The 56,101-nt window shown below is 69.8% G+C and carries 50 protein-coding genes and 9 pseudogenes (1 of these 59 only partly in view); 35 read left to right on the top strand and 24 right to left on the bottom strand.

Translation table 11 applies throughout. The features are described 5' to 3' along the window. The 4 genes from FB465_RS34290 to FB465_RS38040 all read right to left on the bottom strand — a co-directional run. On the bottom strand, positions 1 to 347 hold the 5' portion of the coding sequence (locus FB465_RS34290; protein WP_145796846.1) for a hypothetical protein. The gene continues 184 nt to the left of window position 1, outside the view; only the first 347 of its 531 coding nucleotides appear in the window; it begins with the start codon at positions 345 to 347; the stop codon falls past the left edge of the window. A gap of 381 nt (positions 348 to 728) precedes the next feature. Continuing rightward, positions 729 to 1,534, bottom strand: a protein-coding gene (locus FB465_RS34285) for an IS5 family transposase (RefSeq protein ID WP_170290763.1) whose coding sequence is annotated in 2 segments (ribosomal slippage) — positions 729 to 1,204 and positions 1,204 to 1,534 — 807 coding nt in all. Because the reading frame shifts where the segments join, the coding sequence is not laid out codon by codon here. Positions 1,535 to 1,608: 74 nt separating this feature from the next. Beyond that, complete coding sequence (locus FB465_RS37310; RefSeq protein WP_246193068.1) at positions 1,609 to 2,418, bottom strand: hypothetical protein; 810 nt, start codon at positions 2,416 to 2,418, stop codon at positions 1,609 to 1,611. Between the two features lie 119 nt (positions 2,419 to 2,537). After that, complete coding sequence (locus FB465_RS38040) at positions 2,538 to 2,822, bottom strand: FAD-binding protein (protein WP_425461273.1); 285 nt, start codon at positions 2,820 to 2,822, stop codon at positions 2,538 to 2,540. 463 nt (positions 2,823 to 3,285) lie between these two features. Between FB465_RS38040 and FB465_RS34275 the strand changes: the two genes are divergently transcribed. From FB465_RS34275 to istB, 4 genes and pseudogenes are all read left to right on the top strand, one after another. Then, the gene (locus FB465_RS34275; protein WP_145797047.1) at positions 3,286 to 4,602 is read left to right on the top strand and encodes an IS630 family transposase; all 1,317 of its coding nucleotides are present in this window, start codon (positions 3,286 to 3,288) and stop codon (positions 4,600 to 4,602) included. A gap of 119 nt (positions 4,603 to 4,721) precedes the next feature. Further along, a pseudogene (locus tag FB465_RS34270) lies at positions 4,722 to 5,375 on the top strand (helix-turn-helix domain-containing protein); the annotation flags it as partial. 133 nt (positions 5,376 to 5,508) lie between these two features. Further along, entirely contained in the window at positions 5,509 to 6,903 is a 1,395-nt protein-coding gene (gene istA, locus FB465_RS34265; RefSeq protein WP_425461233.1) for an IS21 family transposase, read from the top strand. After that, positions 6,900 to 7,523 (top strand): annotated as a pseudogene (gene istB, locus FB465_RS34260) (IS21-like element helper ATPase IstB); the annotation flags it as partial. The gene istA and the pseudogene istB, both read left to right, overlap by 4 nt. Before the next feature lie 522 nt (positions 7,524 to 8,045). On the opposite strand, the gene FB465_RS34250 reads toward istB, so the two are convergent. The 4 genes from FB465_RS34250 to FB465_RS34235 form a co-directional block, all read right to left on the bottom strand. Next, on the bottom strand, positions 8,046 to 8,510 hold the full coding sequence (locus FB465_RS34250) for a DUF6228 family protein (RefSeq protein ID WP_145796842.1): 465 nt from the start codon (positions 8,508 to 8,510) through the stop codon (positions 8,046 to 8,048). A 42-nt stretch (positions 8,511 to 8,552) separates the two neighbouring features. Next, on the bottom strand, positions 8,553 to 9,785 hold the full coding sequence (locus FB465_RS37305; RefSeq protein ID WP_246193064.1) for a tyrosine-type recombinase/integrase: 1,233 nt from the start codon (positions 9,783 to 9,785) through the stop codon (positions 8,553 to 8,555). Between the two features lie 412 nt (positions 9,786 to 10,197). Continuing rightward, entirely contained in the window at positions 10,198 to 10,512 is a 315-nt protein-coding gene (locus tag FB465_RS34240; protein WP_145796839.1) for a helix-turn-helix domain-containing protein, read from the bottom strand. Beyond that, positions 10,509 to 11,201, bottom strand: a complete 693-nt coding sequence (locus FB465_RS34235; protein WP_246193062.1) for a tyrosine-type recombinase/integrase — start codon at positions 11,199 to 11,201, stop codon at positions 10,509 to 10,511. The genes FB465_RS34240 and FB465_RS34235 overlap by 4 nt, the downstream gene beginning before the upstream one ends. Positions 11,202 to 11,418: 217 nt before the next feature. Between FB465_RS34235 and FB465_RS34230 the strand changes: the two are divergent. The 3 genes and pseudogenes from FB465_RS34230 to FB465_RS34220 form a co-directional block, all read left to right on the top strand. Continuing rightward, positions 11,419 to 12,186: pseudogene (locus FB465_RS34230) on the top strand (IS256 family transposase); the annotation flags it as partial. A gap of 55 nt (positions 12,187 to 12,241) precedes the next feature. Then, positions 12,242 to 14,347: an ISAzo13 family transposase gene (locus FB465_RS34225; RefSeq protein WP_145796837.1), complete on the top strand. Its 2,106-nt coding sequence runs from the start codon at positions 12,242 to 12,244 to the stop codon at positions 14,345 to 14,347. 7 nt (positions 14,348 to 14,354) lie between these two features. Further along, positions 14,355 to 14,516 (top strand): annotated as a pseudogene (locus FB465_RS34220) (transposase); the annotation flags it as partial. Between the two features lie 31 nt (positions 14,517 to 14,547). Here FB465_RS34220 and FB465_RS34215 read toward each other — a convergent pair. After that, positions 14,548 to 15,800 (bottom strand): IS3 family transposase gene (locus FB465_RS34215; RefSeq protein ID WP_246193060.1). Its coding sequence is split into 2 segments (ribosomal slippage): positions 14,548 to 15,518 and positions 15,518 to 15,800, totalling 1,254 coding nucleotides; the frame shifts between segments, so codons are not numbered across the junction. 56 nt (positions 15,801 to 15,856) lie between these two features. Here FB465_RS34215 and FB465_RS34210 point away from each other — a divergent pair. Then, a pseudogene (locus FB465_RS34210) lies at positions 15,857 to 16,150 on the top strand (transposase); the annotation flags it as partial. A 27-nt stretch (positions 16,151 to 16,177) separates the two neighbouring features. Here FB465_RS34210 and FB465_RS34205 read toward each other — a convergent pair. After that, positions 16,178 to 16,465 (bottom strand): hypothetical protein, encoded by a 288-nt coding sequence (locus FB465_RS34205; RefSeq protein WP_211785919.1) that lies wholly within the window; start codon positions 16,463 to 16,465, stop codon positions 16,178 to 16,180. Positions 16,466 to 16,611: 146 nt separating this feature from the next. Here FB465_RS34205 and FB465_RS34200 point away from each other — a divergent pair. Continuing rightward, positions 16,612 to 16,761, top strand: a pseudogene (locus tag FB465_RS34200) (ATP-binding protein); the annotation flags it as partial. Between the two features lie 35 nt (positions 16,762 to 16,796). Here the strand turns inward: FB465_RS34200 and FB465_RS34195 are convergent. Beyond that, on the bottom strand, positions 16,797 to 17,165 hold the full coding sequence (locus tag FB465_RS34195; protein WP_145796835.1) for a hypothetical protein: 369 nt from the start codon (positions 17,163 to 17,165) through the stop codon (positions 16,797 to 16,799). Between the two features lie 188 nt (positions 17,166 to 17,353). Between FB465_RS34195 and FB465_RS34190 the strand changes: the two are divergent. The 3 genes and pseudogenes from FB465_RS34190 to FB465_RS34180 form a co-directional block, all read left to right on the top strand. Next, positions 17,354 to 17,839, top strand: a pseudogene (locus FB465_RS34190) (transposase); the annotation flags it as partial. Between the two features lie 31 nt (positions 17,840 to 17,870). After that, positions 17,871 to 18,890: a S66 peptidase family protein gene (locus FB465_RS34185; RefSeq protein WP_145796834.1), complete on the top strand. Its 1,020-nt coding sequence runs from the start codon at positions 17,871 to 17,873 to the stop codon at positions 18,888 to 18,890. Between the two features lie 201 nt (positions 18,891 to 19,091). Then, on the top strand, positions 19,092 to 19,460 hold the full coding sequence (locus tag FB465_RS34180) for a hypothetical protein (RefSeq protein ID WP_145787183.1): 369 nt from the start codon (positions 19,092 to 19,094) through the stop codon (positions 19,458 to 19,460). Between the two features lie 34 nt (positions 19,461 to 19,494). On the opposite strand, the gene FB465_RS34175 is transcribed toward FB465_RS34180, so the two are convergent. After that, positions 19,495 to 20,369, bottom strand: a protein-coding gene (locus FB465_RS34175) for an IS5 family transposase (RefSeq protein WP_425461120.1) whose coding sequence is annotated in 2 segments (ribosomal slippage) — positions 19,495 to 20,021 and positions 20,021 to 20,369 — 876 coding nt in all. Because the reading frame shifts where the segments join, the coding sequence is not laid out codon by codon here. 147 nt (positions 20,370 to 20,516) lie between these two features. Beyond that, positions 20,517 to 21,959: an aminotransferase-like domain-containing protein gene (locus tag FB465_RS34170; RefSeq protein WP_145796832.1), complete on the bottom strand. Its 1,443-nt coding sequence runs from the start codon at positions 21,957 to 21,959 to the stop codon at positions 20,517 to 20,519. Here FB465_RS34170 and FB465_RS34165 point away from each other — a divergent pair. Further along, complete coding sequence (locus tag FB465_RS34165) at positions 21,958 to 23,193, top strand: aminotransferase class V-fold PLP-dependent enzyme (protein ID WP_145796830.1); 1,236 nt, start codon at positions 21,958 to 21,960, stop codon at positions 23,191 to 23,193. The genes FB465_RS34170 and FB465_RS34165 overlap by 2 nt on opposite strands. Then, positions 23,190 to 24,614: an MFS transporter gene (locus FB465_RS34160; RefSeq protein WP_145796828.1), complete on the top strand. Its 1,425-nt coding sequence runs from the start codon at positions 23,190 to 23,192 to the stop codon at positions 24,612 to 24,614. The genes FB465_RS34165 and FB465_RS34160 overlap by 4 nt, the downstream gene beginning before the upstream one ends. A gap of 167 nt (positions 24,615 to 24,781) precedes the next feature. On the opposite strand, the gene FB465_RS34155 is transcribed toward FB465_RS34160, so the two are convergent. The 3 genes from FB465_RS34155 to FB465_RS34145 are packed head-to-tail and all read right to left on the bottom strand — an operon-like array spanning position 24,782 to position 28,205. Continuing rightward, complete coding sequence (locus tag FB465_RS34155) at positions 24,782 to 25,522, bottom strand: succinate dehydrogenase/fumarate reductase iron-sulfur subunit (RefSeq protein ID WP_145796827.1); 741 nt, start codon at positions 25,520 to 25,522, stop codon at positions 24,782 to 24,784. Further along, on the bottom strand, positions 25,519 to 27,504 hold the full coding sequence (locus FB465_RS34150) for a fumarate reductase/succinate dehydrogenase flavoprotein subunit (RefSeq protein ID WP_145796825.1): 1,986 nt from the start codon (positions 27,502 to 27,504) through the stop codon (positions 25,519 to 25,521). Before FB465_RS34150 ends, FB465_RS34155 begins: the two co-directional genes overlap by 4 nt. Continuing rightward, positions 27,501 to 28,205, bottom strand: a complete 705-nt coding sequence (locus tag FB465_RS34145; RefSeq protein ID WP_145796823.1) for a succinate dehydrogenase cytochrome b subunit — start codon at positions 28,203 to 28,205, stop codon at positions 27,501 to 27,503. The genes FB465_RS34150 and FB465_RS34145 overlap by 4 nt, the downstream gene beginning before the upstream one ends. Before the next feature lie 95 nt (positions 28,206 to 28,300). Here FB465_RS34145 and FB465_RS34140 point away from each other — a divergent pair, with 95 nt between their 5' ends. From FB465_RS34140 to FB465_RS34100, 9 genes and pseudogenes are all read left to right on the top strand, one after another. Beyond that, the gene (locus FB465_RS34140) at positions 28,301 to 29,224 is read left to right on the top strand and encodes a LysR family transcriptional regulator (protein WP_145797768.1); all 924 of its coding nucleotides are present in this window, start codon (positions 28,301 to 28,303) and stop codon (positions 29,222 to 29,224) included. Between the two features lie 240 nt (positions 29,225 to 29,464). After that, positions 29,465 to 30,886 carry a hypothetical protein gene (locus FB465_RS34135; protein ID WP_145796821.1) on the top strand — a complete coding sequence of 474 codons (1,422 nt, stop codon included), beginning with the start codon at positions 29,465 to 29,467 and terminating at the stop codon, positions 30,884 to 30,886. 82 nt (positions 30,887 to 30,968) lie between these two features. Continuing rightward, the gene (locus FB465_RS34130; protein ID WP_145796819.1) at positions 30,969 to 31,391 is read left to right on the top strand and encodes an SDR family NAD(P)-dependent oxidoreductase; all 423 of its coding nucleotides are present in this window, start codon (positions 30,969 to 30,971) and stop codon (positions 31,389 to 31,391) included. 1,092 nt (positions 31,392 to 32,483) lie between these two features. Next, positions 32,484 to 34,229: a hypothetical protein gene (locus FB465_RS34125; protein ID WP_145796817.1), complete on the top strand. Its 1,746-nt coding sequence runs from the start codon at positions 32,484 to 32,486 to the stop codon at positions 34,227 to 34,229. A gap of 707 nt (positions 34,230 to 34,936) precedes the next feature. After that, positions 34,937 to 36,130, top strand: coding sequence for an NAD(P)/FAD-dependent oxidoreductase (locus FB465_RS34120; protein ID WP_145796815.1), 1,194 nt, complete (start codon positions 34,937 to 34,939; stop codon positions 36,128 to 36,130). 10 nt (positions 36,131 to 36,140) lie between these two features. Beyond that, the gene (locus tag FB465_RS34115) at positions 36,141 to 37,079 is read left to right on the top strand and encodes a sigma-70 family RNA polymerase sigma factor (protein ID WP_145796814.1); all 939 of its coding nucleotides are present in this window, start codon (positions 36,141 to 36,143) and stop codon (positions 37,077 to 37,079) included. A 90-nt stretch (positions 37,080 to 37,169) separates the two neighbouring features. Beyond that, positions 37,170 to 37,460: pseudogene (locus FB465_RS34110) on the top strand (mycothiol transferase); the annotation flags it as partial. A gap of 93 nt (positions 37,461 to 37,553) precedes the next feature. Beyond that, the gene (locus tag FB465_RS36115; RefSeq protein ID WP_170290762.1) at positions 37,554 to 37,754 is read left to right on the top strand and encodes a hypothetical protein; all 201 of its coding nucleotides are present in this window, start codon (positions 37,554 to 37,556) and stop codon (positions 37,752 to 37,754) included. A 78-nt stretch (positions 37,755 to 37,832) separates the two neighbouring features. After that, positions 37,833 to 38,684, top strand: coding sequence for a type 1 glutamine amidotransferase domain-containing protein (locus FB465_RS34100; RefSeq protein WP_145796812.1), 852 nt, complete (start codon positions 37,833 to 37,835; stop codon positions 38,682 to 38,684). Between the two features lie 129 nt (positions 38,685 to 38,813). Here FB465_RS34100 and FB465_RS36110 read toward each other — a convergent pair whose 3' ends face one another. Further along, positions 38,814 to 39,212, bottom strand: coding sequence for a nuclear transport factor 2 family protein (locus FB465_RS36110; RefSeq protein ID WP_170290761.1), 399 nt, complete (start codon positions 39,210 to 39,212; stop codon positions 38,814 to 38,816). Here FB465_RS36110 and FB465_RS36105 point away from each other — a divergent pair. Next, on the top strand, positions 39,199 to 39,462 hold the full coding sequence (locus FB465_RS36105) for an SbtR family transcriptional regulator (protein WP_170290760.1): 264 nt from the start codon (positions 39,199 to 39,201) through the stop codon (positions 39,460 to 39,462). The two genes, FB465_RS36110 and FB465_RS36105, sit on opposite strands and share 14 nt — an antisense overlap. A gap of 190 nt (positions 39,463 to 39,652) precedes the next feature. Here the strand turns inward: FB465_RS36105 and FB465_RS34090 are convergent, their stop codons facing one another. After that, positions 39,653 to 40,222: a TetR/AcrR family transcriptional regulator gene (locus tag FB465_RS34090; RefSeq protein WP_145796809.1), complete on the bottom strand. Its 570-nt coding sequence runs from the start codon at positions 40,220 to 40,222 to the stop codon at positions 39,653 to 39,655. Between the two features lie 156 nt (positions 40,223 to 40,378). Between FB465_RS34090 and FB465_RS34085 the strand changes: the two genes are divergently transcribed. Continuing rightward, positions 40,379 to 41,230 (top strand): oxidoreductase, encoded by an 852-nt coding sequence (locus FB465_RS34085; RefSeq protein WP_145796807.1) that lies wholly within the window; start codon positions 40,379 to 40,381, stop codon positions 41,228 to 41,230. Between the two features lie 149 nt (positions 41,231 to 41,379). Then, positions 41,380 to 41,811, top strand: a complete 432-nt coding sequence (locus tag FB465_RS34080; protein WP_145796805.1) for a VOC family protein — start codon at positions 41,380 to 41,382, stop codon at positions 41,809 to 41,811. Between the two features lie 38 nt (positions 41,812 to 41,849). Here the strand turns inward: FB465_RS34080 and FB465_RS34075 are convergent, their stop codons facing one another. Beyond that, a complete protein-coding gene (locus FB465_RS34075; RefSeq protein WP_145796804.1) occupies positions 41,850 to 42,200 on the bottom strand; it encodes a ribosomal maturation YjgA family protein in 351 nt (116 codons plus the stop codon). Positions 42,201 to 42,365: 165 nt separating this feature from the next. Here FB465_RS34075 and FB465_RS34070 point away from each other — a divergent pair, with 165 nt between their 5' ends. Continuing rightward, positions 42,366 to 43,355, top strand: a complete 990-nt coding sequence (locus tag FB465_RS34070; RefSeq protein ID WP_145796802.1) for an ABC transporter ATP-binding protein — start codon at positions 42,366 to 42,368, stop codon at positions 43,353 to 43,355. After that, on the top strand, positions 43,352 to 44,206 hold the full coding sequence (locus tag FB465_RS34065) for an ABC transporter permease (protein WP_145796800.1): 855 nt from the start codon (positions 43,352 to 43,354) through the stop codon (positions 44,204 to 44,206). Before FB465_RS34070 ends, FB465_RS34065 begins: the two co-directional genes overlap by 4 nt. Positions 44,207 to 44,243: 37 nt before the next feature. On the opposite strand, the gene FB465_RS37785 is transcribed toward FB465_RS34065, so the two are convergent. The 3 genes and pseudogenes from FB465_RS37785 to FB465_RS34055 all read right to left on the bottom strand — a co-directional run bounded on the left by FB465_RS37785 (position 44,244) and on the right by FB465_RS34055 (position 46,095). Next, on the bottom strand, positions 44,244 to 44,426 hold the full coding sequence (locus tag FB465_RS37785) for a WCX domain-containing protein (protein ID WP_342791892.1): 183 nt from the start codon (positions 44,424 to 44,426) through the stop codon (positions 44,244 to 44,246). A gap of 38 nt (positions 44,427 to 44,464) precedes the next feature. Beyond that, positions 44,465 to 44,827, bottom strand: a pseudogene (locus FB465_RS37780) (helix-turn-helix transcriptional regulator); the annotation flags it as partial. A 65-nt stretch (positions 44,828 to 44,892) separates the two neighbouring features. Continuing rightward, a complete protein-coding gene (locus FB465_RS34055) occupies positions 44,893 to 46,095 on the bottom strand; it encodes a cytochrome P450 family protein (protein ID WP_145796797.1) in 1,203 nt (400 codons plus the stop codon). An 89-nt stretch (positions 46,096 to 46,184) separates the two neighbouring features. Between FB465_RS34055 and FB465_RS34050 the strand changes: the two genes are divergently transcribed. After that, positions 46,185 to 47,714, top strand: a complete 1,530-nt coding sequence (locus FB465_RS34050; RefSeq protein ID WP_145796794.1) for a helix-turn-helix domain-containing protein — start codon at positions 46,185 to 46,187, stop codon at positions 47,712 to 47,714. A gap of 75 nt (positions 47,715 to 47,789) precedes the next feature. Beyond that, positions 47,790 to 48,734 carry a pseudouridine synthase gene (locus tag FB465_RS34045; RefSeq protein WP_145796792.1) on the top strand — a complete coding sequence of 315 codons (945 nt, stop codon included), beginning with the start codon at positions 47,790 to 47,792 and terminating at the stop codon, positions 48,732 to 48,734. Here FB465_RS34045 and FB465_RS36100 read toward each other — a convergent pair. Next, the gene (locus tag FB465_RS36100) at positions 48,722 to 49,117 is read right to left on the bottom strand and encodes a DUF3224 domain-containing protein (protein WP_170290759.1); all 396 of its coding nucleotides are present in this window, start codon (positions 49,115 to 49,117) and stop codon (positions 48,722 to 48,724) included. The genes FB465_RS34045 and FB465_RS36100 overlap by 13 nt on opposite strands. 199 nt (positions 49,118 to 49,316) lie before the next feature. Here FB465_RS36100 and FB465_RS34035 point away from each other — a divergent pair, with 199 nt between their 5' ends. The 4 genes from FB465_RS34035 (at position 49,317) to FB465_RS34020 (ending at position 54,546) form a co-directional block, all read left to right on the top strand. Then, the gene (locus FB465_RS34035; RefSeq protein ID WP_145796788.1) at positions 49,317 to 52,118 is read left to right on the top strand and encodes a penicillin acylase family protein; all 2,802 of its coding nucleotides are present in this window, start codon (positions 49,317 to 49,319) and stop codon (positions 52,116 to 52,118) included. A gap of 146 nt (positions 52,119 to 52,264) precedes the next feature. Then, positions 52,265 to 52,690, top strand: a complete 426-nt coding sequence (locus FB465_RS34030) for a peptidase associated/transthyretin-like domain-containing protein (RefSeq protein ID WP_145796787.1) — start codon at positions 52,265 to 52,267, stop codon at positions 52,688 to 52,690. Positions 52,691 to 53,017: 327 nt separating this feature from the next. Further along, positions 53,018 to 53,734, top strand: a complete 717-nt coding sequence (locus tag FB465_RS34025; protein ID WP_145796785.1) for a carbohydrate-binding module family 20 domain-containing protein — start codon at positions 53,018 to 53,020, stop codon at positions 53,732 to 53,734. A 107-nt stretch (positions 53,735 to 53,841) separates the two neighbouring features. Further along, positions 53,842 to 54,546 (top strand): helical backbone metal receptor, encoded by a 705-nt coding sequence (locus tag FB465_RS34020; RefSeq protein ID WP_145797767.1) that lies wholly within the window; start codon positions 53,842 to 53,844, stop codon positions 54,544 to 54,546. Here the strand turns inward: FB465_RS34020 and FB465_RS34015 are convergent. Then, positions 54,536 to 55,267 carry a tyrosine-protein phosphatase gene (locus tag FB465_RS34015; protein WP_145796783.1) on the bottom strand — a complete coding sequence of 244 codons (732 nt, stop codon included), beginning with the start codon at positions 55,265 to 55,267 and terminating at the stop codon, positions 54,536 to 54,538. The genes FB465_RS34020 and FB465_RS34015 overlap by 11 nt on opposite strands. Before the next feature lie 83 nt (positions 55,268 to 55,350). Between FB465_RS34015 and FB465_RS34010 the strand changes: the two genes are divergently transcribed. Then, complete coding sequence (locus tag FB465_RS34010) at positions 55,351 to 55,863, top strand: FBP domain-containing protein (RefSeq protein ID WP_145796781.1); 513 nt, start codon at positions 55,351 to 55,353, stop codon at positions 55,861 to 55,863. Positions 55,864 to 56,101 lie beyond the last annotated feature (238 nt).

The raw sequence follows: 56,101 nt of genomic DNA, 5'->3' as shown, positions 1-56,101 counted from the left end.
CGCGCTGCGTCGCACATGCCAACCAGCGGCTCGGTCGCCCCCGGAGTCCCCGCCAGCTTCAGACATAGAGCCTTCGAGGGATCGATGAACCAGCAGTAGCTCGCGACACCCAGGTGGAGGGTCCTCGCACGCTTGGCGAGGAGGTTCATCACCTCCTGGTCGCTCCGCTTCACGTTCGGGGCCTGCCCTGGTGAGCGGCCCGCCTGGCCGTCCACCGAGGCGAAGAAGTCCATGAGGCCTTTCGCGCCAGGGCCGGCGGGCATCCGGCCGTTCTTGTAGTCCTGCCAGACTTGCCAGGTGAGATCCTTGTTTCGTTCGGCCTCCAACTTGCCGACCTCGGCCAGCAAGGAGGCCTGAGCACCGCCGGGCCGCGCTTGGCGTATCCCTCGGTAGTGGCCACGCTGACATGCTTCAGAGCGATCTTCGTGGCCAGCAGTCCACCGGGCCGATTGGCTATCTCCACCGCGAGCGTCCGCCTGAGCATCCGCAGGTTCACCAGCACCTCGGGGATCGGGGACAGGCCCAGACGCTGCCCTTGCGGACCGTTCACCCAGGAGCGGAACAGCGGGTAGTCCGAAGTGAAGTGGAGCTTCGGGAACAGCATCGGGGAGCACTTGGCCGGGTGCAGCAACTCCGCCGCCAGTCCGGCGGCGCGGTACGCCTCCTCGATGGTGACCCACTCCTCCGGCGTCCCTCCCCGTCTCTGCCCTTTGGAGCTCGTAACACGATCACGCTGTCGGCTTGTTGATCCTTCTCCAGCAGATGAGTGCACATGCAAGCGAGATGAGCGAGTCGTGCAGGTCGAGGCGGCGTTCCCAGCGGACGGCGAGGCGCTTGAACTGGTGGAGCAGGGCGAAGGTCTGCTCCACCACGTAGCGGAGTTTGCCGAGGCCGCGGATGTCGGGCTCTCCGCGGCGGGAGATGACGGGCAGGATCCGGCGTCTGATCAGCTCTCGCCTGACGTGCCTGCTGTCGTAGCCCTTGTCGCCGAGCAGGGACTTGGGCCGCTTGCGGGGGCGCCCCGGTTGGCCGGCCACGGGCGGGACCGCGTCGACCAGCGCGAGAGTCTGGGTGACGTCGGGGACGTTGCCGCCGGTCGTGATGACCTTCAGCGGGGTTCCGTTCCCGTCGCAGATCAGATGGTGCTTGCTGCCCGACTTGCCGCGATCGACCGGCGACGGGCCAACCCCGGCACCCCCCTTTTCGCGCGCACATGGGAGGCATCTACACAAGCGCGCGTCCAGTCGATCCGCCGGGCCGCGTTCAGCTCCGCGAGCAGTATCCGGTGGACCTGGTCGAAGACCCCGGCCTCCGTCCACCGGCACAGCCGGCGCCAGCATGTCTGCCCGGAGCCGAAGCCCAGCTCCGGCGGGAGCTGTTGCCAGGTGATCCCGGTGAACAGCACGAACAACACGCCCTGCAGGCACAGCCGGTCGTCCACCGGCCGAGGCCCCGGAGCCCGCTCCGGCCACGGCGGCAACACCGGCTCGATCAGCGCCCACAGCTCGTCATCGACCATCCACGGTGCACTCACGCCACCACCAACGGACGAATCGTCACACCGGACACGGCCCACCAGCCCACACCCACGAGATCGTGTTACGAGCTCTAAGGCCCCGACCGCAGTGGCGGTTTCCAGGGGCCTTCGTCACGCTGTGGCCTCAGGCGTCCGCTCGTCCCCGGTCGGTGCGATGTTCTGGTTGAGGCAGAAGACATTGGTCGGGTCGTACGTGTTCTTGACGTTGACCAGCCGGTCGTAGTTGGGCCGTACGCCGACCGCACCCTGTCCTGCCCCTCCGCGCCGAGATAGTTGACGTAGACACCCTCTCTCGTGAACGGCTCCATCGCCGCCCATAACGCGCGCGTCCAGCGGATGTTCACGTCGGAGTCCGCAGGGTCCGTCCACAGTGAGGTGATGAGGAGGTTGTAGGACCAGTCTCGCTGGCCGAACGCGGTCGCGTCCGGGCTCACTCGGTTCATAGCGCCGTCACCGTTGTGGTCGATCACTACGGTCGTCAGGGGCGAAGGAACAGTGGCGAATTTGGCGAGGATCGTGTCGATGGCCTCGTCGCTCACCTCCGCCAGGAAGTTGGACTTCCAGTAGTTCTGGACTCCATGAGGCCAGATCGAGTCCGCCATGGTCTGGGCCGCGCTGTCGGGCATGGGCTGGATGAGGTCGGCCACCGGCGGGCCGAAGTCGCGCAGCGGCCGGATGGCGCTCTCGCCAGCGGACAGGTCCCCTGCGTAGTCCCCGAACAGAGCGAGGACGGGGGCACCGTGCGCTCTCTCGGGGATGAAGGGCTCGGGGGGTGCCGTGAACAGCAAGGCGCCGTCGGTCAGTTCTTCGGGAGCGCCCGGGGCGTAGTCGCGCCAGAAGCGCAGGACGTCCCGCGCTGCGGGGACGGGGTGAACCACCATACCGGCCAGCGCGGTGCCGACCGGGTGCGTTCGGAACTCGAAGGAGGTGACGACGCCGACGTTTCCGCCGCCGCCGCGGATAGCCCAGAAGAGGTCCTCGTTCTCGGTCGAGTTGGCGGTCAGGAGCCGGCCGTCGGCCGTGACGATGTCGACCGACAGAAGGTTGTCACAGGCGAGCCGTGCTTGCGTACGAGCCAGCCCAGTCCACCGCCGAGGGTCAGACCGGCGACGCCCGTCGTCGAGATGAACCCCCCGGTCGCCGCCAGGCCGAAGTGCTGGAGATCGTGGTTGACTTCGCCCCAGGTCAGACCGGCCTCGGCACGGACCGTCCGTGCCATTGGGTCGATTCGGACGCCCTTCATCGGAGAGAGGTCGATGACGAGACCCGTCGTCGCACAGCGCATTGCCCGCGACATTGTGGCCACCGCCAACGGGCAGCGACGAGTGGCTCGTTCGCCCGGGCAAACCGCACAGCATCCAAGGTGTCACCCGCCCCGGTACAACGGGCGATCAGTGCCGGCCTCCGGTCGATCATCCCGTTGTATATCTGCCGAGCGCCGGCGTAGCCGGGGTCCCCCGGGCGGCTCAGCTCGCCCCTCAGCTCGGCTTCGAAGTCCTGGACGAGGGATTCATCGATGCGATCCCCGGCCGTGGTCCTGGGTGGGGCAGCCATGCTGTATCCCTTCCCTGCACGAAACCTTCGCAGGCCAGACCACCCCCGCCGGCCTCAGGCCGTTTGCCCTGGTCGGGCGCCATCCCGGCTACGCGACCGTTCTACCGCCGGGCCAACGCCGCTAGTGTGATGCGCCGTAAATCACGAGGGAAAGTTGCTACCCTTTTCGGGTGTCGCACCCTGGGCCTTCTGCTGTGGTGATCTCGCTGTCCGAGGACGAGCGTGCCGAGTTGGTGCGTCGAGCCGGGTCGTGGGACCGGAGAGCCGCCGAGCGGGCCCGGATCATTCTGGCGTGCGCTGACGGCATGTCGAATGCCGCTGCCGCGCGGCATGTTGACGTCCAGGCGAAGACAGTGTCCAAGTGGCGTCGTAGGTTCGCTGCTGACCGACTGGCCGGCCTGCAGGATGAGGGCCGCATCGGTCGCCCGAAGGCCGACCTGGTCCTGAGCGACGCCGAGCGGGACCAGTTGACGCGTTGGGCCAGGCGGGCGAAGACCGCGCAGTACCTCGCGCTGCGGGCCAGGATCGTGCTGCGCTGCGCGGACGGCGGGACGAACCGGCAGGCCGCGATGGACCTGGGCGTTGACGAGTCGACGGTGGAGCGCTGGCGGGCCCGGTTCATCGACAAGCGGCTGGACGGCCTGCAGGACGAGCCGCGTCCGGGCAGGCCGCCCTCGATCCTGCTCGACCAGGTCGAGGACGTGCTGGTGGCGACACTGGAGTCGACACCGGGCAACGACACGCACTGGTCGCGGGCGTCGATGGCCACCCGCACAGGGCTGTCGAAGTCGACCATCGGGCGGATCTGGAAGAAGTTCGACCTCAAGCCGCACCAGCAGGACAGCTTCAAGCTCTCCACCGACCCGCAGTTCGTGGACAAGGTGGTGGACGTGGTCGGGCTCTACCACAACCCGCCCGAGAAGGCGGTCGTGCTCTGCGTCGACGAGAAGTCCCAGATCCAGGCGCTGGACCGGTCCCAGCCGGTCCTGCCGATGATGCCGGGCATGCCCGAACGCCGCACACACGACTACCTGCGCCACGGCATCACCAGCCTGTTCGCAGCCTTCAACATCGCCGACGGAACCGTCATCGGAGAACTCCACCGCCGCCACCGGGCCCTGGAGTTCAAGAAATTCCTGGTCACGATAGACAAGGCCGTCCCCGCCGAGCTCGACGTGCACCTGGTGTGCGACAACTACGCCACCCACAACACCGCCGAGATCAGAACCTGGCTCGGCCGGCACCCGCGCTTCCACGTCCACTTCACCCCGACCGGCTCGTCCTGGATCAACCAGGTCGAGCGCTGGTTCGGCCTGCTGACCGACAAACTCATCCGCCGCGGCGTCCACACCTCCGTCAAAGCCCTCGAGGACGACATCAAGGCGTGGATCGCCACCTGGAACCAGAACCCGAGACCGTTCACCTGGACCAAGACCGCCGACGAGATCCTCAAATCCCTCGCTGACTACCTCGCCAAGATCAACCCACCTGGGCCATCAACGCAGGAATAGTTTCCCTCGTGATTTACGGCGCATCACACTAGTGCCGTGACCGAGAACGTTCACCGGGTTGGCGATAGTAGGGCCAGAACCGGTTGGATGTAGGCGACATCCAACGGTTTGGGGGCGTGGTGGCAGAGCCGGTCAAGGTGCGTCGATTGACCGACCAGGAGGGTCAGCAGTTACAGCGGATCGTTCGTCGGGGCAGTACAAACACGGTGCGCTACCGGCGGGCGATGATGCTGCTGGCCTCGGCCGGCGGCAACCGGGTCCCGGTGATCGCCCAGCTGGTCCAGGCGGACGAGGACACCGTGCGCGACGTCATCCACCGGTTCAACGAGATCGGCCTGGCCTGCCTGGACCCTCGATGGGCGGGAGGCCGTCCCCGCCAACTCAGTCCTGACGACGAGGACTTCGTCGTCCAGACGGCCACTACCCGCCCGGCCAGGCTCGGGCAGCCTTTCACCTGCTGGTCGATCCGCAAACTGCTCGCCTACCTGCGCAAGGTTCACGGCCGGGTGATCCGGATCGGCCGCGAGGCCCTGCGCTGCCTGCTCGCCCGACGCGGCGTCACCTTCCAGCGCACCAAGACGTGGAAGGAATCAACCGACCCCGAGTACGACGCCAAGATCGACCGGATCGAGAACGTCCTGGACCGCTTCCCCGACCGGACCTTCGCGTTCGACGAGTTCGGCCCGCTCGGCATCCGCCCCACCGCAGGCAACTGCTGGGCCGAACAGGCCCGGCCCGACCGCCTGCCGGCGACCTACTGTCGGCGTACAGGTGAAAGTGCCCAGCCACGTACGAGTGAACGTGCTCAGTTCTTGAGGTGCTGAGGGCCGCTGCCCGGCAGTCTGCTGCTTGGTCTATTCGGGTGGCGGAGGGCGGCTGACGATGGTCTTGGACCCGCATCGCTGGTTGGAGCTTCGACGATTCCGCGGTCTGCACGAGTCCGGGGCGATGAGCCTGTCGGAGATCTCGAAGGAGACCGGGCTGAACCGCCGCACGGTCCGCAAGTACCTGGCGGCCCAGGCGCCCATCGCACCGCCTCGCCGGACCTCGAACGGGCAGTCCCGCAAGCGGATGGTGGACGAGGTCGCGCCGCTGATCGACGCGATGCTGCGGTCCGAGATCCTTATCAAGGGCGCCGTGGTCCACGAACGACTGGTCAACGAGTACGGGTTCACCGGCAACTACCAGCGCGTGAAGATCTACCTCCAAGAAGCAAGGCCCCGCGTCGCCGAGGAGTTGGGCATCAGCCCCGGTGAACTGGCAGGGCTGCACCGCAGGTTCGAGGTCATCCCCGGAGCCCAGGCCCAGGTCGACTGGGGTGACGAGGGCAAGATCCTCGCCCACCTCGGCATCCCGAAGGTCTACTCCTTCCACATGACCTTGTCCTACTCGCGCGATCCGTTCTGCTGCTTCACCACCAGCCAGGACCTGGCGACGTTCTTCGACTGCCACCGTCAGGCATTCGCGCACTTCGGCGGGGTGCCGATGACGATCGTCTACGACCGCACCAAGACCGTGGTCCGCCGGCACGTCGCCCCTGGCGAGGCGGTCCCGCTGCACCCCGAGGCGGTCGCGTTCGCCGGGCACTACGACTTCGACATCGACGTGCTGGCCGCCTACCGCCCCCAGGGCAAGGGCCGGGTCGAACGGCAAGTCCTGATCGTCCGCGACCACGTCCTGGCCGGGCGAGCCTTCTCCTCCATCGAGGAGCTGGACGCCGCGTTCACGGCCTGGGTGCCGTTGCGCCGGGCCCGCGTCCACAGCACCCACGGCGAGGTCATCGGCCACCGCGCGGTCCGCGACCACATGGCCCTGCGGCCGCTGCCGCCGAGGCCCTATGTGGTCGCCCAGCGGCACCTTCGGCACGTCGGCAAGGACTGCCTGGTCGCCTTCGACGCCAACCTCTACTCGGTGCCGGCCCGCCGGGTCCGCCCCCGCCAGCTGGTCGAGATCCGGGCCACGAAGTCCCAGATCATGCTGCACTCCACCGCCCCCGACGCCAGCGGTGAGACCCTGCTGGCCGTCCACCCGCGGGCGGTCGGCCGCGGCGCCCGGGTCGTCGACCAGAAGCACTGGGACGGCCTGCCCAAGGGCGACAACCGCCGCGTCACCACGGGAGATGTCCTGCCCCGGCCCCGCCACCAGGACGCCCCGGGCGAGCAGGCAGGGCCGCTCCAGGCCCTCCTGCACCGGAGCGCGGCCACCCGCGTCGAAGTCGGCCGCCGCCCACTGTCGGTCTATGACGAGCTGACTGGCACCCGGCCCTTCACCACCAACTCCACGACGAAGGAATCCAGTTGAGCCAGCTGACCGGCAATCGCATCCGCACCACGGCCGCCAAGCTCGGCCTGCCCCACCTAGCCGAGAGCCTGAACCAGTACGCCACCCGCGCCGAGGAAGGCAAGCTCGGCTACCTCGACTTCCTCGATCTCGTCCTGGCCGAAGAGCTCGCCGTCCGCGACGAACGCCGGTTCCGCCAAGGTCTGCGGCTCTCGAAGCTTCCGCACCACAAGACGCTGGACGACTACGACTTCTCCTTCCAGCCCGAGCTCGACCCGCGCAAGGTCAAGGACCTGGCTACCCTGTCCTTCGTCGAGGCCAAGGCCAACGCTGCCCTACTGGGCCCGCCCGGGGTCGGCAAGACTCACCTCGCGGTCGCCCTGGCGGTCGCCGCCTGCCGGGCCGGCTTCTCGATCTACTTCACCACCCTCGACGACATGGTCCGCCAGCTGAAGACCGCCGAGGCCGCCGGGCGGTTGACCACCAAGCTCCGCGCCTACCTGCGGCCGAGCGTTCTCGTGGTCGACGAGGTGGGCTACGAGCCCCTGGAACGCGCCGAGGCGAACCTGGTCTTCCAGGTGATCTCCAAGCGCTACGAGAGGGGCTCGATCATCCTGACCTCGAACAAGACCTTCAGCAAAGCGCACATGTTCCGCTCAACCTGTGCGAGGCAGTGCCGAATGTCGACGGGTTCGGGGGGTCAGGCTGGCGGGTCGAACCGGTGCGTGCGCCAGAGCGACCTGAGGTCTTCGAGCTCGGTTCGGGGGAAGTGTTCGCCCCACTTGCCGCGATATCCGCTCTCGCCGTACTTCGTGGCGACTTCGTCGAAGCAGCGGATCACCGCTCGTGCCACGGCGTCGACGCTCTGCTGGGTCGACCAGATCTCGGTGCCAGCGTTGTCGTGCTTGGAGCCGTCCGGTACTTGAAGGACGCGGATCCATACGTCGTCGCCTGCGCGGTAGAAGATCCACCGGAAAGCGGTGGGCTCTGCCTCGAACTGGGCACGCGTCTCGGCTTCACCGCTGACCAGCCAGGCGATCGCCGTCAGGAGATCCTCGGGGGCGCTGGTGATGTACGACGCTGTGACTTCGGCATCGGCTTGCCCGTCAGCGATCCGGCAGTCCGCCCACCCGTGTCCGTTGAGAGTCCAGACAAGCCGCAGATCAGTCACGGCCGCCGTCCTGCTGGGTGAGGAAGCGTCGGACATCCATCGCCAGGGCAGACATCTGCTCGCCGGCGTCGAGCCAGGTCGTAACGGATGCCTCCCAACCACCAGCCGCACTTCTCCAAGGGCGAAGAGTCCAGGTCAGCCCGACGTGACCACCGGAGCGGAAGACCGCGCTGACGTTGAGATCCCGGTCGTTGGTCTGCCAGACCCGCTGCCCGTCCCAGCCGCGGAAGTCGACCGCCAGTCCCTCCAGGAAGGGCGCCAGGTCCGCGCCCCAGTTCCAGGAGACCACCTCGTCAACGCGAATGGTCAGCCCCGGCGCGGACGCCTCGACCGCGTACTGCACGCGGTCCTCGTCGGGCCGGGAGCAGACGCAGAGCCGCACGCTGACGGAGCGGTTGTTCTGGCAGCGGACGGTCACGGCGGTCGGCGTGTCGAGGTCGGTGTCGTGGGAGCTCATCGGTTGAACGGTAGATCACGGAGGCCCCACCCGTCGCGGAGATTACGCGTCAGGGAGGCGTCCTGCATCGACGTGATCGGCGAGGTAGATCATGACGCCCTCGGGATCCATGCCGAGGGCTGCGGCGACGAGTTTGGGGTCCAGAGTGTTCACGAGGTCGGCAAGGCGGGTGCATCGCAGAGTCCGAGGCGGAACGCCACAGGGGTCCAGGAGGTGGCTGACATAGGCGGTCGACGCCGGTGCCCGGCCGCTCTTGGTGATCTTGGTGACGATCACGTGGGGGTTGTCGGTGCGCTGGTCCATGCGGTGGGCCAGGCAGCGTTGGAGTGCCGACCAGCTGGTCGGGTCCATAGGCACCCGATGCGGGCGTTTGCCCAGGCGGATGGTGCGGTTGGTGGGGTCGAGGTCGTCCACGCGCAGGCGCCGGACCTCGCTGCTGGAGGCCGCGTGGAGGAGGGCCAGGATTCCGAGCAGTGCCTCGTGCGGGTGCGCGTCGGTGCCGGTGGTCCAGCGGCGGAACAGTTGCCGCTGCTGCCCGACGGCGACGGTGGTGCCGCTGAACCCTGACGGGCCTTTGGCCTTCACTCCCCGGGTGGGGTCGATGAGCACGACCTTGCGGGAGCGGGCGAAGCGGAAGTACTGCCGCAGCACGGTCAGCCGGCGTTGCCGGGCCCTGGGCATGGTCGCCAGGAAGGCCTCGACGTCGTGCACGTCGGTCAGGGCCCAGTCCTGCTTGTTGCGCGTGCTGGTCAGAAAGCGGGCGAGGTCGCGGACGATGGCCAGGGCCGCCTCGATGGTGCTGTCCGTGCGAGGCAGGGTGCCGGCCTTGAGGGCGCGCTCGCGTGCTCGCAGCATGGACTCGGCGAACGCCTGGACCTGCGGTCGCAGCGGGAGCGGGGTGGCGTCGATGCGGCGTCGGCGGCGTCCGGCGGCGAGCCGTTGCGCCTGGTCGGTGGGAAGGGCGAGGCCGCGCTGGGTGAAGAAGCCTTCGAGCGCCCGGGCGAGGGAGCCCATCGACCGGCCGGGGTGACGGGCGCGGTCCAGCAGGGCCTGGGGGTGGTTGGGCTGTTCGTCCTCCAGCAGTCTGCCCAGTGTGCTGATCATGATGCAGGCGCGACTCGCGCAGTGCCGTTCGGCGAGATGGCCGGCGAAGTCACCCAGCCAGGGCACGGGCTCGGCGAGCCGCGCGGCCAGATTCTCGGCGGCGATGAAGGGGCGGTCGGGGTGCTTCTGCCAGCAGGCCGAACAGAGTCCGAGCCCGGCACGGCGCCGCACCTCGCCGCAGCCGACGCACTGCCGCGGTGGCTGCTTGGTCTGCCGCTGGCGCGAGCAGTGGCCGCACCATCCGGTGCCGGTCTGCAGGAAGCCGGGCCGCCGGCAACGAGGACAGACCTGCTTCGCGGCCTGCCTGTCCGCTTCGCGTCGGCAGATCCCGCAGTGGCTGGCGGTCGGTGAGCGGACCGGGCGGCCGCATCCCGCGCAGGTCCGCGAGCAGGTGATGCACCGTCCGGTGTCGGCTTGCAGGACGCGTGACCTCCCGCAGGCAGGGCAGGACGCGCGGGCGGCCTCGTCCTTCATCCGGGCCGTGCAGCGGCAGCAGTGCTGCCGGTCGATGAACCCGACCGGCGCCCCGCACCCGACACAGTCCCGCTGCCTCTTGCCCATGCTTCGCCCGGACCCCCTTCCGTCAGATCGGCGGCATGGACCGGCCCCGGGCCGAGGCGACCCGCGGCAGATCGGCTGCCGGTCGAGGAGGAGCCACAGGGCGTTCGACGGGGGTGATATCGACCTCGATCAGGTCGTTGGGGGTGCACTCCAGCGCGGTGCACAACGCTGCGAGCGTGGACATCTTCACCTGCGAGGGTTCCTTGGTGAACAGGGCTGACACCGACGCGGAGGACAGTTCCAGGCCGGCCTTCTCGGCCAGGAGCCGCCTCAACTGGGCGCCGGTCCAGACCTCGCGCTGGGCGGCGGCCATCCGCAGCTTCCACTTGATGTTCACGGCGTGGGTTCCTCTCCAGTGAGCTCGCCGAGGGTGCTGGTCACGGCGCGTCGATACGCGTCCTCGATGAACGTGGCCGACGGCCGGACGTATCTCATGGTCGAACTGACAGTCCAGTGACCGAGTAGCTGCTGGATGGCCACCAGGTCCACCCCGCGCTCGTAGTTGTGGGTCGCGCAGGCCCGGCGCAGGGCATGCGGGCTGAACCGGTCGGCGGCCGGACGGCCCTCCAGCTCCATCAGGTATCGCAGGCGGTTGCGGACGGTGCCCTGGTGAAGGTGGCCGCCCGACTCGTCGGCGAACAGCGCGGGCGAGTCGGGGAACTTGCCGCGGACGTCGTCGAGGAACCAGCGCAGGACCAGGTCCAGCTGGTCGAGCATGGGCACCCAGCGCGGACGGGGCCCGGAGGTGTGGGCGCCCTTGCCGAAGCGCACGTGCAGCTTGCCGAACGGCCCGCGGCTGAAGTGGACGTCCGGGCGGTCCAGGAGCGAGGCTTCCTCGGAGCGCAGGCCAGCGTGATACAGCGTCCGGAACAGCGCGTAGTCGCGGGCGGCGGGCGCGTACTTGCGGGCGGTGGCGATCCGGGCCTTCAGGAACTCGAAGAACTCCTCGACCCGCTCGGGGGTCGGCGGAGGCAGCAGGGCCGGGGAGTCGTCGCCGACATGCCGCGAGGCGTTGAACTCGTCCACCGGGCAGACCAGTCGGACCCCGAACGCGGCCTCGATCTCGACGGCTTTGCGGGCCTGCAGGAACCGGTGGAAGCCTTTGAAGATCTGGACGTATCCGCGGCGGGTGGGATGGCGTCCCGCTGAGTGGTGTAGCAGGGATCTTGGTGTAACCCCTGGTCATGAAGAAGCCATCGCGCAACTCTCCGAGTAGGAAGGCTCGTTGAGTAAGAGGTGCGCGATGGCCTTGTCCCAGTCTGACCTACTCCGCCTCATGGAGTCACTGCGTACGGCGGATGGAATCGAGTTGATCAGGGCTGTCGCCCAGCGGATGCTTCAGGAGCTGATCGAGGCCGAGGCGACCGCCCGGATCGGCGCTGAACCCGGCGAGCACAGCGATGCCCGCACCACTTGGCGCAACGGCCACCGCGACAAGACCCTGACCACGCAGGCCGGCGACCTGGAGCTGGCCATCCCCAAGGTCCGCACCGGCAGCTTCTTCCCCAGCCTGCTGGAACGCCGCCGCCGGATCGACCAGGCGCTCTACGCGGTCATCATGGAGGCTTACGTCCTGGGCGTGTCCACCCGCTCGGTCGACGACCTGGTCAAGGCCCTCGGCGCGGACACCGGCATCTCCAAGAGCGAGGTCTCCCGGATCTGCGCCGACCTGGACGAACAGCTCACCGCCTTCCGCGACCGTCCCCTGGGCCACACCCGCTTCCCCTACGTCTACTTGGACGCGACCTATTGCAAGGCGCGGGTGAACCACCAGATCGTCTCCCGGGCCGTGGTGGTCGCCACCGGCATCACCGAGGACGGTGGCCGGGAAGTGCTCGGCCTGATGGTGGGCGACAGCGAGACCGAGATGTTCTGGACCGAGTTCCTGCGCTCGTTGCGCGAACGCGGGCTGACCGGGGTCCGGCTGGTCATCGGCGATCGCCACAGCGGTCTGGTCAAGGCGATCCGCAAGGTCATGCTCGGCGCCGCCTACCAGCGCTGTCGCGTTCACTGAGCCTGGTCGCGAACAAGGTGTTGCTTGCCGTGTCCGGGCTCGTTGACCTGGTATGGCGATCACGGACTCGGCCCTGGCCCAACTCGCTGCGCGGTTCGAGGTGTTGCTGCCTCACTTGAACGAGCGGCAGCGGCGGCTGGCGTTGGCGACCGAGGCCAGGCTGCTGGGCCATGGCGGAGTCCGGACTGTCGCCAGGATCGCCGGGGCGAGCGAGAGCACCGTCCGCAAGGGTGTCTTCGAGCTGGAGGCAGGCGTCGAACCCCTAGCGGACGGGCGGATCCGCAGGCCGGGTGGGGGACGCAAGAGCGCGATCGAGTTGGACCCGGGGCTGTTGCCTGCCCTGCTGGCCCTGGTCGAGCCGGACGAGCGCGGCGATCCGATGTCGCCGCTGCGCTGGACGACGAAGTCGCTGCGCAAGCTCGCGACGGAACTCACCCGGCAAGGACGCCAAATCTCGCCGGTGACCGTCGGCCGGCTCCTGCGAGAGAACGGCTTCAGCCTGCAGTCGAACGCCAAGACCCTGGAAGGCGACCAGCACCCGGACCGGGACGCGCAGTTCCAGTACATCAACGAGCAGGTCAAACAGTTCCAGGCGGCGGGCGAGCCGGTGATCAGCGTCGATGCCAAGAAGAAGGAGATGCTCGGACAACTGCCGAACGCGGGGCGCGAGTGGCGACCCAAGGGCGAGCCGGTCCAGGTCGAGGACCACAGCTTCTTCACCGGACCGAAGGGCGAAACGGCGATTCCCTACGGCGTCTACGACCTTGCGGCCGACACTGGCTGGGTCAGTGTCGGGGTCGACCACGACACCTCCGCGTTCGCGGTCGCCACGATCCGCCGGTGGTGGCAGGCCCGCGGCCGCCTCGACTACCCGAACGCGACCCGGCTGCTGATCACCGCAGACGCGGGCGGCTCCAACAGTTACCGCTACCGCGCCTGGAAGGCGGAACTGTCCGCGCTCGCCGCCGAGACCGGGCTCGCGATCACGGTCTGCCACTTCCCGCCAAGCACTTCAAAGTGGAACAAAATCGAGCACCGGCTCTTCTCCCACATCACGATGAACTGGCGCGGCAGGCCGCTCACCAGCCACGAAGTCGTTGTCAACACGATCGCTTCCACCACCACCCGCAGCGGACTGCACGTAGTGGCCGAGCTGGACGAGCGTCCCTACCCGACCGGCGTCGCGATCAGCAAGGCCCGCATGAACGCCCTGCCCCTGGAACCCCACGAGACACGAGGCACCTGGAACTACACACTCCACCCCGCGCCAACCGGCGGGGAGACAACACCTCCCGAAACCACACACCTCGCCACCGCCCCCGACCGCGGAACGGTCCTGGACCTGCTGGACGACGCCCGCCTGACCGGCATGAGCACGGCGGAACTCGACGCCCTCGCGAACCGACTGGCCACCGCCCAGGAGGCCGAGCGCGAACAGCGATGCTTCCGACAACGGGGCGGACCGCGCCGAAAGGCGGCAGCCGACCACGGCAAACCCTTGTTCTCCGGCCGCGACCGCATCCTCCTGACCCTCCTCTACCTGCGGCAGGTCTGCCCCCAGCGAGTCCTCGCGGAGATGCTGGAGGTGACCGACCGGGTCATCGGCCCGGCGATCGCCGAGACCAGCCGCCTTCTGGACCAGCACAAGATCACGGTCGAACCGACCACGCTGCTGTTCACCGAGCCGGCCCAGCTGGTCGCCTTCGTGCACACCGGCGTCCTGCCCGCCCGAAGCCGACCGCCTCTGCCCGAATCACTGTGCGATCCGTTCCTGACCGGCATGAGCCGCGCCGGCCTCCAGGAACTCGTCGACCGCCTCGCGGTCAGACAGGCAGCACTGGTCGAGCGCCGCCGCCACACCCAGCGCGGCGGACCACGCCAGCCCGGCACCCGCGGCGGAGTGTTCGCCCAGAAGATCACCGATGCGGAACGTGTCCTGGCAGCCGTCCTCTTCCACCGCCACGTCTGCACCGGTGAAGTGCTGGCCGAGTTGTTCCAGGTGAACCGGAGCACCATCGGGAACGCCTTCCGCGACGTCCGCCCGTTGCTGAAGGAGGATGGGTTCCACCTGCCCCCGGCACCAGTGAAGCACCGCACGGCCGAAGCCCTCCTGGCATCCGTCCCAGCAGTCAACACGCCGACGAAAGAGCTGTGTTGATTCTTTACAGGCTCACTTCCTGAGGAACGCCTTCGCGGTGATCCCGAAGGAGGCCGGTGAGATGGTGGCCGCGACGATCCGCACGATCTTCGCCCAGCCGGCCGAGGCCGCGGTCCGGGCCCAGCTGGACAGCGTCGCCGAGATGCTGGGCAAGCAGTTCCCCAAGGTCAGCCTGAACCGCCCCGGGTTCGGTAGAGAGCTCAGGTTGTGGTTGTGACCTGGGGTTTTGTGGCTGTGAGGTAGTAGGCGGTCTCGTATTCGGCGGGTGGGACGTGGCCTATCTCACCGTGGAGTCGCCGGTGGCAGTACCAGTCGGTCCACTCGGCTGTGGCGAGCTCGACCTGGGCGAGGGTCTTCCAGGGCCGGCCGGGCTTGATCAGCTCCGTTTTGTAGAGGCCGATGGTGGATTCCATCAGGGCGTTGTCGTAGGCGTCGCCGACGGATCCGATCGAGGCCGCGATGCCGACGGCGTCCAGGTGCTCGGCGAGCCGGAAACTCGTGTACTGCGACCCGGCATCCGAGTGATGTATCAACTCGCCTCTCTGGTGGGGGAACCCGTCACGGTCGCGCTGCCACAGCGCCATGTCCAGCGCGTCCAGGACGAGCCGGGTCTCCTTGGACGTTGACGCGGCCCAGCCGACGATCCGGCGGGAGAAGGTGTCCACGACGAAGGCGACGTAGACGACGCCGGACCACGTGGCGATGTGCGTGAAGTCGGCGACCCAGCAGCGGTTCGGCGCGCCGGCGACGAACTGACGGTCCACCAGGTCCGGGGCGCGAACGGCGGCCGGGTCGGGGATGGTGGTGATCACCTTCTTGCCACGCACGGCGCCGGCGATGCCGAGTTCACGCATCAGGCGTTCGACGGTGCAGCGGGCCACCTCGTGGCCTTGGCGTTGCAGCTCGCGCCAGACTTTCCGGGCCCCGTAGACGCGGTAGTTGGTGTCATGGACCTCCTTGATCAGCGGCTTGAGTTCCTCGTCGCGCAGAGTGCGAGCACACGGCGAGACCAGGCGCTTGTGCTGGGCGTAGTAGGTGGAGGGGGCGATGCTGCAGCCGTGCTCGGTGAGAACGCGGCAGATCGGCTCGACGCCGCCGAAGCGGCCCCGGTGCTCGTCGATGAACGCTACGAGCGAAGGTGTGGCCGGTCGAGCTCGGCCGCGAAGAAACTCGCCGCGGCCTTCAAGATGTCGTTGGCGCGCTTGAGTTCGGCGATCTCCTTCTTCATCGCCTTGATCTGCGCGGACTCCTCCGTGGTCGTGCCCGGGCGCTGACCGGAGTCGACCTGGTCGCGTCGCACCCAGTTGCGCAGGGTCTCGGCCGAGCCGATGCCCAGCTTCTCCGCGACGGCCCGCAGCGCGGCCGACTCGTTCGGGTAGTCACCGAGGACCTCGGCAACCATGCGCACCGCACGACGGCGCAGCTCAGGCGGGTAGGAAGAGGGACGTGCCATGACTCGAATCCTTACACGAAATCGAGTCCCCACCGAACCCGGGGCGGTTCAGCCAGATGCTGCTGGAGGCCAAGGACGACCTGACCGCCTTCGCGGCCTTCCCCGAGCGACATTGGAAGAAGATCCAGTCCACCAATCCGCTGGAGCGGATCAACCGCGAGATCAAGCGTCGCACCGACGTCGTCCAGGTCTTCCCCAACGACGACGCGCTCCTGCGGCTGGTCACCGCCGTGCTGTTCGAGATGCACGACGAATGGATCGCGTTCCCTCGCCGCTACCTGCCCGAGGCCAGCATGGAGAAGATCTACCCCGCCAACCCCGGCCGCGACGAACTCCCGCCCACTTCATGACTGTTGGCGCACGACCACTACACCACTTCATGGGACACGACCGCGGGTGGATGGCGCCCGCCCCTCGACGGCCAGGCCGCCGACCACGCGGTCGATGTCCTCGGGCGTGACATCCCACGCCGGCCGCCCCAGAGCCTTCAACGTCCGCTCCAGCAGGCCGATGTCATTGTCGACAGTCACCGGACTGAACCCCCGGGCCCGCCACGAGGCCACGAACGCCTCCACACACAGCGCCTGGAACTCCCACGGATCCCAGGCAACGGGCACCTCGGGCACCGCCCGGCCCTCGATCACCCGCAGACGCGACTCCACCATCCGGCACACCTTCCTCGCACCTGACGAATGAAGGTAGCGCCTACAAAACCGCGCTGTCAGCAAGACAATCAAAGAGACATTCAGACCCCTGAAACGGCCAGGTCGCAGGGCACTCTCGGCTCGGGGAACATGTGCCAGCCTCAGTTGAGTGGGGCCAGGTCTTCGGCGACGAGGTCCTCGCCACCGCGATCCTCGACCGGCTCCTCCACCACTGCGAAGTGATCTCCATCAACGGCCCCAGCTACCGGCTGAAGAACCGCCTCGCCGCCATCGAACGCGACACCAACGCGGCCTGATTGCCTGAGTCTCTGTGGCCGGCAGGTCGGTGACTCTACTTGTCGAGGTACTGGTACTCCCCGCTTGCGCTTCCGATCACTACGCCCCCATCGCGGACCTGCCACTCACTCATGCCCTCGACCTCGTGGCTGACGAGGAAGAGACCGGTGACCAGGTCGTTGTCATCGTCGGAGGCGAGAATCTGCGCTACGAGACGGAGTTGTTCCCGGAACCAGTCGACTGACTGCTCGCGCATCTCGGCGCCGAAGAAAACCCAGTTGGTGAAGTTGTACTGCCGCTCCGGGAAGCCCCAGCCTCCGCTATAGGTCCGATCGGGGTCCTCGGAGCCGACGATCTCCTTGACCCGGGCGAGCTGCCGGTCGTCGCACTCCAGCCAGCCTCTGATGCGGACAAAGACACCCATGACGATCGCTCCCCCATGCCCCAGGCACTGTCCGGCTGAGCGTCTGCGGTGACGCTAAATCGAACGATAGGCGGAACGAGCTCGGCCTCGCAAAGGGCTTGATCAGCTTCAACAGGGCGTCAGACGCAGCTCCTGGCACTGAGCACGTTCATCTGTACTTGGCTGAGCACATCAACGAGTACGCCGACACCTACCACCGCACCCACGGCGTCACCTACTTCCACGGCTGCTACTCGATCGGCGACGACACCCTCTGGGGCGTCAACCACCGCCGCAAGGGAACCGTGAACACCCTGGCCGCACTCCGCTCCATCCGCGCCGCCCGCCCGGACGGCGCCCCGGTCTACGTGATCCTGGACAACCTCTCCGCCCACAACGGCAAGAAGATCCGCCGCTGGGCCCGCAACAACAACGTCCACCTCTGCTTCACCCCGACCAACGCCTCCTGGGCGAACCCGATCGAGGCGCACTTCGGACCGCTGCGGCAGTTCACCGTCGCCAACTCCAACCACCCGAACCACACGGTCCAGACCCGCGAACTGCACGCCTACCTGCGCTGGCGCAACGCCAACGCCCGCCACCCCGACGTCCTGGCAGCCCAGCGCCGGGAACGCGCCCGCATCCGCAGCGAGAAGGGCCTGCGCTGGGGCGGACGACCAGCGAAAGTCGCGTGACCCTACCAATGGCACCGGCGACACTGACGCCATGACTGGTTCTGCACTGCCTCAACTGCTTCGACCGCGTGCCCTGAGGCCCGGAGATCTCGTTGTCATCGCATCGCTGTCCGGCCCGCTGCCGGCCGCTTACGAGCCCAACGTCGAGCAGACGGTGGTTGTGCTCGAGCGGATGGGATTCCGCGTGCGTCGGGCTCCGCTACTCGAAGTTGGACGCCGCCATTGGTGGAGCGCGGCCACGCCGACGGAGATCGCCGGGGAGCTCAATGGTCTTCTGCGTGATCCTGAAGTGCGCGCGATCGTCGCGAGTGACGGCGGCCAGACGGCGCTCGGCTACCTTGACCTGATCGACGTCGAGGCGATCAGGGCCGACCCCAAGCCGATCCTCGGCTACAGCGACATCTCGCTGCTGCATCTGGTGCTCTATGCGCGCACGGGTCTGGTCGGGTTCCATGCCGACATGGCCGTCCCCGGCTTCGGGGGACACTGGCAGTCTGCGCCCGTGGCGCGCCAAGCGGAACTCGAGAAGCTCTACTCCAGGTTGCTGACCGGTACCGAGGCGATCGGTGCGCTGCCTGCGAGCCCGTCGTGGGAGTGCTGGCGTCCTGGTCGTGCCGAAGGTCGGCTGATCGGCGGGGTGATCAATCGCATCGTGCTGGCGCAGGCGACGCGTTTCGCGCTGCCACTCGAATGGTTCGACGATGCGGTGCTGTTCTGGGAGGAGATGGGCGGCCTGGCATCGCATGTGTGGAGCTATCTGCAGGTGATGCGACACAGCGGCATCCTCGATCGGATCTCCGGCATGGTCGTGGGCGTTCCGCGCGAGATCAGTGGACTCGAGCCCGGCGCGTCCCCGACCCTGCCCGAGATCGTCCTCGACGTCCTCGGCGACCGTGACATCCCGGTCCTGGGCAACGTCGAGTTCGGGCATGCCGGCCCGAATCTGCCGATGCCGGTCGGCATCCGCGTCGGCCTCGATGCGCAGCAGCGGACGTTGTCGCTGCTCGAACCGGCGGTAGGGCCGCACGCGATGACGGGACCGGTCAGCTGAGCACCGCGGATCAGTGAGCCAACGGCTCCCGGCAGTACCCCCCTGGGGCCAACTCACGCTTTGGTGACCGCCGCCTGGAGCCGCTTGTTCGGCCTGTAGGAGGGGCCATGAACACCTGGTGGCTCGTGTTGATCTAGGGTGCGTTTCATAAGCGGTCGCCCGCTGATCTCCGCAGCATGATCGGCCAGTACAGTCGCCGTCATGGCAACACCGGTACTGCGGGCGATTGAGTGGGACGGGACGTCATGGGACGACCCGTCTGACGACCAGCTGCACGATCTGCTGGCCGACATGAGCCTGACCTGGCGATTTGTCGTTGTCCAGCGGCTTGACCTCGAACCCGTCGGCCAGCACTACATGCAGGTCTATCTCAACGACGACCTCAGCTACCAGGTCGAATACCGCGAGGGTGGCCCAGACAGGCACTTTCACGCCCGGGTGCCGCGCGAGCACGAGGTGTTCGCCGTGGAGCCCGTTGCCGAAGTGCTTCAGGACTGGGCCCGGGGGCGGCCGGGCTGGCGTGAAGCTCTTCCCTGGGCCCCGTGGCCACCGGTGGAACCAGCGCGATGAACCTCGTGCGGCGCGATGCGCGCCACGCGGCCCCTCACAGCCACTCGTTGATCGCCGCGATGACCACGGTGGCTTCGTAGCGGACGGCGAGTTTGTCGTATCGAGTCGCGACGGCCCGGTGTCTCTTGAGGCGGTTGATTCCGCATTCGACAGCGTGGCGTTCGCGATAGTCGGCCTTGTCGAACTTCGGTGGCCTGCCGCCGCGCATGCCGCGCTTCTTGCGGTTGCGGATCTGGTCGGTCTTCTCCGGGATGGTGCAGCGGATGCCGCGTCTGCGCAGGTAGGCGCGGTTCGCGCGAGAGCCGTATGCCTTATCCGCGCGGACCTTGCGAGGCTTGGTGCGCGGGCGTCCCGGACCGACGCGCGGGACGCTGACGCGGTCGAGCACATTCTGGAACTGCGGGCTGTCATGGCGGTGGCCAGCGGTGATGACCAGGGACAGCGGCTTCTGCCCCTGCTCGACCGCGAGGTGGAGCTTGGTCGTCAGTCCGCCCCGGGAGCGTCCGAGTCCGTGGTCGGCCGGTTCGGTGTCGACGCCGCCGGGCGGTTCTCGTTGAAGAGCCCCTTTTTCCGGGCGCCGGCGGCGTGCTGGTGTGCGCGGGCGACGGTGGAGTCGACGCTGACATCCCAGGTGATCAGCCCGTCGGCGTCGGCCCGGGCCTGGAGCTGTTTGAGGATTCGCTTCCAGGTCCCATCGCGCTGCCAACGCCGGAACAACCCGTAGACGGTTTCCCACTCGCCGTACCTGATCGGCACGTCCCGCCACGGCGCACCCGTCCGTGTCCGCCAGCGAATGCCGTCTATCAGCTGCCGCTTGGACCAGACCGGAGGCCGTCCCGGCTTCTTCCCCACCGGCAACAACGGCTCCAGCCTGGCCCACTGTGCGCTCGTCAGATCCCCACGTCCCACACGGTGATCATTACAGAGCTTGATCGACTTCTGAAACGCACCCTAGATCGCAGTTGTCGTCACGCTCGCTGCCACCCCGAACCTGTGAGACCTCCGGGCAGACTGTGGAAACAATCAAGGCCCGGCACCGCCGGTGCGTGGGATCGATCAGTCGGCGGCGCTTTCGAGGAAGCGGACCGCGGTGGCGAGGCGGCGGGCGGCCTCGACGAGTTCGGCGGGGTCAGCGGCAGCTGCAAAGCCGAGGCGCAGGTGGGTGGTCGGCGGTTCGGCCGGGAAGTAGCGGTGGCCGGCGTTGACGGCCACGCCGTGTGCGCCGGCCGCATCGGCGACGGCGGTGTCGGTGAGGGCGGGTGGCAGCCTCAGCCACAGGTGGAGGCCGCCGGCCGGGCTGCCGGCGAGCGACCAGCCGGGGAGTTCACCGGCCAGCGCGTCGGCCAGGATTGCGCTGCGGTCGCGCAATGCGGTGGCCAGCGCCCGCAGGTGGCGGTCCCAGGCGGGGGTGCTGAGCAGTTCGACGGCCGCCTCCTGGAGTGGGCGGGCGATGAAGAAGTCGTCCACCCGTCGCATCGCCTGCAGCCGGCGCATGACCGGGCCGCGGGCGATCAGCGCGCCGATCCGCAGGCTGGGTGAGGCCGGTTTGGTGAGCGAGGTCAGGTGGACCACCGTGCCGTCGCGGTCGTCGGCCACCAGCGGGCGCGGCACCGGGCGGCCGTGGCCGAGGTGGCGGGCGAAGTCGTCCTCGATCAGGAAGGCCCCGGCGGCGCGGGCCACGTCGACGACCTGGCGACGGCGTTCCGGTGCGAGCACGGTGCCGGTGGGGTTGTGGAAGGTCGGCTGGCAGTAGAGCAGCCGGGCTCCGGTCATGGCGAAGGCGTCGGCCAGCAGATCGGGGCGGATGCCGTCGTCGTCGATCGGCACGGGCACCGGCCGCAGGCCTGCGGCGCGGGCGGCGGCGAGCGCCCCGGGATAGGTGGGCGACTCGACGAGTACCGGACTGCCGGGTGCGGCGATGGCCCGGAACAGCATGGACAGCGCGGCCTGGCCGCCGCCGGTGACCAGGACGTCCTCGGGGCCCACACCGCTGCCCACCTGCCGGGCGAAGATCGCGCGCAGCGGTGCCAGGCCTGCGGCGGGGGCGCGGTGCCAGGCATCGGGCCGGCGGGCGGCGCGGGCCAGGGCCGCTCCGAGTGCCCGGGTGGGCTGGAGGTTCTCGTGCAGGTAGCCGCCGGCGAGCGCGATGGTTCCGGCGGGCAGCGGTCCTGACGGGCCATCCGTCTCGGCCGACGCGGAGCTGTGATCGGCGCCCGGGTCGTGGTCCCGGCCGGCCAGAGCGACCGCCTGCCAGGAGGTGTCCGGCGCGTCGTCACCTTGCCTCGTCCTGCGGGCGGCGACGTAGGTGCCGCTGCCGGGGCGGGTGACCACCGCGCCTTCGGCGGCCAGCAGGGCGATCGCGCGGGACACGGTGACCGGGCCGACTCCGTGACGGGCGATCAGGTCGCGGCTGCTGGGCAGCCGGTCGCCGGGGGTGAGCGCGGCGATCTCCGCGCGGAGGATCGCCACGAGCGCGCCGGTACTGCTACTGTCAGACATGAAGATACAGGATAGCGCTTCTGAGTCAGCGTCGGAACCGCTTCTCGACCTGACCGCCCTGCGCGCCGACACCCCCGGCTGCGAATCGGTGATCCACTTCAACAATGCCGGCTGCGGCCTGATGGCCCGTCCGGTGCTGGGGGCGATGCTCGACCACCTGCACTTGGAGGCCGCCATCGGCGGTTACGAGGCATCCGCCGCACGGGCCACCGAGATCGCCGACTTCCACGCCGCGACCGCCGAGCTCATCAACACCCGCCCGAGCAACATCGCCTTCGCCGGCAGCGCCACCCACGCCTACGCCAAGGCGCTGTCCGCGATCGACTTCCGCCCCGGCGACATCGTCCTCACCACCCGCAACGACTTCATCTCCAACCAGATCGCCTTCCTCGCCCTTCGTCGACGCCACGGCGTCGAGATCGTGCATGCCCCCGACCAACCCGACGGCCGCGGCGTCGATGTCGAGGCGATGGCCGCACTGATGCGCGCCCGCCGCCCGCGCCTGGTCGCCGCCACCCATGTGCCGACCAACTCCGGCCTGGTCCAACCGGTGGCCGAGATCGGCCGCCACTGCCGCGAACTCGACCTGCTGTACCTGGTCGACGCCTGCCAGTCGGTCGGCCAGTACGACATCGACGTCGAGCAGATCGGCTGCGACCTGCTCACCGCCACGTGCCGCAAGTTCCTGCGCGGGCCGCGCGGTTCGGGCTTCCTCTATGTCTCGGACCGGGTCCTCACGGCCGGGTACGAGCCGCTCTTCATCGACATGTACGGCGCCCGCTGGACCGGGCCCGACACCTACCGGCCGGTCGACACGGCGGCCCGGTTCGAGGAGTGGGAGTTCCCGTACGCCACCGTGCTCGGCTGCGCGGCTGCCGTCCGCTACGCCCTGCGGGTCGGTATCGAACCGGTCGCCCGCCGCACCCCGGCGCTGGCGGCCCGGCTGCGCGAACAGCTGGCCGACATCCCCCGGGTGCGCCTGCTCGACGGCGGCCCGGCACCAGCCGCCCTGGTCACGTTCGCGATCGACGGGTGGCAGCCGCAGCCGTTCAAGGCCGCGATGGACGCGCGCGGCATCAACTCGGCGCTGAGCTTCCGGGAGTTCGCGCAGTTCGACTTCACCGACAAGGACGTGGAGTGGTGTCTGCGACTGTCGCCGCACTACTACAACACCGAGGTCGAGGTCGACGCGGTCGCCGCGTCGGTCGCCGAGCTCGCGGGGAGTGCCCGATGACCGACACATCGGCCGAGTCCGGTACCGCCACCGCCGCACCGTCGTCAGAACCGTCCGCGCCGTCGGAGCCGTCCGCGCCGTCCGCGCCGTCGGAGCCGTCCGCGCCGTCCGCGCCGTCGGAGCCGTCCGCGCCGTCCGCGCCGTCCGCGCCGTCGGAAAGCCTGTGGCGCAATGGCGACTTCCTCAAGTTCTGGCTCGGCGAGACCGTGTCGCTGCTCGGCACCCAGGTCACCAACCTCGCCCTGCCGCTGACCGCGATCCGCGCCTTCCACGCCACCGACGAACAGGTCGGGCTGCTGCGCTTCCTGCAGCTCGTGCCGTACCTCGGGCTGGCCCTGCTGATCGGGGTCTGGACCGACCGGGTGCGGCGCCGGCCCGTCATGCTGGGCGCCAATCTCGTCCGGCTGCTCCTGGTCGCACTGGTCCCGCTGCTGTACTGGTGGCACGCCCTCGGTCTGCCCGTCCTGCTGGTGATCGCCTGCGCCGTCGGCATCGCGTCCGTGGTGTTCGACGTGAGCTGGATGTCGTACGTGCCGGTGCTGGTCCGCAAACCCGAGCACTACGTGGAGGCCAGCGCCAGGATGGGCACCAGCTCCTCCGCCGCCGACGTGGCCGGTCCCGGACTCGCGGGCGTCCTGGTGTCGGCGCTCACCGCTCCGGTGGCCCTGGTCGTGGACGCCTGCTCGTACGCGGTGTCCGTCGTCTCGCTGCTGCTGATCCGCACACCCGAGCCGCGTCCCGAACCCGCGGCCGAGCGGCACCTGCTGCTCGAACTCCGGGACGGGCTGGGCTGGGTCATGGGCAACGGGGTGTTGCGGGCCCTGGCGCTCATCGGCTTCTGCTGCAACTTCTCCATGGTCACCGTGTGGACGATGTTCCTCCTCCACGGCACCAATGACCTCCACCTCACCTCGACCACACTCGGGGCGGTCTTCGCGACCGCCTCGGTGGGTGGGTTGATCGGCGCGCTGATCTCCCGCAAGGTCATCGCGCGGTTCCCGACCGGCCGTGTCTACCTGGTGGCACAGTCGGCGCTGCTGCTCGGGCCCGCCCTCATCGCCTTCGCCGCCGGGCCCCGGCCGGTGATGATCGCGATGTTCGTGCTGTCCTTCTTCACGACCTACCTGGGCCTGGGCGTGGCGGGCGTCATCATCGTCAGCCTGCGCCAGGCATTGACTCCGCAGTCGATGATGGGGCGGATGACAGCGGCGTTCCGAACCCTGCTCTTCGGTGGCGGCGCCCTCGGGGGTCTCTCCGCCGGCCTGCTCGCCGGCCGGATCGGTGCGGAAGACGCACTGACGGTGGCGGCGGCCGGCTCCGCCGTCGTCGTGCTCGGGCTGGTCGTCTCCCCGGTGAGCCGGCTGACCGCCATGCCCCTGGCCCCGCCCGAAGCACCGCAGGCCGCCGGCGCAGGCCGGTGATTGCGGCAGCAGGGCAAGGCGGGCCGAAGCGTCACGAGTGACCGCACGCCGTCACCTCCGACTTCGCGCACCGCCGCCCTGCTGCTCGGCGCGGCTCGCCACCGCGCTGCGCACCGCCCGTCCCGAGGACTTCCCGACGCTGCTCGACGACGGCGGAGCGTGGCTGACTACCGCTGCCGAGCACCGCGCAGGAACTCGCGGTTGAGGGTGGCGATACCGGTGAGCGGGATGCCCTTGGGGCAGGCGGTGGCGCACTCCCCCGTGTTGGTGCAGCCGCCGAATCCCTCGGCGTCCATCGCCGCCACCATCGAGCGCACCCGGCTGCCGCGCTCCGGGGCGCCCTGCGGAAGGAGGTTGAGGTGCACCACCTTGGCCGCGGTGAACAGCATCGCCGAGCCGTTCGGGCAGGCCGCCACGCAGGCGCCGCACCCGATGCACTCGGCGTGCTCGAAGGCGAGGTCCGCCACCTCCTTCGGCACCGGAGTGGCATGCGCCTCGGGGGCGCTGCCGGTGGGCGCCGTGATGTAGCCGCCGGAGCCGATGATCCGGTCGAGGGCGGAGCGGTCCACCACCAGGTCCTTGACCACCGGGAACGCGCCCGCCCGCCAGGGCTCCACGTCGATGGTGTCGCCGTCCTCGAAGTGCCGCATGTGGAGCTGGCAGGTGGTTGTCCGCTCCGGCCCGTGCGCCTGGCCGTTGATCACCATCCCGCAGGCGCCGCAGATCCCCTCCCGGCAGTCGTGGTCGAAGGCGACCGGCTGCTCGCCGCGCAGGATCAGCTCCTCGTTGAGGGTGTCCAGCATCTCCAGGAAGGACATGTCGGGGCTGATCCCGTCGACCCGGTAGGTGGTCAGGGCACCAGGGGTGTCCGGTCCGGCCTGGCGCCAGATCCGCAGGGTGAGGTTCATGCGTAGCTCCGCTGGGTGGGGTGGACGTACTCGAAGGCCAGCTGCTCCTTGTGGAGCACGGGAGGCGCGCCCGTGCCGGTGAACTCCCAGGCTGCGGCGTAGGAGAACTCCTCGTCCTTGCGGGCCGCCTCGCCGTCCGCGGTGCGGCTCTCCTCGCGGAAGTGGCCGCCGCAGGACTCGGTGCGATGGAGCGCGTCGAGGCACATCAGCTCGGCCAGCTCCAGGTAGTCGACCAGCCGGTTCGCCTTCTCCAAGGACTGGTTGAGCTCGTAGCCGCTGCCGGGCACCTTGATCCGCTGCCAGAACTCCTCACGCAGGCCGGGAATCCGCTCCAGCGCCTTGCGCAGCCCCGCATCGGAGCGGGACATCCCGCACTCGTCCCAGAGCAGTTCACCGAGCTCGCGGTGGAAGGACTCCGGGGTGCGGTCGCCGTCCACGGCGAGCAGTCGCTCAAGACGGTCCGTCACTTCGGCTGTGACAGCCTCGACTTCTGGCTGTCCGGCGGACACGGGTGCGGCCGGGATTCGGGCGAGGTAGTCGTTGAGCGTGGCCGGGAGGACGAAGTACCCGTCGGCCAGGCCCTGCATCAGCGCGCTCGCGCCTAGCCGGTTGGCGCCGTGGTCCGAGAAGTTGGCCTCGCCGATCGCGAACAGGCCCGGGAGGGTGGTCCGGAGGTCGTAGTCGACCCAGAGACCGCCCATCGTGTAGTGGATCGCCGGGTAGATCCGCATCGGCACGCGGTACGGGTCCTCGGCGGTGATCCGCTCGTACATCTCGAAGAGGTTGCCGTACTTCGCCTCGACCTCCGCGCGCCCCAACCGCGCGATGGCGTCGGCGAAGTCGAGGTAGACGCCCTGGCCGCCGGGGCCGACTCCGCGTCCCTCGTCGCAGACGTTCTTCGCCGCGCGCGAGGCGATGTCGCGCGGGACGAGGTTGCCGAAGGACGGGTAGATCCGTTCCAGGTAGTAGTCGCGCTCGCTCTCGGGGATCTCGGTGGGCGGGCGGGTGTCGCCCTTGGCCAGCGGCACCCAGATCCGGCCGTCGTTGCGCAGCGACTCGCTCATCAGCGTGAGCTTGGACTGGTGGTCGCCGGAGCGCGGGATGCAGGTCGGGTGGATCTGGGTGAAGCACGGGTTGGCGAAGTACGCGCCCCGGCGGTGCGCGCGCCAGATCGCCGTCGCGTTGGAGTTCTTGGCGTTGGTCGAGAGGTGGAAGACGTTGCCGTAGCCGCCGGTGGCCAGCACCACCGCATCCGCGAGGTGGGTGGAGATGCGCCCGGTGACGAGGTCCCGGGCGACGATCCCCCGCGCGCGTCCGTCGATCACGATGAGGTCGAGCATCTCGGTCCGGGGGTGCATCTCCACGCCGCCCGCCGCGATCTGGCGCGACAGTGCCTGGTACGCGCCGAGCAGCAGTTGCTGGCCCGTCTGCCCACGGGCGTAGAAGGTGCGCGAGACCTGGACCCCGCCGAAGGACCGGGTGTCCAGCAACCCGCCGTACTCGCGGGCGAACGGCACGCCCTGTGCGACGCACTGGTCGATGATCTCCACCGAGACCTGGGCGAGCCGGTGGACGTTGGACTCGCGCGCCCGGAAGTCGCCGCCCTTGACGGTGTCGTAGAACAGCCGGCGGACGGAGTCGCCGTCGTTGCGATAGTTCTTGGCCGCGTTGATGCCGCCCTGGGCGGCGATCGAGTGAGCGCGGCGCGGGGAGTCCTGGAAGCAGAACTGCACGACCCGGTAACCCTGTTCGGCCAGCGTGGCGCCGGCCGAACCGCCCGCAAGGCCGGTGCCGACCACGATCACGGTGTGCTTGCGCCGGTTGGCCGGGTTGACCAGCTTGGCCTCGAACCGCCGCTGGTCCCAGCGCTGTTCGATCGGGCCGGCGGGCACTGCCGTGTCGGCGACGGGCTCGCCGACGGTGAAGTCGAGGTAGGGGGACCTGGGGGTCGGGGTTCTTGGGATCGGGGTTCTGGGGGTCATCGCACGACTCCGGTCAGCACGGCTACGGGGACGGAGAGGAATCCGGCGGTCAGGAGGAGGGCGAGCACGTCGGCGCTCACCTTCAACGCCCTGTCCCGGCGGGGGTTGTTGACACCGAGGGTCTGCGCGGCACTCCAGAACCCGTGCCGGACGTGCAGCCCGAGGGCGAGCATCGCGAGGATGTAGATGCCACCGCCGTACCAGGTCGAGAAGGAGGCGACGATGTTCTGGTACGGGTGCCCCTCCTCGCCGCGCGGGTTCACGGTCAGGGTGGTGAGGTCCAGGATGTGCCAGACGATGAATAGCGCCAGGATCACCCCGCCCCAGCGCATCGTCCGGGTCGCGTAGCTCGCCCGCTGCCGGCGGTGCGCGTACTTCTGCGGCCGGGCGGCCAGGTCGCGGCGGCTCAGCTGGTACGCGGCGACGCCGTGCACCAGCACCGCGGCGAGCAGGGCGGCCCTGGCGATCCAGAGGAACCAGCCGAAGCGGAGGAACGGCTCGCCGATGGTGCGGAGCCAGGCGGCATAGCCGTTGATGTCGCCCGGGCCGAAGAAGACCTTGAGATTGCCGAGCATGTGGAAGACCAGGTAGAGCAGCATGACCACGCCGCTGACCGCCATGGCCGCCTTCTTGCCGACCGTCGAACCCCAGAGGGCCGAGAGGGTGGAGGGCCGTCTGCCCGGCCGAGTCGCGAGTGCCATGAGCGCCACGCTAGGGAGGCGGTGGTCGGTGCGTCCAAGACATGTTGGAGCTCGTGACGATAGGTTGTGCCTATCGTGGACCTATCATGGGTCTCGTGCAGTTCCAGCAGCTCCGCTACTTCGCGGCCGTCGCGGAGACCCGGCACTTCACCCGGGCCGCCGAACGGATGCATGTCGCCCAGCCCTCGCTCTCCCAGCAGATCCGCAGCCTGGAACGGGAGTTGGGGGCCGAGCTGTTCCACCGGACGCGCGGCGGCATCGCCCTGACCGACGCCGGCGAGGCCCTGCTCCCGCTGGTCCGGCGCATCCTCGCGGACACCGAGAACGCCCGGCTGGCCGTACAGGAGACCGTGCAGCTGCGACGCGGCCGGGTGCGGCTCGGCGCACCGCCGAGCCTGTGCGTCAGCCTGGTTCCCGACGTCCTGCGGGCCTACCGGGCGCGATACCCAGGCGTTGAGCTGCAGGTACGCGAGGACGGCTCGCGGGACCTGGTCCGCACGCTGGCGGACGGCGAGCTCGACCTCGCGCTGATCATCACTCCCCGGTCGGGCGAGCTGCCCGCCCTGGACGTGACCGAGCTGCTGCACGAGGACCTGGTCCTGGTGTCCGCCGGGCGGGCGAAGCGGCGGCGGGCCAGGATCGAGGACCTGCGCGAGCAGCCGTTGGTGATGTTCCGCGAGGGGTACGACCTCCGCGAGACCACCCTCGCCGCCTGCCGGGCGGCCGGGTTCGAGCCGTCCTTCGCGGTCGAGGGCGGCGAGATGGACGCGGTACTCGGCTTCGTCCGGGCCGGCCTGGGACCGGCAGTACTGCCGGGCATGGTCGCGGCCCGCTCCGGCCTGACCGTCACCCCGTTCGCCGGGCCCGGCCTGGCGCGGACCATCGCCGTGGCGCACGGCCGCGACGTCCCACTGACCCGGGCGGCGGGTGCGCTGCGGGACACCGTCCTGACTCACCTCGCCGATGCCGACCGGGCGGGTGCACTCCCACCCGGTACCCGGCTGATCCCCGCCGGCTGACGGCGACCCGCCACTCGGCGGTATTTCCTGACCATTACCCCCGCCGGACGGGGGGCCTGTTCTCCTGATTGTCCGTCAAGTTGCCCTGCTTCCAGGCGAGTTGCTGCTTCAGACCGGCTTTGCATGTCTTCGACAAATTGATGACCCATCAGTAACATGACGGGCTGCGGCTGACCACGCCGCCTGCGCCTACTGATCTCGGGCGGTCGTGTCCTCGTCCGCCGCTCCGAAGGGGACCTGTTGAACAGCTCCATACGCACGGTCGTCGTGCCCGCCGTCACCGCCCTGCTGGTGCTCGGCGGTTCCGCCTGCGCGGCTCCGGCGAGCGCGCCGCACTCGGCGGCATCCGCCACCGCTGCGCCCTCGACCTTCGCCTCCACGCCCGCACCGGCCTCGGCCACCACCCCGCCCCGTACCGGATCGGGCTCCCTGGTGGTGACCGCCGCCCAACCCGGGGCGCAGCAGGTCGCGATCAGCACGCCGGGGCAGGACGGGCCCGCCCTCTCCCCTGCGGCGCAGGGCGTCCAGCTGGTCTCCTACGACCCGGGTGCGGGCACCGCCGTCCTGGCCACGGCGCCGACCACCACCACGCCCACGGCCACACCTACCAACACCCCGTCACCGTCCGCCTCGGCGGGGGTCGTCCGGGCCGGCCAGCTCATCGCCAGCCCGCCGACGGCCGCCGCACCGCAGGGTGCGCTCATCGCCGTCACCGAGGTGCGTCCGGGGGGCGGCGACAAGGTCAGCGTCTCCACCCGCCCGGCGACCCTGTCCGAGCTGCTCGGGGGCACCGAGGCGGACGGCAAGGTCGCCGTCGACCCGCACGCCATCAAGGTGACGCCGCTGGTCAAGGACCTGAAGCTGTCCATAGGCGGGCAGAACGGCGGCGCGACTGCCGCCGCCTCCGGGACCGTCGAGCTGGATGTGAAGGCCCCGATCCCGCTGCCGGGCGGCGCCTCCGCGGACGCCTCCGGGTCCCTCCAGCTGCACCCCGCCGTCAACTTCGCCTACCACGGGGCGAAGCTGGGCAGCCCTCGGACGGCGTCCATCGGCTTCGACCTCGGCGCGCACGCCCAGTGGAAGATCAGCGGTGAGCTGGCCCGGAGCACCGGCAGCGCCCCCGTGCGCCTCCCCTTCGCCCAACTGCACGCCAGCCCCGTCCTGACGGTCGCGGGCATACCGGTCGTGGTCAATGTCGGGCTGACCTGCTTCCTGGAGGTCAGCGCCGACGGCAAGGTGACCGTGGACACCGAGCAGGAGGTCACCGGCTCCTGGTCGGTGCACGCCGACTACACCGGCGGGAGGGGCTGGAGCCCGGTCAGCAACGCGAGTGACACCAAGGTCTCGCCGGTGCGGCTGCGCCTGGCCGGCAAGGCGGGGGTCCGCGCCGGGCTCGGCGCCGAGGTGAGCGTCGGCCTCTACGACGCGGTGGGTGTCGAGGCGACACTCGAGCCCTACCTCCGGGCCCAGGTCGACGGCTCCCTGACGGTGGACACGGCGGGCAACCCGCCGAAGGTCCCGGGCAGTTGGGCACTGTACGGCGGCATCGACCTGACCGGGGCGCTGCTGGCGCACCTGAAGATCTTCGGCACCCCGATCATCGAGGGCAAGCTCCCCCTGCCGGGCTACCACCACGAGTGGCCGATTCCGCTCGGCCGCTAGTCAGGCGTGTCGTCAGTGTCCGCCCGGGTGCTTCGGGTAAGGGCGAATCCCTGCGGGAGCACCCCTCGAAGGACGTACTGACATGGTGCTGGAGAACAAGGTCGCCGTGATCCACGGAGCGGGCGGCCGGATCGGCCGCGCGGTGGCCCGCACCTTCGCCCAGGAGGGGGCCAGGGTCTTCCAGGCCGGTCGCACCAAGGCCACGCTCGACGAGGTCGCCGACGGGATCCGCTCCGCCGGCGGCTTCGCCGAGACCGCCGGCGTCGACGCACTCGACGAGCAGGCCGTCGACACCTACGTCGACACTCGCAGGCCCACTGCCGACGAAGCCCGTCGACGGCGTCCAGGGGTCGGCCCCGGCGAGTGTGACTGGTCGAGGTGGTTGTCACCTGGTCGCGACGTCTGTCACCGCCCCCTTTCCGGAACCCGCTCCCGGTTGAGCCGTGACACGTTAGTTGGAACTTGGTCACGGTTGTTGGAACCGATGTCAATGGCGGTTCGGTAGGCCAGCATCGATAGGGTCTGGGTTGTGACCGAGCGCGCTGCCCAGCCGTCCCTGCCGACCCGAGATCAGCTCCGCGCTCTGCGGGACTTCATCCATGGGCGAAGCTACTCCGTTGGTTCGGTTGCCCTCCGGTTCCCCGGCGAGCCACCTCGTGCAGCGGACGCGAGTATGGCCGACGTGTCCAGGGCCGCGGGCGCCCTGTATGACGTGACCAACGTCCTCTGCGCGTCGTTGTTCGCCGACCTGGACACCGGTCAGCCAGGTTCCGCGGCCGAGGACGTATGGGACGCGCTTCTCGCGATCGCTCGCGCCTGGCAAGACGCACCTGGTATGCCCGACGACCTGCGGAAACTCATACTTGATGCCGCTCTGCGCGAGCCTGAGCGTGAAGCTGGGCGATCTGGACGTCAGTAAGACAGACCGTTCCCGGCTGTCGGCGCCGCGCTGTCTGGTGTCCCTTGTCGATCTTCCGTGCGAGGTCTTCGGCGTGCTGTAGGAGGAGTTCCCGCAGAGCCGCGTAGTGGTTGAGGGGATCCGACCGTGACAGTTGGAACCAGGTGTTAGCACGCCGGAGGAGCCGGGCCCGGCGGATGTCGTCGGGCTGCTCGGCTTCGATGCAACGCGGAGCGAACAGGTTGCTCGCCTCAGGTGACGTGGGCCCAGCGAAGGCGGATGCTCCTTGTCGCTTGCGGTCGTCCAGGTTAGGACGGACGGGTCCTGGAACGAGTGGAAGATCGGCGATGATCTCGTGCCAGGTGTCGCGGGTCAGGAACCAGCTCGGCAGTGCTTCGCGCCGGTGCCGGTAGTCGGTGGGGTCTGTGGCCGTGTCGAGATCTCGGGCCAGGTTGCGACGACGATCAGCCCACCCGGCGCACCGTCATGACGGGTGTCCCCAGGGCTTCACCAACCACGATGCCTATCTTCGGTACGAAGACGACATCACACTTCAGCGACGCAAAGCTCGGACCAGCACCACCCCGGAACCAACCACTGAAAGCAGTGGCCGGGCAGGGTCCGGGCTCCTACCCTGGCCGCTGGCATGCATATGATCCGACCGACTTACGTTCGTTCGAACTTCAAATGGGGGACCGTGTGAAGAGAATCCACCGGGCCGGGCTGGCCGGTGCCGCCGCGCTGGTGATCGCCGGGATGCTGCCGGTGCAGGTGGCCTTCGCCGACTGGCCGGAGACGGGCCTGAGCGGGGCCGAGTGCCCGGTCGGTAACGGCGCCCAGTGGTTCGACTGGGGTACCCAACCGCTGGTGGTCAACTCGGGAGACGGCGAGGCGATGTGCCGGGTGGCCGTCAACGTAGGCTCCAAGGGCGCCAAGAACGTCAAGTTGGGGCTCACCCTGTCCGCAGAGTCGGTGGCGGCCTCCGGGTACTCGCCCGAGCTGCTCGGCCGGATGATCGCCGTCCAGGTGTCCTACCTCCCGTCCACCCCCGGGGCGGCCGGTTCGACGGCGGCCGGGCAGTGGGTGGTCAACGGCGACGGATCGCTCACCCTGGATCTGCCGCCCCACGACGTCTCCGGCGACCTGATGCCCGCCGCGGTCTACGACTTCCACTTCTCCGTCGCGCCTGCGGTGAAGTCCGTGCTGCTCAAGGGTCAGCTGGAGCTGTCCGCCGACGGGCTGGCCAGTCAGTCCGTCCGCCCAGTCTCGCTCTCCTACGTCGGCGACGGCCACAACGTCGACTTCGCCGCGAAGAGCACCTTCGTGCCGCTCACCCCGGCGCGGCTGCTCGACACCCGCAGCGGGATCGGTGCCGCGAAGGGCAAGGTCGGCCCGGACAGCTCGCTCACCCTCCAGGTGGCAGGCCGGGGCGGCGTCCCAGCAACGGGGGTCAGTGCCGTGGTAATGAACGTCACCGCCACCAACCCCACCGCCGGCGGGTATGTCACCGTCTACCCGCACGGCCAGGCCCGCCCGGTGGCGTCGAACCTGAACTTCACCGCCAGTGAGACGATCCCGAACCAGGTCACCGTGCCGGTGGTGGACGGCAAGATCGACCTGTACAACCGCTTCGGCACCGTCGACCTGGTGGCCGACATAAGCGGCTACTACACCCCGGGCACCAGCGGCTCCCGGTTCACCGGTCTTGACCTCCCGGCGCGGCTGCTCGACACCCGCAGCGGGATCGGTGCCGCGAAGGGCAAGGTCGGCCCGGACAGCTCGCTCACCCTCCAGGTGGCAGGCCGGGGCGGCGTCCCAGCAACGGGGGTCAGTGCTGTGGTGCTGAACGTCACCGCCACCAACCCCACCGCCGGCGGGTATGTCACCGTCTACCCGCACGGCCAGGCCCGCCCGGTGGCGTCGAACCTGAACTTCACCGCCAGTGAGACGATCCCGAACCAGGTCACCGTGCCGGTGGTGGACGGCAAGATCGACCTGTACAACCGCTTCGGCACCGTCGACCTGATCGCGGACATAAGCGGCTACTACTCGGCGGACGGTTCGGTCTTCGTGCCGACCGGCCCGACCCGAGTCCTGGACACCCGCAACGGCACTGGCGGGTTCCAGGGGGCGATCCCCGGCGGTCACGGCATAGTGGTGAACCTCGCCTCCTGGGACTACGGGGTGCCCCGCTACGGCGCCACCGGCTCCGTGCTGAACGTCACCGCGACCGGCCCCACGGCCGCCAGCTTCCTCACCGTCCAGGGCGTGAACATGCTCAGCCCCAGCCAGCAGGCCGCCACCACCTCCAGCCTGAACTTCAGCGCGGGCGAGACCATCGCCAACGCGGTCACGACGGGCGGTGGCGACGGAGCTTCTATCTTCAACCACGCGGGCCGGGTCGACGTGGTCGCCGACCTCGCCGGCTACTTCATGAAGAACTGACGGGACGAAGAGTGGATGGGTCGCAAGCCCGTCCGCCCAGGGGCGGGTCACCAGCAGCGCGCTGGTGACCCGCCCCTCGCCGTCCGCTCGATGCCGTCACCGACCTCGCCCCGCGCTTCACCCATGCCGCACGCCCACCAGCGCCGTGTTCTCCCATATCGGCGATCAAAGCGACACGCCACCAATTACGGCATCAAATCTCTCGAACCCCGGACAGCGCCATCCATCCGCCATGAGATAAAGCCCCACGTCAGTGAAACAAACCACCGACCTATCGCTCCATGACAGTCAACCCGCCAGCCACCCGCCCATGCCGCAGCCAGCCTGACCAGCGAGAACCTGATACCGGCACCCCAACAGCACTACCGACTCGCGATGGGATCTTTGGAAGTGGTTCCAACAAGAATGCCAACTGGCCGCTTGGTTCCAAGAACCTTGGCAAATCAGTTCCAACAAGCGTGTCACGCACGCCGAGAACGGTCAGGTCAGCACATCTTGCCGGTTCCAACTACCGTGTCACGGCTCACCGGTGTGACGTCGACCGATAGTTGGCCATCGCTCCGTTTCGACTGCCCAGGACAGGCACAAGCACCTGCCGGAGGCTCAGCCGCTCGTCTTCGTTCGGTGACCCGCGTCACACCCGGCTCCTGTCAGCAATCGAGGCGCCGTCTCGTTCAAGGGGCACCGAACGAGACAGGAGCAACGCCATGAAGCACCGCATCGTCGTACTCGGCGCTGGATACGCCGGGGCCTTCGCCGCCGGAAACCTGGCCCGCCGGCTCTCCCCCGCCGACACCGAGATCACCGTCGTCAACGCCGTGCCCGACTTCGTTGAGCGGATGCGGCTCCACCAGCTCGCGATCGGCCAGGACCTCGCGTTCCGCAAGCTCGCCGACGTATTCGCGGGCACCGGGGTGCGGCTGCGCCTGGCGCGCGTCACCGGCGTCGACCCCGAGCGCAGGACCGTCGCCGTGACCGGCGAGGACGGCGAGGACGACGAACTCACGTACGACACGCTTCTCTACGCGCTCGGCAGCTCCGTGGCCCACCATGGCGTCCCCGGTGTGGCCGAGTACGCCTTCGATGTGACCGGCCGGTCCTCGGCGGTGCGTCTGCGCGAGCGCCTGGCCGGCCTGGGTGAGGGCGGCACCGTGCTGGTCGTGGGTGAGGGGCTGACCGGCATCGAGACCGCCACCGAGTTCGCCGAGTCCCGGCCCGACCTCTCGGTCACGCTCGCCGCCCGCGGCGAGCTGGGCGCCTGGCTCTCCCCGAAGGCCCGCCGTCACCTGCGCCAGGCCTTCGACCGGCTCAACATCACCGTTCACGAGCACACCGGTATCGAAGCCGTCGAGCCGGCACGGGCGATCGCGGCCGACGGTACCTCCATCCCGGCAGACGTGACCGTGTGGTCGGGCGGGTTCGCCGTGCACCCCATCGCGGCCGCCAGCGGCCTGGAGGTCGCCGAGACCGGCCAGATCGTCGTCGACCGCACCATGCGCTCGGTCTCGCACCCGGACGTCTACGCCGCCGGCGACTGCGCCTACGCGATCGGCGAGAACGGCCGGCCGCTGCCGATGTCCTGCGCCTCGGCCGGCTACACCAACATGCAGGCGACCGCCGCGATCATCGCGCGCCTGACGGGCAGCGAGGTCCCGACCACCGGGCTCAAGTACCACGGCAACCACATCAGCCTCGGGCGGCGGGACGCGATCTTCCAGATGGTGGACGGGGACGTCCGGTCGAAATCCTGGTACCTGGGCGGCCGGACCGCCGCGTGGCTCAAGTCGGGCGTGCTCAAGGGGGCCTGGTGGAGCATCGCCCACCCGACCTTCGGCATGCCGAAGCGCAAGCGCCGCCTGGCCACCGCGCCCGACCGGGCCGGTGTGAGGGTCGCCGCATAGGCTGCTCCGCATGGACAGCGCAGCCATCGATCGGTTCGAGGCCGGCCGGGGCCGGCTGGCCTCGCTCGCGTACCGTCTGCTCGGCTCGGCCGCCGACGCCGAGGACGCCGTGCAGGACACGTTCCTGCGCTGGCAGGCCGCGGACCGGGAACGTATCGAGGTGCCGGAGGCGTGGCTGACCAAGGTCGTCACCAATCTCTGCCTCGACCGGCTCCGCTCGGCGCAGGCGCGCCATGAGCGCGCCGTCGGAGACTGGCTGCCCGAGCCACTCCTCGAGGGCGACCCGATGCTCGGCCCTGCCGACACCTTCGAGCAGCGCGAATCGGTGTCCTTGGCCGTGCTGACCCTCATGGAGCGCCTCTCGCCGGTCGAGCGGGCCGCTTACGTCCTGCGCGAGGCCTTCTCCTACCCCCACGCCGAGATCGCCGGGATCCTCGACATCACCGAGTCCGCGAGCCAGCAGCATGTCCACCGGGCCCGACGCCGGGTCGCCGCCGAGCGCCGCAGCGGCGAGCCGGTGGACCCAACGTCCGCGCGCCGCATCGTCGAGGAGTTCCTCGCCGCCGCCACGTCGGGGCGCACCGAACGGCTGGTGGCGCTGCTCACCGCCGACGCGACCGCAGTCTCGGACGGTGCCGGACTGGCCAGGCGGCTACTGCGGTACAAGACGCGCGAGCGCGTCGCCTCCTACGTGCGGGCCGGCTTCAAGCCCACTCCGGCGAAGCGGCGGCTGGCCGGCGGCTCCCCCGCGTTCCACATCGCGCTGGTCAACGGCTCCCCGGCCGTCCTCGCCGTGGTCGACGACCGGGTCGTGGGCGCCGTGGCGTTCGAAGTCAGCGACGGCAAGGTCGCATCCCTGCGCGGCATCGCCGCCGCGGACCGGCTCGCGCGCCTCAATGAGGCCTGGCGGACGCACGAACCCGACGCGCCGGCCATCAACGCATGGTGACCAGCGCCACCGGAATCCAGTGACCTGAGTCGGAGCGAGGACGGCACCCCTTCGGCCCCGCGCTGCAGGCCGTAGAGCGCGCCGGGTGACAACTGGATCAGCGACGGTGAACCGCTGCCGAAGCTGTACGGCAAGCGTGACGCGGACTTCGACGGAGCCGTCGCCGAGCAGGCCGAGGTCGACGCTGCGTACTCCGACCTGGCGCGCGAGCAGGCCGCGACCGACGCCGCGCTCGCCGAGCACCCGGATCTGAGCGAGCGTCTGGGGAAGGACGGGATCGCCGTGCGGGAACTGATGGTGCACAGGATCGATGAGTATGCCCGTCACTGCGGGCACGCCGACCTGTTGCGCGAGTGCATCGACCGAAGGGTGGGCCAGTGAGGTTCTTCTCGGCGAACTGGTGTTCGTGAGGTGGGCTGAAACTGTCGGATCCGTACGGGTCGGGCAGGCGGGCACTGGTCGCCCAGGTTTGCCATGCTCGATGTCCAGCGCCACGTGGTGGAGTACCCGTCCCGTCCGCCGGCCGCCCATCGCCGCCGGATCGGCACGCCGAAGGGATCGCGGGCACCGGGGCCGTTCCGCCAAGCCGTGCTGGTGCCGCGCTGGTTCCGACTCCTTGCCGTCCTGGCCCCCGACGTGCACAAGGTCCTCGAGTGCGGACGCCGGCTCCCGTAAGCTCCGTGCAACGCAAGGGCGCGCGCACTCGATCAAGTAGAGCGTCGCGCCGCTGAGCGCACGCCGGAGGTGGTCCGTATGGCGACCGTACTGATGCCGATTCCGGCACAGGACTTCGACCCGTCCGAGGTGGCGGTCGGCTGGCAGGTACTCACGCTCGCCGGGCACCGCGTGGTCTTCGCAACCCCCGAGGGTGAACGCGCCACCGGCGACGAACTGATGCTCACCGGCCAGGGCCTTGATCCGTGGGGCCGCGTTCCCGGCCTGCGTCGGGTCCTGGGAGTCGGCCGCATCTTGCGGGCCAACGCCGATGCTCGCGCCGCATACACGCAGATGCTCCGCTCCGAGGAATTCCGCAACCCGGTCCCCTGGGACAAGGCCTCCCTCGCCGACAGCGACGGCCTCTACCTGCCCGGCGGCCACCGCGCGCGGGGGATGCGCCGCTACCTGGAGAGCATGACCCTCCAGGCCCTGGTCGTCGAGGCCTTCCGGCGGGGCATGCCGGTCGCGGCGATCTGCCACGGTGTCCTGCTCGCCGCCCGCAGCACCGACCCGGACACCGGCCGGTCGGTCCTGCACGGCCGCCGCACGACGGCCCTGACCTGGCGTCAGGAGAACCAGGCCTGGCAGCTCGCCCGCCGCACCCGCTTCTGGGATCCGGACTACTACCGGACCTATCTGGAGGAGCCGGGCCGGCCGAAGGGGTACATGTCCGTCCAGCAGGAGGTCACCCGCAACCTGGCCCGCCCCGAGGATTTCCTGGAGGTCGAACCGGGTTCCCCCGACGCCTTCCGCAAGACTTCCGGCCTCCGCGACACGGCGACCGACGATCGCCCCGCCTTCGTCGTCGAGGACGGGAACTACCTCTCCGGCCGCTGGCCCGGCGACGTCCACGCCCTCGCCCGCCGCTTCGCCGAGAGGCTGGCCTAACTGATCGATCGAGTCGATCAGCGAGACCTTCAAGGTCCTCACAGCGAGTCCGACCGAGACCGCTGTCGGCGGAACGCGCCGCGGGCCGAGCCCCTGGGGGAGTTCCCGGCCCGCGGCCCTGGACTCGCGCTACCTGCCGTCCAGCGCCGCCACCAGCTGCGGCAGGTCGCCGCCGGCCACGATGAGGGCCAGGTGATCGTGGAAATCCCTGCTGCTGACGATCAGGCCGTCGCGGACCCGCAGCACCTGGATGTTGGCGACCTCGAAGTTCCGCCCGGTCACCCGGTGGTGCACCTGGTAGTTCCATTCGGCGACGATCACCTCCGGGTCGTCGGTCTCCCGGATCACCACATTCGTCGAGGTCAGCTCCACGGGCGAATGCACGGAGACCACCGCGAACCGCTCCTTGAGCGCGGCCCGCCCCTCGAACCGGCGCGGCCCGACCGGCTCGAAGACGGTCTCCACCACGGCGTCCTCGGCGTAGAGCTCGGCCAGCTCCGAGAACCGCCCCGCGGTGAACGCGTTCACCCAGGCACTCGCCGCTGCCGGGGTGGACGCGCACGCGGCCCTGCAGGAGTCCAGCAAGGTGATCCAGGCGCAGCTGGCCGAGCTACTGGCCGGGGCGCAACAGGCCGAGGCGGTCCGCCCGGAGCTGGGCCTGCCGGAGCTGATCGCCCTGCTGGTCGGCACCAGTACGACGATGGAGCAGCTCGGAGCCGACCCGGCGGCCCGGCAGCGGATCTTCGAGGTGCTCTTCGACGGGCTGCGGCCGCGCTGAACCGGCGGCGTGTCGGCCCCCCGGGCCTTGCGCAACGGAGCGCGGGTCAGCCCGCCGTCGCGAGCATTGGCAGCGCCCCCCGACCCTTTGGAATCGATCGTCCGGGGCGTACGGTCCATCATTCCCCCTGCGACGCGCGCGCCCCTCACACAGCCGTCACGCTCAAACCCGGCGCCGAGCCGATGCCCCGTCAGCCGGCCGTACGCCCGCGGGTCGTGAGCCCCGGCAGGAGGAGGGTCAGCCAGCGGGCACGCACCTCCGCCGGCTGGTCGGTGGGAGCGGTGGCGAGGAGCAGGAAGAAGTCGTCGACCGTGACGTCCGGATGGAGATCTCCGTCCGCCTTCGCGGCCACGATCAGGTCGGCCAGGGCCGCCCGGGCCCGTTCCTCCAGGTCCGCGTGGTCGGCAGCGCCGAGGGCGTGGGCGGCGGCCTTGACGGCGTGGTCGTGCGCCGAGGCCTCGATCACGGTGCCGATCAGGGAGGTGATCTCCGCCATCGCACCCCCGCTCTCGGCCGCGCGGACGGCTGCGGCCTCGGTGTCGGCCACCATCCGCTCGCCGTGTTCGGTGACCACGGCGGCGACCAGGTCGGTCTTGGTCGGGAAGTGCCGGTAGAGCGTCCCCACGGCCACGCCCGCAGCGGCGGCGATCGCGTCCATCGGGACGTCGGGGCCGTGCAGCGTGATCTGTTCGCGGGCCGCCTCCATGATCCGCCGGCGGTTGCGGATCGCGTCGGCGCGAAGGGGCCGGGGCTGGGTCATCTGCGTTCCCCCTGGGTGGTTCGTCTCGAACATGAAGCGTAGTTCAGGACGGCCGACGAGGCGGTGGAGGTGGCCCTTGCCGAAACATGAATACGGGTTCATGATGAATATGAGCGATGGTTCACATTGATCGGCCCCACAGCAGAGGATCCCGCCATGTCACGCAAGGTTGCGCTGGTCACCGGCGCCTCGTCCGGAATCGGCGAGGCCACCGCACTCAGGCTCCACGAGCTGGGCTACACCGTCCACGCCGCCGCACGCCGCGTCGAACGCATGGCCCACCTCGCCGAACGCGGCATCCGCCCGCTCGCGATGGACGTCACCGACGAGGCCTCGGTGCAGGCCGGTGTCGAGCAGGTGCTCGCCGAGTCGGGCCGCATCGACGTGCTGGTGAACAACGCCGGGTACGGGTCCTACGGCGCCCTGGAGGACGTCCCGCTGGAGGAGGCCCGCTACCAGTTCGAGGTGAACGTGTTCGGCGCCGCGCGGCTGACCCAGCTGGTCCTGCCGCAGATGCGCGAACGTCGCAGCGGACACATCGTCAACGTCTCCTCCATGGGCGGCAAGATCTACGAGCCGCTGGGCGGCTGGTACCACGCCACCAAGTTCGCCCTGGAAGGTCTCAGCGACTCCCTGCGGCTGGAGCTCAAGCCGTTCGGCATCGACGTGGTGATCGTCGAACCGGGCGCCATCAGGACCGAGTGGGGCGGGATCGCCGCCGACAACCTGCGCAAGGTGTCGGGCGAGACGGCGTACGCCGAGCAGGCCGCGGCCGGGGCAGCGGTCCTGAGCTCCGTCGAGGCCAATCCCCGCCTGGGCTCCGCCCCTTCGGTCGTCGCCGATGCGATCGCCAAGGCCGTCACCGCGCGCCGCCCCAGGACGCGCTACGCCATCGGCATGGGTGCCAAGCCCGCGATCCTCCTGCGGCGCATCCTCCCCGACCGGGCCTTCGACGCTCTCGTGACCACCGCCTTCCGCGCCACCGCGCGGCGAACGCCGGGCCGGTAACCCGTTGCCGCCTGCGGCATCGACGACGAGAACGCCGGGTGGTGTCCACCAACACATCGCGGACACCACCCGGCGACCCGTCGTTCCGGGCCCCGGTCCTACCGCCCGGATTCCGCCGACCGGTCGCAGGCACGCAGTACGGTCCTGGCATGACAGCCAGAATCGATCTGACCCTCGACTGTAGGAACGCCCAGCTCGTCGCCGAGTTCTGGAAAACGGCGCTGGGGTACATCGACGAGCCACCGCCCGCCCCCTTCAAGACCAGGGAGGAGTGGCTCGCGCAGTTCGACCTGCCGGAGGACGACTCCGAGGACGACGCGGCGTGGCTCTGCGATCCGGACGGCATCGGCCCCCGGCTCTCCATCCTCACGGTCCCGGAGCCGAAGACGGCGAAGAACCGGCTTCACATCGACATCCGAGTGCCCGGGCACGGCAGTCCGGACGAGCGGTGGGAGCGGATCAGAGCGGAGTCAAAGCGGCTGGTGAGAGCGGGCGGGACCGTCCTGGAGGAGTTCGGCGGGCACCACATCGTGATGGCCGACCCGGAGGGCAACGAGTTCTGCGTCGCCGCAGCCGCCTGAGCCTCGATCGAGGGGTCAGGCCGTCCTGGGGTCGTTTGTCACCCTCTGGTCCTGGTCCGGTGGTGTGCCACGAGGCAGGCTGCAGCTCCGAGGGTGTACCAGAGCAGGTCGGGGGCGCTGAAGGTGGAGCCGAGCAGGATGCGGGCCGAGGGGTGCGCCTCGGGGAACCCGGTGAGCTGGAAGAACTCCACGGCGAAGCTGAGCCCGAGTGCGATCCCGGCCACCCTGGCGGGCCTGGCCCTCGGGGCGGCGACCAGGACCAGCAGGTACCAGACCGTGGTGTAGAGCGCATCCCTGAAGACATCGGCCGGCTCACCCTCGATGAGGGCCATAACACCGAGCCCGGCGAGGATTACGGTGACGACAAGTATCAGGACACGGATGCGCATGCGACCCCCCGCAGTTGATTTTTTGAGCACGTTCAAAATATCACCAAGGGTCGGCAGCGGCCGACGAGACCTCAGCGGCGGCGCTGCGCGGCGCACGGCGGCGAGAGTGTTCGAATGGCAGGGTGGAAGGGTGCGGGCTGTCGTCCGCCGATCGCGAGGTGGGCCATGCGGGAACCGGCATCGGTCGGCGGCCCGGACGTCGAGCGGACAGCGGTGATCCGGACGTCGGGTCTGACCAAGGTCTACCCGAAGGCGGACTTCGCGGCCGTGGACCGGCTCGACCTGAGTGTCCGGCACGGTGAGATCTTCGGCCTGCTCGGGCCCAACGGCGCCGGCAAGACCACCACCGTCGGGATGCTCACCACCCGGGTGGTGCCCACGGCCGGCTCCGCCTGGATCGGCGACATCGACGTGGTGGCCCACCCGGCGCTGGCCAAGCAGGTGATCGCCGTCGTCTCGCAGCAGAACACCCTGGACCGTGCGCTGACCGTCCGGGAGAACCTGTACTTCCACGGGCTGCTCTTCGGGATGTCGAGCCGGCGTGCCCGGCAGGTCGCGGACGAGTTGCTGGAGCGGTTCCACCTCGCCAAGTGGGCGGACTCCTCCGTCTATGCGCTCTCCGGCGGCATGGCCCAGCGGCTGATGGTGGCCAGGGCGATCGGGCACCGGCCAGCCGTGCTCTTCCTGGACGAGCCCACCGCCGGCCTCGACCCGCAGGGGCGGCTCGCGCTCTGGGAGATCCTGGGCGATCTGATCGCCGACGGCCAGACCATCCTGCTGACCACGCACAACATGGAGGAGGCCGACCAGCTCTGCGACCGGGTGGCGATCATCGACCACGGGCGTCTGCTCGCCCTGGACACACCCGCCGGCCTCAAGCAGAGCGTGAACGCCGACACCGTGGTGACGGTCCAAGGGCGGGGCGACGCCGCCGCGCTCGCCGACCGCCTCTCCCGTGAGCTCGAGGCGGTGGTCCGGACGCGGCTGGTCGACGGCGGGGTCGAGGTCCAGGCCCGGGCCGCGGACCGGCTGCTGCCCCGGGTGCTGTCGGTCTCCGAGTCCGCCGGCTTCGACACCGTCGACCTGTCGGTCAGCGAGACCACCCTGGAGACGGTCTTCATCAGCCTCACCGGGAAGGAGCTGAGGGACGGATGACATCCATCACCGTCACCCCGCCGCGCTCGGCCCCCGCCGCCGCCCGCACGGCCCTGACGGCACTGATCAGGCGTGACCTGGTGGTCCTGAGCAAGCACTTCGGCGAGTTCGTCGGACGGACCATCATGCAGCCGTTCCTGCTGGTCTTCATCTTCCTGTACGTCTTCCCCACCATCGGCCAGGGAGTCGGCGGCGCCGGCGGACGCACCGGCGAGTCGGACTTCGCCACCGTGCTGGTACCCGGGGTGGTGGCGATCTCCATCATGTTCCAGGGCATCCAGTCGGTCGCCATCCAGCTCTCCCAGGAGTTCGGCTACACCCGCGAGATCGAGGACCGCGTACAGGCCCCCTGCCCGATCTGGCTGGTCGCCGTCGCCCGGGTGCTCTCCGGCGCCACCCAGGGCCTGATCTCGGCGGTCATCGTGCTGCCGATCGCCACCGTGGTGCACGCGCCCGGCGTGGAGGCGCACCTGAGCGTGCACTGGTGGATCGTGCTGACCATGATCCCGCTGGCCTGTCTGGCGATGACCTCTCTCGGCCTGCTGCTGGGCACCAGCTTCGAGCCCCGGAACATCGGCGTGATGTTCGGCTTCGTGGTGCTTCCGCTGGTGTTCCTCGGCGGCACGTACTACCAGTGGACCCGGCTCTCCCTGGTCCACCTCGGCGACTTCCACTGGCTCCAGGTCCTGGTCCTGGCCAACCCGTTGATCTACATCACCGAGGGCATGCGGGCCGGCTTCACCGACGCCTCGCACATGCCCCTGTACGTCATCTACCCGGTGCTGACCGGCTTCTGCGTGCTCTTCCTCGGCCTCGGCCTGCGCAACTTCCGGCACCGGGTGCTGTCATGAATCGCGCTCCCGGCGAAACTCTGAGCGACCGCCCTGGTCAGCCGGTGGTGGCCCGCCCGTAGCGGGCGGACAGCTCGCGCAGGTGGTCGACCAGTTCCTCCGGGCCGTCCACGGTGAAGTCGACGCCGAGCAGGCCCAGGTAGACCGCCAGGGTCTCGACCGTGTCCGCTCCGGTATGCAGCACGCAGCTGTCCTCGCCGACCGCCTCGACCGTACCCACCGCCGCCCAGATCCGCGCCGCGACCAGGAAGGAGTGCAGGCCACCCGCCGCCGGAGCCGGGAGGGCAGGACCTGTTCGAGCTTGGCCAGCGCGCGCAGCGAGGTCTCCTCGATGCCGGTGATGGCGCCGGCGGCGGCGGTGCGCAGGCCGATCGCCACGGCCACCGCCTCGTCGTCGTCCAGGAGCAGCGGCGGGAGCTCGGCACCGGCGCCCAGGCGGTAGCCGCCTGCCGCGCCGCGTGTGCCGTGCACCGGGTAGCCCAGGCTGCGCAGCCGTTCCACGTCGTGCCGAACCGTCCGCGTGCTCACGTCCAGACGCCCGGCCAGCTCGGCGCCCGTCCACTCGCGCGGCGTCCGGAGCAGCGACAGCAGGCGCAGCAACCGTGCCGAGGTCTCCAACATGCCGTCAACTCCGGCAGGTGTTCAGGAAGGGTTCGGGCCTCATCGGTCTCCTGGCGGGCGAATCGTCAGTAGCGCACCGGCAGGGTGAGCAGGCCGCGGGCCCGCAGGGAGGGCCGCCACTGCAGCGAGGCGCGCGGGGTGTCCAGGGCGAGGGCGGGCAGGCGTCGCAGGAGGGTGGCGAGGGCGATTCCGGTCTCGAGCCGCGCGAGCGGTGCGCCCAGGCAGTAGTGGATGCCGTGGCCGAGGGCGAGGTGGGAGTTCTCGGCGCGGTGGATGTCCAGGACGTCCGGTCGCTCGAACTGGTCCGGGTCGCGGTTGGCCGAGCCGAGGGCGAGCAGGACGGTCTCACCGGCAGGGATGGTGACCTCGCCGATCGTCACGTCCTCGCGTGGGAAACGCCGGATCGCGAGGGGGGCGGGGCCGTCGTAGCGGGTGAGCTCCTCGACGGCGGCGGGGAGCAGGGACGGCTCGGCGCGCAGCGCCGCCAGCTGCTCCGGGTGGTCGAGGAGAGCGAGGACGCCGTTGCCGATGAGCTGCACGGTGTTCTCGTAGCCGGCGAAGAGGACCAGGAAGGCGAGCGAGGTCAACTCGTCCTCGCTGAGCCGGTCCTGGTCGTCCCGGGCCGCGATCATGGCGGACAGGACGTCGTCGGCGGGCTCGGCGCGCTTGCGCTCGATGAGCCCGGCGAAGAAGTCCAGCATGGCGGCGATGGCCGCGCCCGCGGCTTCGGGGCGGGCCCGGTCCGGGGTGATCAGGGCGTCGGTCCAGGCCCGGAAGTCCCGTCGGTGCTCGGCGGGGACGCCCAGCAGGTCGCAGATGACGGCGATCGGGAGCGGCGCGGCGTAGGAGGCGATCAGGTCGGCGTGGCCCAGCGGTTCGATCTCGTCGAGCAGTGTGTCGGCGATGGTCTGAACGGGTGCGCGCAGCTGCTCGATCCGGCGGGGCGTGAACGCCTGGGACACCAGCCTGCGGATCCGGGTGTGGTCCGGCGGGTCCATGTTGAGCAGGTTGGCGTCGAGTGCGGGCGGCAGCGCCAGGCCCCGGTAGTTGCCGGGCAGCGAACGGCGCTTGTCGAGTGAGAGCCTCGGGTCGGCGAGCAGGCTTCTGACGTCCTGGTACCTGGTGACCAGCCAGAACGGCAGGCCGTCGGGGCCGGTCATCCGGTGCGCGGGCGCGCTCTCGCGGAGCGCGGCGTAGCCGCCGTAGAGGTCCAGGAGGAGGTCTGCCGGGCCGATCGCGGGTGCCGGGTCGGGGAACGTGGTCGCCATGATCTCCAGCCTAGATGCCCTGATCAGCCCTGATCAGCAGAAATCCCACCCGACTTGAGGTATCTCATATCTGAGATACAGTCTGCACTGTGACCGACGACTACCTCATGCGTATCGGCAAGCTCATCCGTGACGCCCGGCAGCACCGGAGCCTGACACAGGCACAGCTCGGGGAGGCTCTCGGTACCAGCCAGAGCGCCGTCAACCGGATCGAGCAGGGCAAGCAGAACATCAGCCTTGAGATGATCGCCCGGATCGGCGAGGCTCTGGACAGCGAGATCGTCTCGCTCGGCTACGCAGGCCCGATGCACCTGCGCGTCGTCGGCGGCACCCGGCTGGCGGGCACCATCGACGTCCGTACCAGCAAGAACGCCTGTGTCGCCCTCCTCTGCGCCTCCCTGCTGACCACGGGCCGCACCACGCTGCGCCAGGTCGCCCGGATCGAGGAGGTCTACCGCATCCTCGACGTGCTGACCAGCATCGGCGTCAAGGTCCGCTGGATCAACGAGGGCCGCGACCTCGAACTCACCCCGCCCGCCGAGCTCGACCTGGGCGCGATGAACGTCGAGGCGGCCCGCCGGACGCGCAGCGTCCTGATGTTCCTGGGCCCGCTGATGCACCGCGCGGAGCGCTTCGAGATCCCCTACGCGGGGGGCTGCGACCTCGGCACCCGTACCGTCCAGCCGCACCTCACCGCGCTGCGCCGGTTCGGTCTCGAGGTGGCGACCACCGGTGGCAGCTACCACGCGACCGTCGACCCCGGGGTCTCCCCCACCCGGCCGATCGTGCTGACCGAGCGCGGGGACACTGTCACCGAGAACGCCCTGCTGGCCGCCGCCCGGCACGACGGCGTCAGCGTCATCCGCAACGCGAGCTCCAACTACATGGTCCAGGACCTGTGCTTCTTCCTGGAGCAGCTCGGTGTACGCGTCGAGGGCATCGGCACCACCACGCTGACCGTCCACGGCCTGCCCGACATCACCTGTGACGTCGACTACGCGCCGGCCGAGGACCCGGTGGAGGCGATGAGCCTGCTCGCCGCGGCCGTGGTCACCTCCTCGGAGCTGACGATCCGCCGCGTCCCGGTCGAGTTCCTGGAGATCGAACTCGCGGTGCTGGAGGAGATGGGCCTGGACCACGACCGCAGCCCCGAGTACCCCGCGGACAACGGGCGCACCCGGCTGGCGGACCTGACCGTCCGTCCGTCGAAGCTCACCGCTCCGATCGACAAGATCCACCCGATGCCCTTCCCGGGCATCAACATCGACAACATCCCGTTCTTCGCGGCCATCGCCGCGGCCGCGCACGGCACGACCCTGATCCACGACTGGGTCTACGACAACCGCGCCATCTACCTGACCGAGCTGACCCGGCTCGGCGCGGACGTCAAACTGCTCGACCCGCACCGCGTCCTCGTCCAGGGGCCGACCCGGTGGCGGGCGGCGGAGATGGTCTGCCCGCCGGCCCTGCGCCCGGCCGTGGTCATCCTGCTGGCCATGCTCGCGGCCGAGGGGACGTCCGTCCTGCGCAACGTCTACGTCATCAACCGCGGGTACGAGGACCTCGCCGAGCGGCTCAACTCCATCGGGGCGCGGATCGAGACCTTCCGCGACATCTGATCTGATCGCGGCGGTCCCGGGCCCGCCTGTCGGGCCGGGTCGGGCTCGGTCGGTGCTGGACTAGGCTGGCTCGCGATGAGACGCAGAACCCCGGCGCCGCCCGCGCCCCTGCCGCAGCGACACGGGATCGACCCCGTGCGGCTGCGGCTGCCCGCCACCGGGCCGTGGGCGACCGTGCGCGACCACCTGGTGGAGCGGCTGCCGGTGCCCGCCTCGCTGATCGACGGGATGCTGGACGAGCGGGCCATTATCGGGGCGGACGGGCCGGTGACGCCCGACACGCCGTTCACGCCGGGCGGGTACGTCTGGTACCACCGCGACCTGCCCGACGAAGTCCCCGTGCCGTTCCCGATCACGATCGTGCACCGCGACGACAACGTGGTGGTCGTCGACAAGCCGCACTTCCTGGCCATGGCTCCGCGCGGCCGGCACGTCGCCGAGACGGCGCTGGCCCGGCTGCGCCGCGACCTGCGGCTGCCCGAGCTCAGCCCCGCGCACCGGCTCGACCGGCTCACCGCAGGGCTGGCCATGTTCGTCGTCCGGCGCGAGCACCGCGGCGCGTACCAGGGCCTCTTCCAGGACCGCCTGGTCCGCAAGGAGTACGAGGCCATCGCCCCGTACGACCCCGCGCTGGAGCTGCCGCGCACGGTGTGCAGCCGGATCGTCAAGGAGCGTGGCGACCTGGCCGCCCGCGAGGTCGCCGGGCCGCCCAACAGCCGGAGCCGCATCGAGCTGGCCGAGCGGCGCGACGGCCTCGGCCGGTACCGGCTGCTGCCCGTCACCGGACGGACCCACCAGCTGCGGCTGCACATGAGCAGCCTCGGCGTCCCGATCCTCGCCGACCCGCTCTACCCGCGCGTCCTGCCCGACCCCGCGCCGGACGACTTCAGCCGACCGCTGCAGCTGCTCGCCAGGACCCTTGAGTTCACCGACCCCATCTCCGGCGCCGCGCTAAGCCTCACCAGCACGCGCACGCTCGAAGCCTGGCCGGCGGGTGCTCCAGGCCGTCACCCCAGCTGACCCTCCAGCGTGTAGGAGTGGCCGCCGTCCGTGTCGTTCAGGATCTCGAACGCTCCGGTGAGCCCGGTGAGGTCCTCGGTGCCTGTCCCCGGGACCACGCGGACCGCCAGCCGCTCACCGTGGCTGCCCGGCGCGCTGTGGTGCAGCACGAAGGAGCCCCGCCGGCCGAGCACCTCACCCGTGAAGCGCTCCACCGCGACGTAGACCGCCGGGTTGCCGGCGCCGTCCGCGACCGTGAGCAGGTGCGCGGTGCTGGTGCCCTTGAGATCCCCGTGGAAGACCTTGGTGATCCGCACCCGGCCGAGCGAGGCACCCGGCTCATCGTCGATGATCTCCGGCTCCCATGACTCGATCTCGAACGTCCCGCCTGCCGTGATGTCCATCTGCCTGCCTCTCCGTGCACCGTCCGGTGGTGGCCACCAGGGTGGCACGCACCACTGACAACGGCGTGGACACCGCCACGGACGGACCGCGTCCGGAGGCCCACGGCAGAAGATTTGGCGAATGACATGCACGCCACTAGGCAACCGGCCAGTAACCGACCTACCGTCAACTCCCCGTAGCTTCAACGGAGGAGCCGGCATGCATCGACGCATCCACACGCTCAGACTCCAGGCCGCCACCCTCGCGGCCGCCCTCCTGGCAGCCGGAACCATGGCAGCCGCCCCTGCCGCGCCCGCCGGCGCAGCCGCTGCCACCGCCGTTGCCACCGACTACTGCGGCGGGCACTGCCTGGACATCCTGCCGCCCGGCGAGAACGGCAACGCCACCCTCGCCGACATCCTCGCCAACCGCGTCTTCGGGACCCGCCCCGCCCACACCGACGACCAACTCGCCCCGTACGCCGGACTCGCGAGCGCCTACCCGGGCCTGACCGACGCCTCGCTGCGCAGCTTCTTCAACGACGCCTCCTTCGGGGTCCCCGCCGACCAGGTGGCCAGTACCAGCAAGCCCCGCTCCGATGTCACGATCGTCCGGGACAAGGCCACCGGTGTCCCCCACATCACCGGCACCACCCGCTACGGCACCGAGTACGGCGCGGGCTACGCCGCCGCGCAGGACCGGCTCTGGCTGATGGACCTCTTCCGGCACGTCGGGCGCGGCCAGCTCTCCGGCTTCGCCGGCGGGGCCGCCGCCAACCGGCAGCTGGAGCAGAGCTTCTGGCAGGCCGCCCCCTACACCGAGGACGAGCTGCAGCGGCAGATCGACGCGATCTCCGGCCAGGGCGACCGGGCCCGCCAGGCGCTGGACGACGCCCGGGCCTACCTCGACGGCATCAACCAGTACATCAAGGAGTCGTACAACGGCCGGTACTTCCCCGGCGAGTACGACCTCACCGGCCACGTCGACCCGATCACCAACGCCGGCGGGATCGAAGCCTTCAAGCTCACCGACCTGGTCGCGCTCGCCTCGGTGGTCGGCGCACTGTTCGGCGCGGGCGGCGGGGGCGAACTGCCGTCGGCCCAGGTCAAGTCGGCGGCCGAGGCGAAGTACGGGAAGGAGGCCGGCGACGCGGTCTGGAAGTCACTGCGCGAGGCCGACGACCCCGAGGCCGTCCTGACCCTGCACAACGGGCAGCGCTTCCCGTACGCGCTGCCGCCGGACGAGCCGCAGGGAACCGCCCTGCCGGACGCCGGTTCGGTGGTGCCCGAGCGGATGATCTACGACGCCACCGGGACGGGTACGCAGACCGCCACCAAGGCGCCCGGACTGCTGCCGGGCAACCTGCTCAGCGCCAAACACGGCATGTCCAACGCCCTGGTGGTGTCCGGGAGCCACACCGACGACGGGCACCCCGTCGCCGTCTTCGGCCCGCAGACCGGCTACTTCGCGCCGCAGCTGCTGATGCTGGAAGAGCTCCAGGGCCCGGGGATCAGTGCGCGCGGTGCGGCCTTCGCCGGGCTGAGCTTCTACGTCCAGCTGGGCCGTGGCCAGGACTACGCCTGGAGCGCGACCTCGGCCGGGCAGGACATCACCGACACCTACGCCGTACCGCTCTGCACCACCGACGGCTCCCCCGCCACCCTCGCCGCCAACTCCTACCTCTGGCACGGCCAGTGCCTCCCGCTGGAACGCCTGGAGCGGAAGAACGCCTGGAGCCCGACCACCGCCGACTCCACCGCGGCCGGCTCCTACACCCTGGTGATGTACCGCTCCAAGTACGGGTTGGTGACGGCCCGTGGGACGGTCGGCGGCAAGCCGGTCGCCTTCACCTCGCTGCGCTCCACCTACCGGCACGAGGCCGACTCGATCATCGGCTTCCAGATGCTCAACGACCCGGGCGCGGTACGCGATCCGGCGAGCTTCCAGCAGGCAGCGCAGAACATCAACTACACCTTCAACTGGTTCTACGCCGACTCCCGGCACACGGCGTACTACAACTCCGGCAGCAATCCCGTCCGAGCGGCCGGCGTCGACCCCGGACTCCCCGTGCGGGCCGAAGCCGCCTACGAGTGGCGGGACTTCGACCCGGCCGCCAACACCGCCAGATACACCCCGCCCGCGGAGCACCCGCAGTCGGTCGACCAGGACTACTACATCTCCTGGAACAACAAGCAGGCCCTCTCCTTCGCGTCGGCGGGCTTCGGCAACGGCTCGGTGCACCGCGGCAACCTGCTGGACGACCGGGTCAAGGCGCTGCTGCGCAACGGCGGCAAGGTGACCCGCAGTTCGCTCACCCAGGCGATGGAGAGCGCGGCACTGGCCGACCTGCGGGCGGAGGACGTCCTGCCGGAGCTGCTGCGGGTGATCCGCAGCGCACCGGTGAGCGATCCCGCGCTGGCCACGGCCGTGCAGAAGCTGGAGAACTGGCAGGCCGGCGGTGCGCTGCGCCGGGAGACCTCGTCCGGCAGCCATACCTACACGGACGCGGAGGCCGTCCGGGCGATGGACGCCTGGTGGCCGCTGCTGGCGGACGGCGTGTTCCGGCCCGGCCTGGGCGACGGGCTGTTCGCCGCGCTCACCGGGGCGCTGCAGATCAACGAGTCCCCGTCGGGCGGCCAGACCGGGCCGACCAGCGGCGGGGTGAGCGCCAACGAGTCGATCCCGCACAAGGGTTCGGCCTTCCAGTACGGCTGGTGGAGCTACCTGGACAAGGACCTCCGGTCCGTTCTCGGCGAGCAGGTGGCCGGTCCGCTCGCGCGGCCGTACTGCGGTGGGGGCGACCTGGTGGCCTGCCGGACCGTCCTGCTCGACAGCCTCAAGCGGGCGCTCGCGCAGACCCCGGCCCAGGTCTACCCGGGTGACGCCGACTGCTCGGCCGGCGACCAGTGGTGCGCGGACACCATCATCCAGCGGCCGCTCGGCGGTGTCACGGACGCCAAGACCACCTGGCAGAACCGGCCGACCTACCAGCAGGTCGTCCAGTTCCAGACCCACCGCTGATCCGGTGGCGGTCCGGGGACGGCTCGCCCAGCCGTCCCCGGACCGGCGGGATCGCGGGGATCGCCGCTGAGCCGAACGGCTGCTTGCTCATCAGGATTTGGCGCGGGGCTCATCAGCCTCCCAGGGAGGCGCCTTAGCGTCGCCGCATGGACAACTCCGATCTCGACCGACGACAACTCCTCGCCCTGGGCGGCAGTGTGCTGGGGGCCGTCGGACTGGGCCTCACCGGCTGCTCCTCCAAGGCGGGCTCGGCCGCGGCGTCCGCCTCCACCGCAACATCGGCCGCTGCAACGGCGAGCAGTGTGTGCGTCCTGACCTCGGAGATGACGCAAGGGCCGTACTACCTCGACGACAGCATCGTCGAGGCGGTCACCGCCGTCGCGCCCTACACCAGGCACACCGGCAGCTGGACGAAGCTCGGCAGCGACATGGTCTACACCGGCGGCGGGGTCAAGGACGGGCTGCTGACGGTCAGCGGCTCTGCGGGCGGCGGCTACACCGCCACGATCACCGTCGGAGTCGACCCGAACAGCACCAGCGGCTCCGGCGGAGGTGGCCAACCGGCAGGCTGAGGCGGGCGGGAGGATCCAGCGCGACCAGCGTCGCCACGAGCGCCGTCCGGCCGACCGCCGGCCAGTGCCGCCATCGCAGTGGCGCACCGCTCCGCATCCGTGCCCTTTCCCGTTCGGCCCCGCCAGGTGTGCCCTGTCGGCGTAGCCCTCCTCGGAGCAGCAGGGCTCGCAAAATGTTTCCGCAAGTTTCTGCAAAATCTTTCAGACAAGTGTTGACGCACCCTCAGACTTGAGGGAGTCTCGTCAACGCCCGGCCCGCTCACCGTGCCGGTCCTGGCCCCCAATGGCGTCGGGCCCACAACCACCCTGTACGCACGGGAGAACCCGATGATCCGTCATGCCCACAGGGCTCTGCTGCGCACCGTGCTGGTCGCGGCCCTCGCCGCCCTCCTACTGAGCCTTCCGGCGCAGGTCGGCACCGCGCGGGCGGCGGAGTCCGGCAGCTCGGAGGCCGCCGCCACGGAGACCTTCGTCCTGGGCGGGTCGCCCCCGCCCGGCCCGCTCTATCTCGTAGGGTCCGTCGCAGCGCTCGGCAACTGGTCGCCCGAGGTGGCCGTCCCGCTGGTGTGGTCCGGCCACACCTGGAGCGTCACGCTCAGCTCCCTGCCGACCGCCACAACCGTCCGGTACAAGTACCTAGCCAAGGACCGGGACGGGAACATCACCTGGCAACCCGGCCCCGACCAGCTCCTGACCACCGCCGCAGCGGGCACCTCGGGCTCGGCCAGGGACACCTGGGCCGGTGCCACGACGCCGGTCACCACGGCCTTCACCGTCGACGCGACCACCTGGTACGGGCAGAACGTCTACGTCAGCGGCTCACTGCCGGCCCTCGGCAGCTGGGACACCGACCGCGCCGTGCCGCTCGCCTCGGCGAACTACCCCTTCTGGAGCGGCTCGACGGCCCTGCCACCCAACACCGCGTACGAGTACAAGTACTTCAGGAGGAACCCCGACGGCACCGTCGAGTGGGAGCCCGGCGGCAACCGGACCGCCACCAGCGCGCCCTCGGGCAGCGACACCTACCACGACGTATGGAGGTGACCGCTCGGGCCGGTTCGGCGGGCGGGTAGCGTATCGGGATGGCCTCAGCTCCCCGTTCCGTCCCCGACGACCAGGGCACGCCGATACCGCTCGGCGCGATCCGCCGGATGGTGTCCCTGGTGCCCTCGCTCACCGAGGCCGTCGCGGCCACCGCCCCGGATCTGCTGGTCGGCGCGACCGACTGGTGCACCCACCCGGCGGAGCTCTCGGTGGCACGGATCGGCGGCACCAAGAACCCCGACATCGCGAAGATCGTCGCGCTGGCACCGGACCTGGTGGTGGCGAACGAGGAGGAGAACCGCGCCCCCGACCTGGCGGCCCTCCGGGCTGCCGGGATCGCCGTCTGGGTGACCGAGGTCCGCTCGCTCCCCCAGGCGCTCGCCTCGCTGGAACGCCTGCTCACCGTCGCCTGCGGCCTGCCGCGCCCGCCCTGGCTGGACGCGGCCGGGCAGGCGTGGCGCGAGGTACCGTCGACGCCTCGGCGGGTACGGGCCGTGGTGCCGATCTGGCGGCGGCCGTGGATGGTCCTCGGCCGGGACACCTTCGCGGGCGACCTGCTCAGCCGCCTCGGTGTCGAGCTCATCCACTCCCGGCACGCCGACCGCTACCCGGCCATCCCGGTCGCCGAGTTGCTGGCGGCCGGGCCGGATCTGGTCGTACTGCCGGACGAGCCGTACCGCTTCACCGCCGACGACGGCCCCGAGGCCTTCCCCGGCGTGGCCTGCGCCCTGGTCAGTGGACGTCATCTCACCTGGTACGGCCCGTCGTTGGCGGAGGCTCCCGCTCTCCTCACGGCACAGCTCAGGGGTTGAGCAGGTTCTCCCGCAGGGCAGCCACCAGCTCAGCGTCGACGCCGAGCTCTTCGGTGGCGTACGCGCGTACGGATCCGTGACTGTCCGTCAGGTCCGCAAGGAAGAGCCGCATGAGCTCGGCAGGCGCCTGGGCGTACCCCGGCCAGCGGAGTTCACGGCCGGGGTTGGCCGCGTGCCAGTCGGCGACCAGCCGGGCGGTGGCGAGCCCGGTGAGCGCGAAGTCGGCGATGATGTCCTCCTCGGACACGCCCAGCAGCGCCAGGACGAGCGCCGCCACGATCCCGGTACGGTCCTTGCCGGACGCGCAGTGGAAGACCAGGGGGCCGCTGTCGGCCGAGGCGATCAACTCCAGTGCCCGGCCCAGCTCCTTCACCCCGTCGAGGGCGACCTCGGCGTAGCGCTCGGCGAGGTAGCGGGCGGTGTCGACGTCCGGGCCGAGGGCGGCCTGGTCGTACGGGCGGTGCTCGATGCTGAGGTTGTGATAGCCGAGCCCGGCGGTCTCCGGGACGCGGCCCTTCTGCTCGATCTCCCAGGGGTAGCGCAGGTCGATCACCGTACGCACCCCGAGCGACAGGAACCGCTCCCAGTCCTCGCCCTCCAGCTTGGCGAGCGAGTCGGACCGGTACAGCCTGCCCCAGCGCACCGTTCGGCCGTCCTCGGTGCGGTAGCCGCCGAGGTCGCGGAAGTTGTGCAGGCGGGAGAAGTCCAAGTGTCGTGTCACCGGGCAACCCTATGTCGGCCGGGTCCTCCCCGCTGCAGAAAATCGCGCGACGCGCATGGGCCGACCTGCTAGTTTCCGAACACATGAAACCGCTCAACGAGGACGAAATCCGCGCATCCTTCATCAACTGCTCGAAGGGTGAGGCCCGTAGGCTGAACCTGCCCCGAGGGATGGGCGAACTGCCCTGGGACGACCTGGACTTCCTCGGATGGCGCGACCACGGTGCACCCGACCGCGCCTACCTCGTCGCCGAGCGGCCCGAGGGATTGGTCGGCATCACCTTGCGTGTCCCGACCGGAGTCCGCCGCAGCAACCTCAAGAGCAACATCTGCTCCATCTGCGTGACCGCCCATCCCGGTTCGGGGGTCTCCCTGCTCGCCGCCCGCAAGGCCGGCGCCGCAGGCCGCGAGGGAAGCACCGTCGGCACCTATATGTGCGCCGATCTCGCCTGCTCCCTCTACGTCCGGGGCAAGAAGAGGCCCGAACTGGTCGACCGCATCACCGAGTCCCTGACCCTCGAGGAGCAGATCACCCGCACCCTGGTGAACCTCGACACCTTCCTGGACCAGGTCATCAAGGAGACCGACGGCCGCTGAGAGCTCGTCACACGAGCAGGTGCAAGGCTCTGGAGTCGACGCGTTGAGTCCGGTTAGGTAGTCGTCGTGATCGACTATGACGGCGAGGCCGAGCCTTCGACCGGTCACCGAGACGAGCTTCCCCGGGATCGGCCAGGGCCGCAGCCCACGCCAGTGGCGCGAGCGAATCACGGCAGGCCGATTCCCCTGGATCCGGGAAGCTGACCCGGCCGAGGTCGCGGACCTGTGCCGGGACCTC

The organism is Kitasatospora atroaurantiaca (assembly GCF_007828955.1).
Classification (GTDB): domain Bacteria; phylum Actinomycetota; class Actinomycetes; order Streptomycetales; family Streptomycetaceae; genus Kitasatospora; species Kitasatospora atroaurantiaca.
Note: the sequence above shows the minus strand (reverse complement) of the source record. Positions and strands in the feature narration are given on the sequence as shown.

Coding starts and splice junctions, on each gene's coding strand:
- FB465_RS37310 (WP_246193068.1), bottom strand. CDS start 2,418: ATGGTGGTTCACCCCGTCCCCGCAGCGCGGGACGTCCTGCGCTTCTGG.
- FB465_RS38040 (WP_425461273.1), bottom strand. CDS start 2,822: ATGCGCTGTGCGACGACGGGTCTCGTCATCGACCTCTCTCCGATGAAG.
- FB465_RS34250 (WP_145796842.1), bottom strand. CDS start 8,510: ATGAGCTCCCACGACACCGACCTCGACACGCCGACCGCCGTGACCGTC.
- FB465_RS34225 (WP_145796837.1), top strand. CDS start 12,242: ATGGCGATCACGGACTCGGCCCTGGCCCAACTCGCTGCGCGGTTCGAG.
- FB465_RS34205 (WP_211785919.1), bottom strand. CDS start 16,465: ATGGTGGAGTCGCGTCTGCGGGTGATCGAGGGCCGGGCGGTGCCCGAG.
- FB465_RS34195 (WP_145796835.1), bottom strand. CDS start 17,165: ATGGGTGTCTTTGTCCGCATCAGAGGCTGGCTGGAGTGCGACGACCGG.
- FB465_RS34185 (WP_145796834.1), top strand. CDS start 17,871: ATGACTGGTTCTGCACTGCCTCAACTGCTTCGACCGCGTGCCCTGAGG.
- FB465_RS34180 (WP_145787183.1), top strand. CDS start 19,092: ATGGCAACACCGGTACTGCGGGCGATTGAGTGGGACGGGACGTCATGG.
- FB465_RS34165 (WP_145796830.1), top strand. CDS start 21,958: ATGAAGATACAGGATAGCGCTTCTGAGTCAGCGTCGGAACCGCTTCTC.
- FB465_RS34170 (WP_145796832.1), bottom strand. CDS start 21,959: ATGTCTGACAGTAGCAGTACCGGCGCGCTCGTGGCGATCCTCCGCGCG.
- FB465_RS34160 (WP_145796828.1), top strand. CDS start 23,190: ATGACCGACACATCGGCCGAGTCCGGTACCGCCACCGCCGCACCGTCG.
- FB465_RS34155 (WP_145796827.1), bottom strand. CDS start 25,522: ATGAACCTCACCCTGCGGATCTGGCGCCAGGCCGGACCGGACACCCCT.
- FB465_RS34150 (WP_145796825.1), bottom strand. CDS start 27,504: ATGACCCCCAGAACCCCGATCCCAAGAACCCCGACCCCCAGGTCCCCC.
- FB465_RS34145 (WP_145796823.1), bottom strand. CDS start 28,205: ATGGCACTCGCGACTCGGCCGGGCAGACGGCCCTCCACCCTCTCGGCC.
- FB465_RS34130 (WP_145796819.1), top strand. CDS start 30,969: ATGGTGCTGGAGAACAAGGTCGCCGTGATCCACGGAGCGGGCGGCCGG.
- FB465_RS34120 (WP_145796815.1), top strand. CDS start 34,937: ATGAAGCACCGCATCGTCGTACTCGGCGCTGGATACGCCGGGGCCTTC.
- FB465_RS34115 (WP_145796814.1), top strand. CDS start 36,141: ATGGACAGCGCAGCCATCGATCGGTTCGAGGCCGGCCGGGGCCGGCTG.
- FB465_RS36115 (WP_170290762.1), top strand. CDS start 37,554: ATGCTCGATGTCCAGCGCCACGTGGTGGAGTACCCGTCCCGTCCGCCG.
- FB465_RS34100 (WP_145796812.1), top strand. CDS start 37,833: ATGGCGACCGTACTGATGCCGATTCCGGCACAGGACTTCGACCCGTCC.
- FB465_RS34090 (WP_145796809.1), bottom strand. CDS start 40,222: ATGACCCAGCCCCGGCCCCTTCGCGCCGACGCGATCCGCAACCGCCGG.
- FB465_RS34085 (WP_145796807.1), top strand. CDS start 40,379: ATGTCACGCAAGGTTGCGCTGGTCACCGGCGCCTCGTCCGGAATCGGC.
- FB465_RS34080 (WP_145796805.1), top strand. CDS start 41,380: ATGACAGCCAGAATCGATCTGACCCTCGACTGTAGGAACGCCCAGCTC.
- FB465_RS34075 (WP_145796804.1), bottom strand. CDS start 42,200: ATGCGCATCCGTGTCCTGATACTTGTCGTCACCGTAATCCTCGCCGGG.
- FB465_RS34070 (WP_145796802.1), top strand. CDS start 42,366: ATGCGGGAACCGGCATCGGTCGGCGGCCCGGACGTCGAGCGGACAGCG.
- FB465_RS34065 (WP_145796800.1), top strand. CDS start 43,352: ATGACATCCATCACCGTCACCCCGCCGCGCTCGGCCCCCGCCGCCGCC.
- FB465_RS34055 (WP_145796797.1), bottom strand. CDS start 46,095: ATGGCGACCACGTTCCCCGACCCGGCACCCGCGATCGGCCCGGCAGAC.
- FB465_RS34045 (WP_145796792.1), top strand. CDS start 47,790: ATGAGACGCAGAACCCCGGCGCCGCCCGCGCCCCTGCCGCAGCGACAC.
- FB465_RS36100 (WP_170290759.1), bottom strand. CDS start 49,117: ATGGACATCACGGCAGGCGGGACGTTCGAGATCGAGTCATGGGAGCCG.
- FB465_RS34035 (WP_145796788.1), top strand. CDS start 49,317: ATGCATCGACGCATCCACACGCTCAGACTCCAGGCCGCCACCCTCGCG.
- FB465_RS34030 (WP_145796787.1), top strand. CDS start 52,265: ATGGACAACTCCGATCTCGACCGACGACAACTCCTCGCCCTGGGCGGC.
- FB465_RS34025 (WP_145796785.1), top strand. CDS start 53,018: ATGATCCGTCATGCCCACAGGGCTCTGCTGCGCACCGTGCTGGTCGCG.
- FB465_RS34020 (WP_145797767.1), top strand. CDS start 53,842: ATGGTGTCCCTGGTGCCCTCGCTCACCGAGGCCGTCGCGGCCACCGCC.
- FB465_RS34010 (WP_145796781.1), top strand. CDS start 55,351: ATGAAACCGCTCAACGAGGACGAAATCCGCGCATCCTTCATCAACTGC.